We start from the raw sequence: 54,390 nt of genomic DNA on the forward strand, positions 1-54,390 counted from the left end.
TGGTCGATGGCGCAGGCGCCGTGCCGCGCAGCGCGTCCAGGGGCACGGCGGAGCCGGCCTCGACCGAAAGGCCGGCGATCAAAGGCAGTTGCAGGCCGCTCATCGGTACCTCGGTCCCGACCGCGCCGGACGTGCCCTGGGCGAGGATGAGTTCGTCCACCTTCAGCACGCCAGGCTCGCGGGCCACCTCGGCCATCAGCTCCAGCCGGTTGACGGCCTTGCGCAACGGCCAGCCCTTTTCCATGCCGGGGTATTCCAGGGCGCTGTCTTCGCTGGCATCAAGGGCGCCGTGCAGGCCGCGCGCTGGCGCCAGGTATTCGATGATGCGGGCCTTGACGCGATCGCGCACGTCCGGTGTAGCAAAGCCGCCGGCCACCGTGATGCCCAGCGAGAGCCAGACGGGCTGGTAGTCCGGCCCACGCAGCACCAGTTCGGTCGTCACGAGCCGGCGCGGGTCGAGGTAGCGGCACAGCGCGTCGAGGAAGGCGCGGTCGGGCGAGGGGGTGTCGGGCGCACGCGGATCTTTGCGCGGCACCAGCATCAGCGTGACGACGCCCGGCGCGTCGCCGGGCTCGCTCAGCCCCAGGTCGGGGTGCCAGGCCGCCAGCACCTCGACGCGGGCAATGTCAACGCCGGGCGCGCTGCGGGCGATTTGCTCGAAGTCGTCGCTGGTGACGAGGCGGTCGCGGTGGCGGATAAAACTGCTGATGCGGTCAATGCCGCCGTCCACGTGTTCGGCATCGGCGCCGCCCCAGGTGGCTTGCGGGTTGTCAGGCTTCATGCCGGGCGGCAGTGCAGGGCCAGCATTGATCGCGTTTGGCGCGACATTGCCGCGCGCGCCGTCACAGACCTCGTAGCGGGCCACCAAGCGCGCGCCCAGCGGCGGCCGGGCGCCGTGCAGGCCGTCGCCGAAGCGCACCGTGCCGGCCTCGGGGTCGACGGTGAAGACGCGGCTTTCGCGACTGTCCTCCCAGACCTGGCCCGGCGCACGCTGCGGGTCCAGCGCACGCACCTCGGCGCCGGCGGCCATCAGGTCGTCGATGGCCTGCCAGTCTTCTAGCTTGCCATCGGCGATGACGCTGATCGTGACGGAGCCGGCGACGACACCGCCGCGAGCCAGGCGCAAGCTCTGGTCCGTGCGGCCCGTGCCTTCGCCGATCAATTCGTTTTGCACCACGATGCGCTGGGTGATGGGCACCGCATTGACGCCGGCCCACAGAAAACGCGCCCGCGCCGACGCGGAGGGCACGATGCGCAGCCAGCTGATGACGCGTGCGGCGTCGGCCGTGTCCTCCAGTGCCGGTGGGCGCGCGCCGACGCCGGCCTCCAGCGGGTCGAGCTGATCCCAGCTGCCGATCTGCTCGGCGCGCGTCGGCAGCGTGATCTCGACGACACCGGGCCCGGCCAACACGTCGTCGACACTGCGCGCGGGACGGGGCTTGTAGTTCGCCTCGGCACTGCCGACGACCGGCATTTCGTAGCTGATCAGCGTGGCCTTATCGCCATCGCCCGCGCCCACGCCGGTGCGGCCCTGGCCCTGCGTGGGCAGCACCGCCGGCGCGTCGTCCACATAGGGCATCAGGCCCAGGCTCAGCGTGCGGCCTGCCAGCGCCTCACGCACGGCGTCAGGGTTCGCGCCCTTGGGTGCCAGCAGTGCGAGCCACAGCACGCCGTCGACGGTGTCGTTGGCAATGTCAACCGGCTGACGGCCATCCAAGGCGCGGGTTTCATACATGCTCAGCTCGGCGCCCGCGTTTTCGGCCTCGGCAGTGGCGTAGAGCAGCCGGTAGTAGGCGCGGTCGGCCGTGTCGGGTATGACCTCGAACTTCACATAGCTGCGCGACTCGATGGGCAGCACATCAATGGCCGCAACGGTGCGGAAGGCAATGTCGCCGGCGCGTAGCTCGGTGCCGCTGGCCAATGTGGTGGCGGCCGGCTGCGCGCGTTTGGACGTGAACTGCACGAGGCCGCGCGCTGGCGTCGCCGGGGCCAGCGGCAGGCCCAGCAGCGAGAGGAATTTGAGCCGGCTGTTCTCGGGGACGCGGTTGCTGCGGTAGAGCAGGCTCTCGGCCATGAAGGCGAACAACTCGACCAGGGTGACGCCAGGGTCGCTGTGCGCCAACTGCGTCCATTCGGGCGTGTGCACCGGCACACGGGCCAGGGCCGCGCGCACCAGGTCCTGGAAGTCGCGGTCGTCGATGGTGGGTACCTTGATCGGCATGTTTTTCCTTCACCTCGTTCCTGCGACCGAGACAGCCAGCGAGACCCGCTCCAGCGCCTGTGTGGCGACGAGCCGATAGCTCAAGGTGGCAATGGCGGCTTGTGGGTCGGCGGGGTCGGCGGCGACGTCGACGGACACGACCCGCACGCGCGGCTCCCAGGCCTGCAGCGCGTCCTGAATGCGCTCAGCGATCAGCGTGTGGGTGCTGGCGGTATTGGGTTCGAACAGGAAGCGGGCCAGGCCTGCGCCGAAGCCTGGCAGGTGCAGGCGCTCGCCCGGCTCGGTCATCAGCACGATACGGATGGCCTCGCGCACATTGTCCTCACCGCTGGACCAAGCGATGGCGCCGTTTGGCTGCACGCGCGGCGGGAAGGCCATGCCCCGGCCATAGAGCTTGGCGGCGTCCATCAGGGGCAGCCTTCCGCTGGGCCGACCCAAGGACTGCCGGCGCCCCTGAATTGGGCAGTACAGGGGGTAGCGAACAGAGTGAGCGTGGGGGTCATTTTTTCCTCCCCTTGAAGCCGGGCAGCGGGAAGCAAACGATGAAATAGGGCAGCCAGCGGAAGATGAAGTCCAGCAGGCTGACGATGATCATCAAGAGCAACAGCGCGCAGATCGTGATGATGGGAATGGACAGGGAACACATGACGCCTAGCGAGAGTCCGTCGCCGGTTTTGCAATCGCCCTTTTCGGGCACCGACAGCGGCTTGTGGAAGGGCCAGGGCAGCACGCTGAGCACCAGATCGGCAAGGCCGATGCCCTTCATCCGGTCGACCTGGCCGCACAGCATGTCGCTCATCATGAAGACGGCGTTTTTGTCGAACTTGCGCAGGCCGGCCGGGCTGATGTCCATGGGCAGGCCGATGCGGATCGGCCGGGCAGGCGCGTCGGGGTCGAAGAAGCCGGCCATCTGGAATGGCGGTGTCGCCTCGCTGACGACCGCCTCATGGAAGGGCGCGCAGCCGGGCCGCTCGTAGACCAAGCGCATCACGTACCAGGCCTCGCGCATATCGGCCGGCTGCATCGAGGCCAGTGTTGGCTCGGGCGCGGGCCGGGCGGGGTCCGGTGCAGGCAGGGCGGCGGCGACCAGATCGGCCAGCGCGTCGATGCGAGCCTGAACTTTTTCGACGAGGTAGTCACCTTCGGGCGGATCGAATGCCGCTTGCTCAGGCGGACGCAGCACGCCCAGCCAGGGGTCGGCGAACAGGAACAGGAAGTCAGGCCAGCCGGGTTGGACGCCGACGTCCTCCAACGCCTTGCCCGCCGGCGGGATCGTGAAGCTGCCCTGCACCTCCTCCAGCGACGCGGCGAAGGGCACGATGCGGATCAGCGCATCGATCAAGTTGCTCTCGACATCGTCGTTTTGGAATGCGCCGTCGGGTTCGACCAGCGGGCCGAGGGCGCCATCGCCAAGATCGGGCATGGCCGCAGCGTCCAGCGCGTTGTACAGCGCCAGGGCGGTGCCGGTCGGCGCGGCGGACCGGACATCCAGGCCAAGCTGATCCTTCAGGAAGTTGTAGAGATCCAGCAGCAAATACCAGGACGAGGTCTGCAGCGCACTGCGCTGAGCGCGCAGCGTGTCGACGTCGGGCCGCGTCGAGTCGTAGCCACTGGGATCGCTGGACTTCTTGAAGACCGAGGGCAGGCGTGCGCTCTTTAGCTGGCCGATGTTGTCCGGGTCGGCACTGAGTGCGCCGAGCCCAACCTGGCCATTGCCCATCACGCGGTTGACCAGCGCCTTCCACGGGCCCAGCACCTGGGTGTGGAACAGCACCAGGCGTGGATCGAGCGCGGCGCTGGCCGCCGCAGCAGCACCGCTGCCACTGCTCGGTGCCTGCGTGCCGGCGCCCTGGTAGGCCTCGCGCCGCCCGACCGGCACGTTGCCGATGTAGAGCCGGCGCGGATGGCCGTCGTCCTGCACGAAGTTGGCCGGGAACAGGGCCAACCTCTCCTCAGCTGGCGCGATTGTCGCGACGAGGTTTTCCGCATCGGCCGGGCCGATGTAGCGCCAGGCCCCAGTCTTGCCATTGGGCACGAAGCCGAACTCGTCCCACGCACCGGTCTGGCGCGGGTCCGGCAGCGGCTCGTCGCGGTTCGTGCTGGGCACGCGCGGCAGCAGGCGGCGGATCAGGTAGCAAACTTTCTGGCGCGCCGGATCGATCTGTCGGTCCGGTAGACCCGGCGTACGGCAGACCAGGGAGCCGCCGACGAGGTAGTGGCGCATATGGGCGGGCTGGTACAGCTTCAGCAGGCCGGTCGATGCGGGTGCGGTACGGGCCGAGCGACCTTGCTGGGCACGGCGCCGCGCCGCCAAGATGCGCGCTGGTTTGCCCTGCAGCCAGCTTTCGGCTTCGGCTGGCGGCACGGCGCAGGGGCCGCGCCAGGTCTCGGCCATGGCTGCATGCGCGGGCAGCGCCGCCGGGCTTTGCTGCAGCAGAGCCAGCAGTTCGGGGATGAACTCATCATGTGTGAAGCGCAGAATCTGCGGTCGACGCAGGGCGCTGCCCGGCTGTACCGCGCCGGTCGGGTCGGTCCAGAAAGGCTGCGGCGCGGCCCAGGCGATGTCATGCTTGGCGAGCTTGTTGCTCATCACTGTGTCCTCACCAGAGGTTCCCGGCGCCGGGGGTGTAGGAGGCGCTGATGATGCTGTTGCAGATCACCGTGTCGGCCTTGACGACACCGGAGAAGCTGGACATCCCGGCATCCACGCTGACCATGCTGGCCGAGACGCTGACGGTGCTGGCGTTGAGGGTGACCTTGGCCGAGGTGGTAATCGTGATGCCGGCGCTTTCCAGCTTGACCGAGTTGCCGTTGCTGTCCTCGATCAGCACCTCGCCGGGACCGTCTTTCAGCGTGACGCGCTGGCCGCCGGGCGTTTCGATCAGCAGGCTCTCCTGTCCGTCGGTGTCGTCCATGAGGAAGCGCACGCCGTTGCGGGAGCGGATCAGCTTTTTGTCATTGTTGCCGGCACCGTCCATTGTTTCGGGCGGCGCGTCTTGGCCGTTCCACAGCATGCCGATCACGTAGGGGCGCAAGACCTGGCCCCCTTCGAAGGCGACCAGCACCTCGTCATCCATGTCCGGGATGAACCAGCTGCCGCGGCTGTGGCCGGCCATCAGCGTGGCCATACGGGCCCACAGTTCGCAGGAAGCGCCGGCGCTGTCGGGCGACCAGGGCAAGCGGATCTTGACGCGGCCCTGCTGGTCTGGATCCTTGATGTCGGTGACCAGCGCCGGGTAAACGCCGTGCCACAGGCCACCCCAGCCGCCGGCCTCGCGCGAGGACAGCAGCGCTTCCAGCATCGGTTGTTCGGCAAGGTTCATGGGTTTCCTATCCAGGCTCGTTCAACGACGAACTCGGTGCGCAGGCCGACTGCGACGTCGAAGCGGTGGCAAGTCTCCACCACCGCATATGCGCCCGAGAACAAGGGCCCCAGTCCGCTCAACTTGACGGTGCGGCCGACATGCAGACGCGTGTCGGCATCGGCGACACCGCGGCCACGAAGAAAGCGCCGTGCCAGCGCCCGCAGGTGCGAGTCGGCGTAGGCCTGGGCCGCGCCGCTTTCCAGCGGTAGGCAGTGGGCGACCTGGTCTTTGCGCGTGCCCAGTGTTTGCTGCAGCAGGGCCGGGCCGCTCGTGCCGCTGCCGACTTCGGTGCTGATAGCGCTGCCGTTAGCCTCTGACGAGATTGCCGTCTTGCTGCTGACGTCCCAGCCCGTGCAGACAACGGCGGTACGCTGGTGCGCCAGGTCAGCCAAGACATGGAATTCGCGCAGCCTCGCGCCTTGCACCAACTCCAGCCCGGAGTCGCGGCGCGAGGCGCGCTTGGCCGCGTGCAGCTGGGTGCCTTCGAGCCAGAGATCGGCGTCGGCCAGCGCGGCGCGTTGGCGCAAGAAGGCGAGGTCACTCTGGTTGATCTGTGTCAGCACCGCATGGCTGGGGCCTGAGAGGTCGGTCTCGACCGTCAGGCCGTGGTCCCTGGCCATGGTGCGAACGATGTCGGCATCGGCCTGGTTCTCGAACACGCGCGTGCGGCGCGTCATGCGCAGGTCCTGCAGCCGGTCCTCGGCATGGACGACCAGCGTCGGCGGCGCCAGCTCTGGGAAACGTGCCTCCAGCCCCATGATGCGGCCTTCAAAGATCGTCGCCCCGCCGATCTTGACGAGGAAGTCTTTGCCGAAATCGAGCACGCGTCGGTCAAACCAGAGGAAGCCGGTATTGCCGCCCGCATCGCCCCAGTTGCCGAACTCCGCCTCGCAGTGCGACAGGCCTGCCTCGTTCTCGCTGCAGACGTAGCGCAGCAGACCCGAGTCGAGCCTGGGCTGGGCCACGCCACCGACCGTGAAACCCGGCCGGGCGGAAGCGATGGCGCTGCGGGCGTGGTCCATGGTTCGATCCGGTTCAGTGCGGTCAGTGCGCGAGGCGGCGCAGCATCAGCTCGGTCGCGACGGCCTGCAGCCTGCGCAGGTCTTCGGGATCCGGCAGCGGCGCGGCGGTCGGCGGCGCGGCATTGCCGTCGCTGCGAGGTGGCTGCTGCGGCGATGTGTCCAAGACTTCAAACTCATTGATGACGACGGCCATGGCGGCATTCCTTTCTTTGGCTTTGCGTCAAGAGCGCCGTGGGGGGACGGGGCCGCGGGAGGCCGCAGTGGCCACCGTGGCCGACAGGTTCAGCAACTGGCCGGCGGCCAACTGCCGGGGGTTCTCGATGCCGTTGGCTGCGGCGAGTGCCTGCCAAGACACCCCGGCACCGGCCGATGCCGCCAGACCCTGCAGCGTGCTGCCGGCGGCGGCGGGCGTCATCGGCACGGTGCCGGGCGCCAGCGCCCCAGCCGGCAGGCCTGACATCGCGCCTGGGCTGCCGCTGAAGTCGGAGATCAGGATGCTCTGCTGCGACATGGCCATCGACAGGGTCGAGCGAAGGGCCTTGCCTTCGGGCGAGAAGTAATCGATGGTTTCCTCGATGCTGTCAATCAGGCCCTTGAAGTTGAAGGAGCCCCAGCTGAAGCGCAGGCCCGGCGGCAGAAATTTGGACGGGTCGCTCTGCGCCTTTTTGCCCTTGATGAAGTAGATGACTTCCTGACTCAGCTTGCGTACATCGTCGACACCGGCCTGGCCGGCATCGAACCACAGCTGCACCGAGAGCTTGGTTGTGCCCGCACCGATGAACTGCCGGCCCTGCGTGCCACCCGCTTGGTCACTGCGGCCACCGCCACTGCCGCCGCCTGCGGCGCTGCCGGCGGTATTGCTGCTGCTGTTGTTCTGGATCTGGTTGGCGAAGCTGAGCTTCAGCGACTCTGGGTTGAACTGGACCGTGACGGTCTTGCCGCCTGGCAGGTCGTCCACCAAGTTTTCGGCGAGCTCGACGAGCAAGGCTTTGCTGGCATGGGTGTCTGAGCTCATGTCACTTCCCCGGCTGCATGGTGAAAGACTCGTAGGCAATCTGCAGCTCTTCGACCGCGATCGCGCCGTCTTTGGCGATGAGACTCGGCGCTTTCAGTTTGACGGGCAAGCAGCGCTGCAGCACGACGCGGGCGCGCTCGCTGGCGCCGTCGGAGCCGTAGAACACGACGGTGGCCTGGGCTCGCTTGCCCGGGTGGGCCAGGCTGTCAGACATCCAGCGCCACAGCTCGAAGCTGTCTTCGCTCATGCCTCGCTTGAGCGTCAGTTGGCCGAAGGTGGCCGGCCCGGCCAGGCGGATCTGCCGGTCGTTGCTGCCGCCTTCGCGGATGGTCTTGACATCCATAGCCATCTCTATGCCATCGCAGTCCGAGAAGGCCGCGTTGACCAGCGGCGCGGACGCACCCTCAGGCACGATCTCGACGGCGAAGTTGAAGGCGGTGAAAGGGCGCATATCAGTGGACTTCCTGGGACTGGACACGCTCACCGCTGCGCATCAGCAGCACCGTGAGGAAGCTCATGGGCAAGGCCGGGGCGACCTTTAACTCGACCCAGAACTGGCCGGCGTCACGCCGCTGGCGGGTGTTGATGTCGTCGCCGACATTGACCTGGAAGGCTTGGGCGGCGCTGGCGCCGGCCAGGGCGCCACGGCGGTAGAGCTGATCCAGCATCGCCTCGAAGCCGCGCTCGACCGTGCGGCGCAGCGTCGCGCCATTGGGCTCGAACACATAGGTGACGCCGCGCTGCAGTGCCAGGCGGCGCAGCAGGCACATCAGACGCCGCACGCTGATCGGCCGCCAGTCGGCCGCTGGTGACAGCGTGTCCGAGCTGCTAACGATGAAACCCAGCGGCGCGCTGCGCAGCAAGTTGACCTGGGCATCCAGCAGCTGCTGGCGTTGGCCCAGCGTCGGCCGCAGGCCCGGCCGGCTCAGCGAGACGACATCGCGCAGCGGCCGATTGGCTGCGGCGATCCAGGCGCCGCGCTCCAGCGCCGTTGTGGCCAGCTGGCCGCAGACCGGGCCGTCGGGCGGGAACCAGATGTCCTCAGTGTCCCTGCGGATCATCAGCCAGGGATGCAGCAGCGCGCCGTGCGATAGCGCACGGCTCTCGTTCTCGCCGATAGCCGGTGGCTCGTGCGAGTCGGGTGAGTTGGGTGAGTTGGGCGTGCCCGCGGCCCGCGTGGCGCGCAAGCGGTCCGCATGGCGGCAGGCCTGCTCGGTGTCGTAGGCCATGGGCAGCGACAGCAAAGCCAATATGTCGCCGCGGCCGGCGGCCGTGCGCAGCATCAGCCGGTGGATGGCGGTCAGATTCTTGTCCTGCCACGGCAACGCTTCCCAGCCCTGCAGGCCGATGACGATGCGCACCGGTGCCGACCAGGGGGAGCGCCGTGGCCCGAGTTCGGCTCTGACGCGGTAGAAGGCGGTACCGGGTTTGTGCGGGCCGGCATCGAAGCGGGTGGCCGGCCCTTGTTGGATGGTGATGGCGCCGTCGAAGCTGGCCTCGATCGCCTGCTGCAGTTCGTATCGGGCGCCGGCGATCGCATGAGACCAGAACAGCGTGAATGCGCCGTCGGTGCGTGGGTCTGGGCCGCGCACGAAGGCGGGGCGGGGCAGCGGCGCGCTGTCGCAGGCCCGGAAGGGCTCGCCGACACCAGGGGCGGGCGGTTCCGGCAGCGGCGAGAGCTCGGTCCAGGCGGTGGGGGCAGCCGTGATAGGGCGCCAGCCGGGGTGGATGGCATCGGGTAACACCAACAGCGTCGGCTCATCCGCGAAGTGCTCCGGTCGCGCGCCGAAGACAGCGTGCATGCCACGCAGCGATGCAGGCCGGCGCGGGTCCGCGCCGGTCAAGCGCAGTGCCTCGGCCTTGTCGGCCAGCAGATCGGCGCCATATCCGGCCAGCAGCGGCTCGGCGAACAGCTGCCAGCCGTACTCATGCAGCCCGTCGCGTTGAAGTGCTGAAAAAGGGCTGGGCAGCGCGTGCAACTGGGCGTCGAAGTCATCAAGGTCCTCGAGCGGGACCAGCATGCCTGTACCGCTCATGGGATTGGAAGCGAGCTCAAAGCGGCCGCTGAGCCGGCCCAGGGCGTCGCGTTCCGCGAAAGCGCTCGTGGCGGCGCCGCCGTCGCCGCTACCGAACAGCTGCTCGTCATTGGGGAGGCCAAAGACGCCGCGCGCGGCCGGGTCGGCCGAGTCGGGCGGGTTGGCTAGGCTGAGGTCGGCCAACACAGTCTGTTGTCCGGGCGAGGAGCGGGTGCGCAAATCCAGCCGCAGCAATTGCAGCAGGCGCGGCTGTGGGTCGGCGCACCAGGCCTCGAAAGCCCGGCGGGCACTGTTCAGCGATAGCCGCCAGGGCCGGCCGGTGACGACGATCTCGACCCGGCCGTCCAGGTCCGGCGCTGCGCTGATCTCGGGCTCCGCGATGCTCATCCAGGCGCGACGCTGCGGGAAGCCCAGTGCCAGCACCTGGCCGCGCTGCGGCAAGTCTTGCGGCAGCGCGCGCAGCCACAGACTCAGGCGCCCGTCAGCCTGCCACTGATGGCGAACGGCCGGCGTAGCGTCCGCGCCTTCGGTGCCTTCTGGCACAGGCAGGTTGCTGAAGGGGTCACCAAGCAGCGGCTTGATTGCGACGCGACCATCGATACGCAGGCGCAGGCCATTCATCGAGTCCACCCGCAGGTGCATGCGGATGGGCCCCAGCGCGATGCGCAGCAGATCTCCCGGACGCAGCGCGGCGCCTGGCGCGGCGAGCTCCAGCGTGGACTTATCCAGCGCACGGGCGCGCAGTGGTGTTGGGAGCACACGCGCCGCCACCTGAACACGGTCGGCGCCGCTGCCGGGGCTACGGGCGGGCAGGCTGGCCGGGCGCAGCTGCCAAGGATGGCCCGCAGCCCGGCGGCGCACGCGCAGCAGCGAGGGCAGCGGTAGGCGGCTTGTCGTGAGGCCGGCGCCCGCGACCCGCTGCACCCAGCAACGCCGCCCGCCCTGACTGAAGAACGCACGCACGGCGGCATGCAGATGGCCGGTCAGGCAGGCGCCGGTGGCCATGTCTAGCGCCAGCGGCAAGGGGCCGCCGAAGACGGTCTCAAACTCCGCCAGGCTCTCGACTGCGACCGCCGCCGTCAGCGGGCCGCTGCCGGCAAAGCCGACGAACAGCGCGATGTCCATCCGCGGCAGCGTCAGGTCGAGTGTCGGCGCGGGCACGTCGAACCTGACGCCGGGCAGTCGGCGCAGCGATGGCGGGTTGTGGGTCATGTCATTTGCCTGGCCTGCGGCATTGCGGGAAGAGCGCCGAGTTCGTGTTCATTCCATCTCGAGCCGCTCGTAGGCCAGCACCAGTTCTTCCATGGCGACGTCGGTACCCTTGGCGTTGAATGGGCCGCTGGTGTGCTTGATGATGCGGGCGCGCAAGAGTTTCCAGGTCTGGACGATCTGGGTGTGGTCCTCGTTTTGCAGTTGGATGGTCACCGTGCGCAGCGCGTTCTGGTCGCCGTTGCGGATCTGGTCCAGCCATTGGTAGAGCGACAGCGAACCGATGACGCCGCGCTTCATCGTCACGTCGGTGGCCTTGTTCAGGCCGGTGATTTTCATCACGCTGTTCTCGCGGCTGTTACCGGTGCGGTACTCGGCAACGGTTACTTCCATACCAACACCGCTGACTTCCTGGAAGCCGGCGTCGGCACCATCGGTGACACCGTTGCCGAGGTCGACGAGGAAGTTGAACTGCACGTAGGGGCGTTCTCTGAGGACGGCCATGGGGATCTCCTTGAGGGCTCAGGTCATGCTGATCAGTCAGGTCTTCGCGTCGGCCGTCCATTGGCCGATTCTGAAAATCACGAACTCGGCCGGGTAAAGCGGTGCGACACCGATCAGGCAGACCAGACGGCCGTTGTCGAGGTCGTTCTGCGTCATCGTCGAGCGGTCGCAGCGCACGAAGAAGGCCTTCTCCGGCTTGTCGCCGAGCAGGGCGCCGCTCTGCCATTCGTTGAGCAGGAAGTCCGAGACCGAGCGGCGCAGATTGGCCCAGAGCTTCTCGCCATTGGGCTCGAAGACGGCCCACTGTGTGCTCTTGTCGATGGAGCGTTCCAGATAGGCGAAGTAGCGACGCAAGTTGACGTACTTCCATTCCGGGTCGGAGCTGATCAAGCGCGCGCCCCACAGGCGCATGCCGCGGCCCTCGAAGAAGCGGAAGCAGTTGATGCCCTCGGGATTGAGTACCTCCTGCTGGGCCTTGTTGAGCAGGGTTTCGAAGCCAAGCGCCAGCGAGACGACCTCGTTGGCCGGGGCCTTGTAGACGGCGCGCTGGATGTCGTTGCGTGCGTAGATGCCGGCGACGAAGCCGCTTGGCGGCAGGTCGATCTCCTTGCTGCCAATCGGGTCGAGCACGGTCACCCAGGGGTAGTAGAGCGCGGCGTACTTGGAGTCGAGCTTGGCGCGCATATTGCGCACCTCGGCGATGCTCTGCCCTTCGGCGCTGTCGAGCACCGCGATCCGGTAGCGCATGTACTCGGCATGCTGAATCAGCAGCAGCTGGATGGCGTCGGCGTCGCTGGCGTAGTTAGCGTAGCCGGCGGTCGAGCCGGGGGCGGCGATGATGGAGATGTCCTCCAGGTCCTCGAATTGTTTCAGCCCCAGCGAGTAGTTGCGATCGAGGAAGGCCTCGCCCTCGTAGTCGGCTGCGCTCGGTCGGGCGCCGTCATTGCCACCGTCGAGCAGGAAGTCTTTCGAAATACCCATGCCAAGCTTGTCGAGCACGCCGATGCGGCGTTTGGCTTCCTCGCTGGACGGCGCAAGCCGCCCGACCGGGTCGTCGCCGAACAGGCCCAGCAACACGTCGCCGGCTGAGGCGATGTCGTCCGCATCACGAGCGATCACCAGCGGAAGCCGAATCGCATCAGAGGCCGAATTGGGCGTCGTGGCGAAGTAATCGAAGACCGAGTCGCGGCTGGCGCCGCTGCGGTGCGCCGGGTCCAGCGGCAGTGCGGCCCAGCTGCCCATGTCCTTGCTGCCGTCACGGCTCAGCAAGCTCACGCTCAGCGTGACGACGCGAATTGCGTCTCCCTGTTCGAGGGCAGGGGAGGGAAAGAGCTGGTCCAGCGTCAGCGAGCCGGACGGGCTTTGCGGTGGCACGGCGTCGAAATTCCATTCCGCCTTGTCCTCGTCCCAGCTGGCCTGATAGAAGCCGCCCAGCGAGGCGTCGTCGGGGCTGTGGCGGTCAGCTGACCAAACCAGGTCGCCGTGTTTCAGCGAGCGCACCGTTGTTGTCTCGGCCTTGGTGATCGGGTCAACGCCGACACTGAGGATGTTGCCGCCGGCCTTCAGCGTGAAGCGCACACGCGCATTGCCGCCGACGCCGGGGTGCCGTGCGCGCACGACGAGGCCCTTGCTGAGCAGTTCACGCACGCGAGCATGGCCGTCTTGGTAGTAGCTGACAGGCCCTTTTTCGACGACGGCCCCTGCGGCGGCCTGCTCGGTATCGGGCTCAATCGGCGCGTAGCGCACGGGTGTCGTCGCGCCGTCTTCGTCCATCGGCTTGAAAACGCGCGAGATGTAGAGCCGCTTGCCACCATTGCTGAAGAAGGCGCGCGCCGCATGCCACAGGTGGTTGACCAGCGGGCTGTCGGTGTCGAACACCAGTTCCTTACCGTCGCCGTAGATCTCCTCGAACTCGCCGAGGCTGGTGATGATGTCCGGCGGAAGATGCACGGGGCCGGTTCGGGCCGCGCCGATGAAGCCGGTGGTCGTGGTGGACACCCCTTCGATCGACTTGGATCGGAACGAGGTCTCTTCCACGAACACACCGGGTGCGAGGTATTCGGGCATGGCAGCTCTCCTTGGGCAGCTAGGCCGCTATCAAGACGAAGGAAGACGATCCGCTACCGCGGATCACCAACGGCGAGCCGGCGGCCAGCAGGGCCGGGGCGAGGGGTGTCGGGGGCGACACCGAAATGTCCTGCAGCAGCGACACGGGCGGCAGCGACTGCAGTGCACACAGATCGGGCACCGTGGCCGCGGCAATCTCGGGCGACCAAAAAGCACTCAGGCGCACCAGCCATTCAGCCAGCGGCGGCATGAGATGGGCCGGTGAGCCCCCCAGAGGCAGGTCTACAGGCGCCGGCAGCGCGCAAAGCAGCAAGGCGCAGCCGCGCTGGTCTGCCAGGCCCTGGGCGAGCATGCGGCCATCGGCCTCGAGCCGCAGTTCGAGCCAGGCCCAGGCGGCGGGCTTGTCAGGGTCGGAGGCTAGGCGGAGTTCGACGCGTACTTCGCCGACACCAGCGGGCACGCTTCGGGCGGGTGCGCTGAACAGTGGCATATGGGGTTGCGGCGTCAGCGTATCGACGACAGGCGACTGAGCCAGGCAGGCCGGTTCGAACAAGCCGTGCTGCGGCAGGTCTGCCGACACTGTCATTGGCAGGTAGCGGCCAAGCTCGTCGTCAACTTTCAACTCGTAGCGGCGTGTGGGCGATGGCGAAGCCACGCCGCCCGCCGCACTGATACCGCGCAGTCGGTGGCAGGCAAAGGCGCCGTAGCTGTTGGCGCAAAGCCGGCGTGGCGCCCCGTTGCGCTGCTTCGGATCAATGAGGCGAACCTTCAAGCCCTCGCTGACGATGCGGCCGTCAAGCTGATCACGGAAGATGACGCCGAAGATCGGTGTCAATAGATTCCTGTCGAAGCCTGGTCGTAGGTCCCGCGAGTTCATGGCGTGGGCTCCGCTTCGGTGCCGTAGCGCATTTCGCGCGTCGTCACCAGGCCGGCATCGCGCATAGCGAGGCCGGAGTCCAGCGTCACCATGCGGGCGACATACATCACCGAGGTCTGCCAACGAGAGCGGTATTTGTCCCAAAGGCCCAGGTAGTCGGCCAAGCCGGGCGGGTCGAGCGACAGCTCTACCGTCTCCAGCGGGCCGAAGACAGCGAGTTCGCGTCGCGTCAGTGAGTGGTTCAGCTGGCTGGCATTGAGCACGGTGTTGTCTTCGATGAAGCGCATCGCCCAGCCAAGCAGGCGCAGTTGCCGCTCGGCCTCGCCAGCCCAAGGTGTCAGCATGAAGTGCAAGTCCAGGGGCAGTGATGGCCGGCGCAAGATGCCGTCCGTCCCCCGCCGCGGCTGTTGGTTGCGCGCTGCCGCGACGGTGACTCGCCACAGCATCAGCGAAAAACCCTCGTTGACCAACTGGCTGCCGAAGTCATGCGTTTGGTAGAGCTGGAACGAAGGGCTGGATGTGAACTCGTCGCGAGGGCAGCGCTCCTCGATCAGGCGCAGCAGCGTCTTGGCGACGGCGGCGATGGCGAGGTGGCTGGCCATGGGTGGAGAACGCCTGGCTCAGCCACGCCGGCCGTAGGTTGGGTTCGTCGCCATTGAATCGGAGTTCTTCACCACGCCCTCGCTTTCAAGCTTGGCCAAAGCCAGTTCAACCGTTAGCAAAGCCACTTCCCCTTGGCGCGGCGCGAGCCACCAGCGCTGGATCCCTACCGCTGTGTCAGCGGCTTTCGGGTATTCATCCAGGTAGCTGCGGATCCAGGCCGCGGTTTCATCCACGGTCGGGCCAAGGGGAGATGTGTTGCCCATCGCTTTGCGCCCATGGCGCCTTGCCATCTGTGAAGTAACGCACTAAGCGTGCCAGCAGGTTTGGCAAATGGCATGCCTTTGAAATCAATCACTTGGCCTGCTCGCGTGCGCAGGGTGGGGCGCTTTTGCCAGAGCTGAGGTGGGGCGCAATGGCAGCAGGCGAGGCGGTTTGGCCTCACCTAGTTCGTGGGGGGCGCATTCGGCTGAGTCCGGCGGCGGCGAGATCCCAGGTTGCGTTCATCTTGCAAGCAGCCGGCTTGCATGCTTGCCTGCACGTAGAAAGCGGGCTGCGCCCTTGGCCGCTTACTGCTCGCGCTTCTCGTACTTGCGCACCAACCGACCGAAGCGGCTGCGCTCCTTGCCAGCGAGGCGCGCCGCCTCGCTGACATTGCCCTGTGTATGCAGAAGAAGTGCGTGCACATAGCGGCGCTCGAAGTCCGCGATGACGCGGGCCTTGGCTTCGGCAAAGGGCGTCGTGGGAAATCCGGCAGTTGTGACCTCGTCAAGGTCGGAGGCGGAATTGTGGACAGGGCTAGTCGATGACAGACCCAATTCCACGGTCAGGCGCTTGTCCAGCAGGAAACAGCGGTGGACCCGGTGTTCCAACTCGCGCACATTGCCCGGCCAGGTCTGATGCGGAGAGCGCAATGCGTCGCGACTGGCGGCGCTGAGCACGCGCCCAGGCATCCGGTACTGGGCACAGAAACGGCGCACAAAGGTCTCGGCCAGCAGCAAAGCGTCGCCAGGGCGGTCGCGCAGTGGCGGTAGGTGGAGAGTGAGCAGATCCAGGCGGAACAAGAGGTCAGTGCGGAATTGACCGATGCTGGCCAGCGCCGGCAGATTCGCGTTGGTGGCGGCGATCAGGCGCACGTTGGCCTGGTGGAAGCGGGTGGCGCCAATTGGGCGATAGCTGTGGTCCTGCACGAAGCGCAGGATGGCCGCCTGTGCGCGGGAAGACAGGGAGTCGATCTCGTCCAGGAACAAAGTGCCACCCTCAGCCAAACCGGCCAGACCGCGGCTGTCGCTCTTGGCATCGGTGTAGGCGCCACGCGCATGGCCGAATAGCTCGGCCTCGAACAGCGAGTCGGGCACCGCACCGCAGTTCAAGGGCACAAAGGGCCCGGCCTGGCGCGCGCTGCAGTAGTGGATCGCCCGGGCGGCCAGCTCCTTGCCGGTTCCAGTTTCACCACATAGCAGTACGGTGGCATCGACCGCCGCCCATTGCTGCAGTTGATCGAGCACTTTGCGAAACTGCGGTGATTCACCGATCAGATTCAGCGCGGTCCAGTCTGGCGTGATGCTGTCGTCCACCGGGAACCCCGAAGAAGGAGAGCGCCGCATGGTAGGGGTCGTCGTGTGGCTATGAATCCCCAATGCGGACGATGAAGCCTGCTTGCGACTCGTCATTGTGTAACGAAACACTTCGACATGGCATCTATCGACATTCATTATTTGACATAATACACATTGTCGAACTTTTGGCAGTGAAAGCGGTGCGATTCGCGGCACAGCTTTTCGGCCTATTCAGGAGTTCAAAACATAGCACTTGGACGCATTCTGAGGGGCTTTGACATGCTCAACAGACTGCCCAAATGGCCCGGCGAATGGGCCGACCTCTTAGCCGACATTGGCAACCCAAAACCGGCCCAGATAGCGAAAGCTTTGGGGGTTTCTAAGCGCACCGTAGAGCGCTGGAACAGTACAAAACCGCCCAGAATGGCGATGTTAAGTTTGTGGTGGTTGTCGCGCCACGGCCACAGCGAATGGGATGCAGAGATGCACAACCGGACGCGCATGGCCGTATCGACGAATAAAAGCCTGTGGCGCGAAGTAAGGGATTTACGCGATCAGGTCTTGATGGCGCGAACCCAGAAGCTCACCAATCAATGGCGCGGCCCCGCGAAAAACGACGAGCCACAGCCAACACCCGATGCAACGGCCTACCGGCCTCACTGGGGCAAGCCCCAGCCCCCAGGACGGCTTAAGAAGTAGCAATGATGCGGCAGGCCCCTCCCGCAAGCGGGAGCCCTCCCGCCGCCTCCTTGCTATCCGTGCCCACGGGTATAGCGGGCGACCATGACAACAATAACAAGTACAGCGACCAAAAAGGTAAGAACTTGGACAGCCCATTGCCCCCAAGGAACGTGGGCACCTGGGCGGTTTGGCTTGGACTTGCCTAAGCTGCGCCTATAAGCAGAGCGCTCGACATATCCTTGTCTCTTGCGCATTTCATCTCGATACCAGTCGCGATCCTGAACTCCCATGTAACACCCTCCTTTTTTATGAGGGCGAATGATGCCAGAGCGCTTAGCCAGATCGGGCAGTCATCATGGCAACCTGGGGCAAATCGCACACAACGGCCCTACTCGCTGACTTCCACGACACAAGGCCAGCACAGGGGCCGGAGGCGTGCCACTCATACCCAGCACGGGCTAAATCATCGCTTGTGAGGGTGCTAACTGCTTGGCCGTTCTGGGACAAGACGAGGGTCCAAACCTCCCGCGAGCCAAACTTAGCCCAGCCAGTGAGATGCAAGCCTTTTCCGCCGAAGGGTTCGACGGACTCAGGGCCAGAGGCCGCAGCAGCTGGTGAAGCCGCAGCAACTGGCACGGTAGCCGATACGGGGACCAGAAGAGGCGAAGAAGCCGGGAGACTTGAAGCGATAGGGGGCGCGGCCGTCTTTTGCTTGACCTGATGCTTTGAATCTGACACGGACCAGGGCGAAGAAACATCGCCAAAGGCGAATATGCAAATGATGGTGACGATGCACACACCAACGCCGTAAAAGCTCCAATGCCGCCAGATTGGGACAATATCTGAGGCCCCCATTTCATCGGTGCTGCGGCCACGGGTATGGCTTCGATAGAGGGCGTAATACTTGCGCTCGTATTTTCGCTGGGAGCTATTGACCACTTCACCGCGCAAGCCGTCCTGCACCTTGCGGGTATATGAACCCATGGAACCGAGCGCAACATTCTTGCGAACCCGGTAGACGACTTGGACCAAATCACGAATGGCGGCGGAAATCTTGCCGTAGCTTTGCGTGATCAAAAGCACATCGGAATTTTCATGCCTGTGAAGCGAAAACCACTCTTCGACTTGTTTACGGGTAGAGCCCTTAGGCAGCACCAAATGACATTCGTCAATGATGTAAAGCGCCCCTATTCCATCGGCACGCCGCCATGAGTCGCCATAGTCGAATTCGTGTTCAAAAGGTCGCCACGCCCTATCCTCACCCTTAATGCCTGTTGTGCCCTCCTTCTTAGATTCCGTCCGCAGCTCGATAAGGTCGCCAAAGCGAGAATCAATATTTGCAAAGGCCTCAAGAAGAAGCGGCAGATTGGTGATGACCTTGCGGCCTTTTTCAAGGGCTGGCAAAACATGCTGCACGACGGCCTCATAACTTTTTCCACCGCCAGGAGCGCCGAGAAGTAAGTTAATCATGAGCCAAGCCTAGTGAATGGGATCAGCTGAAGGGTTATGCGGATCATGCAGGCCGAGATGATGATTCCCATAGCCTGTGAGATGCCCACAGCGCTAAGGGTTGCCGTAACCTCAGGTGGAAGCGCGGCCCAGGCGCCGGCCTGACTGACAAGGCCGGAGAAATCGACGCCACCGACAATAGTGACGACCAAACGCAAGATGGACTCAAACCCCCAGCAGAATAAATCCGTGAGCATGTCCCAGCCAGCCTTAAATATGTCAACGAAGAGATCGCCTATCCATTGAACAGCCGCAACAATCTTTGCGAGTATGTAATTGATTCCAGTAACGATAGCCTGCATATTCAACCCCCGAAAACAAGACGACGAGCCAGCAACAAAGCACTAACTATCATGATGGCCTTAAGCGCAAACCAAACAGAACAAGGCACGGACAAATCGCCGCCGACGTCAATACCCAAAACACGACCAGTCGGAAAAGTCCAACGAGGACAAGCAGCGCCGCCGATATTGGGATTCAAAGAGTTCAAAAAAGAAAATATGGGTGTCGACTTAATGGCGCCCATTTCCTTGTCCCATACACCTTGAACACCATCCGGGTATTTCTGCTTGTAGAGCTTAGGACGTTCAGGCATAGACAAATCATTAGGAGGGGTTGCCTGTTCATCTGGTTTGGTTTCTGTAGACGTTGACCCATCAGAATTTACGGTTACCGTTGAAACATTCCAGTTATACGAATTACCGTTATATGTGATGTTGTAAACGTCTTTTGTTGTAGTTGTTTTAGTGCTGCCATCAGGGGCAGTTTCTGTTTTAACTTTCGGCTCTGATTCAATCTTTTTTTCGCCGTCGATCTTAATATCTGGCGCTGGACTGAATTCAATATCACGCTTCAAAAGCTCTTCAGCAATATTTCTGGCTTGGTCTTTCGGTGCATTCTGCTCAAACAAATCAGCAGCGGTTTCTGTGGAAATTGGTTCACTTTTTCCTGATGGGCATTTGCCATCAAAACCGATTGCTACGGGCTTACCGTCGGGAGTATCAGCGCAAGAAGTGATAACGATAGGTAAAGCAGTAACTGAACCAATCTTCGACACAGCAGTTGAACCACACCAATTACTACCAGCATCGCCCCTATAACCGACGGTGTTAGTTTGCATAATGGCGAATTGCCCCTGAGCAGGACCACCAGGGCCTAACTGAAAAGAGATAGTATTAGTGCAACCGTATGTAGAACTGCCACTTTCAGAATATGTTGAAAATTTCTTGTTGTATTGAGCCATGGCAGCAGAACAAGCCTGGTAAGAAGTAGTCCCCTGACCCGTGATTCCATTACCTGGCGAACAGACATAACCGGAAACATTGCCAGGATCAACACCCGGATCAAAAAGCCAGCCATCGCCAGAAGCATTAGGCTTAGTTCTCAAACCAGACCAAATATCAAAAACAGTAACAGCCAGGCCAGCATATCCAGTGGCCTTAGCTGCTGTCTTGGCAATGGTTCCCCAAGGGAGAGCGCGAACCGCAGACAGATCCAGCGAGCGACCAGCTGGGCCGCCAGCCTTGATCAAATCATTGAGGACAACCGCACCAGAAGAAGGGCCGTTAGTGACCCAAGTGGGCTTGATATAAGGCGTACCGTTAGAGCTAACGGTAGGAACAAGCACAACGCGCCCCCCAGCATTTCCAGACTGGACGGACAAGTTATTAGCGGCCTGAGCCGAGAAAGAAAAAAGCGCCCCGGAGAGCGCCATCAGAACGATTTTTTTAGTCATGCACTCGGCCCAATAGCCCGAACAAAGACAAGGGCGCACGTTGCGCCGATTGAAGCCACAGCGGCCCAAAACAACGCGACGAGCGCCCCGGTGATCATGCTTAGGCCTTGCTGATGGCGCGCTTGGCCAAGCTGATGCCCTTCATTGCCAGGGCGATGCCGACGATGGCAACACCGGCCACGCCGACGAAGGTGGCAACGCCAGCAAAGGACACAGCCGCGAAGATGTCATCCATGGGAGAGCCGGCAGCGTGAGCAGCCGAACCAGCAACCAGAACACCAGCAGCCACGAGACCGCGTTGAATAGCCTTGTTCATATCGAACCTTTCAGAAAAAGCCAGGGAAACCGCCCCGGCAACGGGTGAGGAAATAGCCCTCAAATCTTGCGAACCAATCGCACGGCCAAGCCGATGCAATAGCCAAAAAACCAGAACGTGAGAACAGCGCCAAAGCCCCATGACCACACGTAAAGAACGGATTCAGCGGTGATGCCAAGCGACGGAAAATCGAGCGCTTCAGTGAGCGGCACAAAGCGTTGAGCAGCAGGTGGACAAGTGCCGTCCGGGGCTGGCGCGACTTCACAAATGAGCAAGTGGGTTTGAGACACGTTTAGGCCTCAATGCACAGGGGAGCGCGAGAGCCAGGAGAAAGGCCCGCCAGCCTCAATGACTCGCTCATGCCGATGGATGCGGCGTAAGGCATCAAGACCGCCAACTTTGACGCGCTCGAATTCGGACGGATATAGGACGCCATCAGGGCATAGCCAGCCGCCGCCCGCTGCTCTTTTCCATTCGTCCCCAATGTCAGAATTCGCCTGCACAAAACTAGGCAGACCCAACCAGCGGCGAGCACGCCGCAAAGAGTGATCCAAGCCGCCGACGCCATAGGCCCGCGCTCCTTTCGGCATTGCCGATAAATCTTTGTCTTTTTTGAGGTAGTGCAGCAGGTAGCCGACTGCGTTCTTTGCCTCAAGGCTTTGAGACATGCCAAAGGGCCACCAGCCGCGTTTATCGAAGTGGGGGCACCTGACCCCTACCGGCAACCAAATAACAGCGTGGTAGTGGATTACGTCCCGTCCCTTGCCATCCGTGCGGCGCTTGCCGTCTTGAATCTCAGCGACCCAGACATAACGCCACGCAATGCCCTTCTTTGCGCACCACAGGCGCATGGCTCGCATTGCCTCGGTCAAGTGGTTGCTCTGCCAGGACTGGCCCGGCTTGTAGGTCAGCGTGACCATCCAGGCGCGATCCGTGCGACTGCCCTTCTCGCTCACCGCGTGTGCACGCGCAGCGAAGCCAACAGACCGGCGCAGGAGCGCTAAACGGCGCTTCGCTTTGTCGATCGTGAAAACGTCCAAGGCTTCACACGCTTCGTCGCGTGCTGCTGCGACACCGCCAAGGGCTTCCAACACAGTTTTTTGACGCTCAAAAACTTTTGTTGGAACTGAGACAAGCCCCGCGCCTGTCGGCGCGTCATGCAAGAAATCCGCAAGCTCTGCGGCCTTGCGCTGACGGCCACGCACAGGCGTTTCATAACGCGCAGATTGAGCGGCTACTTTACGACGAACGCGAGACAGGGCCGAAGCCTGCGCCCAATGGTCAAAAGGTGCGCCTTCATCCGGGCCAGCGGCACGAATAGCTTCGTCGTGAATCTCGCGCAGGATTAGCGCTTGATCGCGCTGGATGGCCGTAAGGGTCATGCTTTACCTTGAATGGCCGAACGCACGGCGCGCAACTCAGTGAGAGCCTGCTGAAGACCAACGAAGACCGCTTGACCATCACAGCCAGCATGAACACAGGCATCCTGCGCGGCCATAACGCTATCAATGGCCTCATTGACTGCATTCAGGGCCACACGCTCAAGGTGGGTAAGCACAGCCGTCATAGCGAAAAGCCCCCGACCGGGAAGCCAGCGGCACCGAGCAATTCAACGTCGCATTCGATGGCACCGTGAGCAACAAAGCGAGCGGCAACGCTGATGCCTTGAATCTCTTGATCCTCGGCGGCGTGACGCTGCAATGTGGCGATCAAGGCCATGCGCAGCACGGCCAGTTCAGCAGCCGATTGCACGGCCACGAAATCGGGGGCGCTCATGGTGCACCCGTCAGGCCGCAGCCGAAGGACGCTTCAGGGGAGCCAACCGCGCCGAAACGGCCAAGCGGCCATCACGGTCAATGTAGAGGCTCGACGGGTGCAGGGTGTACTCACCGGGCGCGTATGCTTGCGCGTCACCGTCGAGCATGATTTCGAACTTTTCGGGATAAGGGGGCTTGTTGCCTTCCTTGTCCACGGTGTGGGCGTAGGCCGCTTGCATGCGCAAGTGGTAGGGCTTTTGGGTGGTCTTGCTGGTGCCCTTAAACTCCTTGACGGTAGTCTGAGCAATGGTCACTTGAATCATGGTGTTGGCTCCAAAAACTCAATGAAAATTCATTGAGAAGCGAAGCCTAACGAAGAAAGTCCACTCATGAAGACGTTCAAAAACGCTATTGACAAAGCCGCAGATTTGTGCGGAAGCCAACGAGGACTAGCGGAAAGGCTAGGCGTAAAAGAGCAACAAATAAGCGCTGCAAAGCTTGGAAAGCAGCCACTAAACAAGGAGCGAATTGCCGTCCTTGGATGCCTTCTCGACACCGATCCGGCAGAGCTTTGGGAGCTTCAAGAGATCGCCAACCTTCCCAGGCGGAACCCCTTCTTGCACGCCGCAAGCGCAATGCTTTCGGCTTTTCTATGCGTCATTTTGTCGGTAGGCGGAAATGACGCTAAGGCCGATGCCTACGGCGCTAACTGCATTTCTGAGCGGAGCGGCATAGTACACATTGTCGAACTTTTGGCAGTGAAAGCGGTGCGATTCGCGGCACAGCTTTTCGGCCTATTCAGGAGTTCAAAACATAGCACTTGGACGCATTCTGAGGGGCTTTGACATGCTCAACAGACTGCCCAAATGGCCCGGCGAATGGGCCGACCTCTTAGCCGACATTGGCAACCCAAAACCGGCCCAGATAGCGAAAGCTTTGGGGGTTTCTAAGCGCACCGTAGAGCGCTGGAACAGTACAAAACCGCCCAGAATGGCGATGTTAAGTTTGTGGTGGTTGTCGCGCCACGGCCACAGCGAATGGGATGCAGAGATGCACAACCGGACGCGCATGGCCGTATCGACGAATAAAAGCCTGTGGCGCGAAGTAAGGGATTTACGCGATCAGGTCTTGATGGCGCGAACCCAGAAGCTCACCAATCAATGGCGCGGCCCCGCGAAAAACGACGAGCCACAGCCAACACCCGATGCAACGGCCTACCGGCCTCACTGGGGCAAGCCCCAGCCCCCAGGACGGCTTAAGAAGTAGCAATGATGCGGCAGGCCCCTCCCGCAAGCGGGAGCCCTCCCGCCGCCTCCTTGCTATCCGTGCCCACGGGTATAGCGGGCGACCATGACAACAATAACAAGTACAGCGACCAAAAAGGTAAGAACTTGGACAGCCCATTGCCCCCAAGGAACGTGGGCACCTGGGCGGTTTGGCTTGGACTTGCCTAAGCTGCGCCTATAAGCAGAGCGCTCGACATATCCTTGTCTCTTGCGCATTTCATCTCGATACCAGTCGCGATCCTGAACTCCCATGTAACACCCTCCTTTTTTATGAGGGCGAATGATGCCAGAGCGCTTAGCCAGATCGGGCAGTCATCATGGCAACCTGGGGCAAATCGCACACAACGGCCCTACTCGCTGACTTCCACGACACAAGGCCAGCACAGGGGCCGGAGGCGTGCCACTCATACCCAGCACGGGCTAAATCATCGCTTGTGAGGGTGCTAACTGCTTGGCCGTTCTGGGACAAGACGAGGGTCCAAACCTCCCGCGAGCCAAACTTAGCCCAGCCAGTGAGATGCAAGCCTTTTCCGCCGAAGGGTTCGACGGACTCAGGGCCAGAGGCCGCAGCAGCTGGTGAAGCCGCAGCAACTGGCACGGTAGCCGATACGGGGACCAGAAGAGGCGAAGAAGCCGGGAGACTTGAAGCGATAGGGGGCGCGGCCGTCTTTTGCTTGACCTGATGCTTTGAATCTGACACGGACCAGGGCGAAGAAACATCGCCAAAGGCGAATATGCAAATGATGGTGACGATGCACACACCAACGCCGTAAAAGCTCCAATGCCGCCAGATTGGGACAATATCTGAGGCCCCCATTTCATCGGTGCTGCGGCCACGGGTATGGCTTCGATAGAGGGCGTAATACTTGCGCTCGTATTTTCGCTGGGAGCTATTGACCACTTCACCGCGCAAGCCGTCCTGCACCTTGCGGGTATATGAACCCATGGAACCGAGCGCAACATTCTTGCGAACCCGGTAGACGACTTGGACCAAATCACGAATGGCGGCGGAAATCTTGCCGTAGCTTTGCGTGATCAAAAGCACATCGGAATTTTCATGCCTGTGAAGCGAAAACCACTCTTCGACTTGTTTACGGGTAGAGCCCTTAGGCAGCACCAAATGACATTCGTCAATGATGTAAAGCGCCCCTATTCCATCGGCACGCCGCCATGAGTCGCCATAGTCGAATTCGTGTTCAAAAGGTCGCCACGCCCTATCCTCACCCTTAATGCCTGTTGTGCCCTCCTTCTTAGATTCCGTCCGCAGCTCGATAAGGTCGCCAAAGCGAGAATCAATATTTGCAAAGGCCTCAAGAAGAAGCGGCAGATTGGTGATGACCTTGCGGCCTTTTTCAAGGGCTGGCAAAACATGCTGCACGACGGCCTCATAACTTTTTCCACCGCCAGGAGCGCCGAGAAGTAAGTTAATCATGAGCCAAGCCTAGTGAATGGGATCAGCTGAAGGGTTATGCGGATCATGCAGGCCGAGATGATGATTCCCATAGCCTGTGAGATGCCCACAGCGCTAAGGGTTGCCGTAACCTCAGGTGGAAGCGCGGCCCAGGCGCCGGCCTGACTGACAAGGCCGGAGAAATCGACGCCACCGACAATAGTGACGACCAAACGCAAGATGGACTCAAACCCCCAGCAGAATAAATCCGTGAGCATGTCCCAGCCAGCCTTAAATATGTCAACGAAGAGATCGCCTATCCATTGAACAGCCGCAACAATCTTTGCGAGTATGTAATTGATTCCAGTAACGATAGCCTGCATATTCAACCCCCGAAAACAAGACGACGAGCCAGCAACAAAGCACTAACTATCATGATGGCCTTAAGCGCAAACCAAACAGAACAAGGCACGGACAAATCGCCGCCGACGTCAATACCCAAAACACGACCAGTCGGAAAAGTCCAACGAGGACAAGCAGCGCCGCCGATATTGGGATTCAAAGAGTTCAAAAAAGAAAATATGGGTGTCGACTTAATGGCGCCCATTTCCTTGTCCCATACACCTTGAACACCATCCGGGTATTTCTGCTTGTAGAGCTTAGGACGTTCAGGCATAGACAAATCATTAGGAGGGGTTGCCTGTTCATCTGGTTTGGTTTCTGTAGACGTTGACCCATCAGAATTTACGGTTACCGTTGAAACATTCCAGTTATACGAATTACCGTTATATGTGATGTTGTAAACGTCTTTTGTTGTAGTTGTTTTAGTGCTGCCATCAGGGGCAGTTTCTGTTTTAACTTTCGGCTCTGATTCAATCTTTTTTTCGCCGTCGATCTTAATATCTGGCGCTGGACTGAATTCAATATCACGCTTCAAAAGCTCTTCAGCAATATTTCTGGCTTGGTCTTTCGGTGCATTCTGCTCAAACAAATCAGCAGCGGTTTCTGTGGAAATTGGTTCACTTTTTCCTGATGGGCATTTGCCATCAAAACCGATTGCTACGGGCTTACCGTCGGGAGTATCAGCGCAAGAAGTGATAACGATAGGTAAAGCAGTAACTGAACCAATCTTCGACACAGCAGTTGAACCACACCAATTACTACCAGCATCGCCCCTATAACCGACGGTGTTAGTTTGCATAATGGCGAATTGCCCCTGAGCAGGACCACCAGGGCCTAACTGAAAAGAGATAGTATTAGTGCAACCGTATGTAGAACTGCCACTTTCAGAATATGTTGAAAATTTCTTGTTGTATTGAGCCATGGCAGCAGAACAAGCCTGGTAAGAAGTAGTCCCCTGACCCGTGATTCCATTACCTGGCGAACAGACATAACCGGAAACATTGCCAGGATCAACACCCGGATCAAAAAGCCAGCCATCGCCAGAAGCATTAGGCTTAGTTCTCAAACCAGACCAAATATCAAAAACAGTAACAGCCAGGCCAGCATATCCAGTGGCCTTAGCTGCTGTCTTGGCAATGGTTCCCCAAGGGAGAGCGCGAACCGCAGACAGATCCAGCGAGCGACCAGCTGGGCCGCCAGCCTTGATCAAATCATTGAGGACAACCGCACCAGAAGAAGGGCCGTTAGTGACCCAAGTGGGCTTGATATAAGGCGTACCGTTAGAGCTAACGGTAGGAACAAGCACAACGCGCCCCCCAGCATTTCCAGACTGGACGGACAAGTTATTAGCGGCCTGAGCCGAGAAAGAAAAAAGCGCCCCGGAGAGCGCCATCAGAACGATTTTTTTAGTCATGCACTCGGCCCAATAGCCCGAACAAAGACAAGGGCGCACGTTGCGCCGATTGAAGCCACAGCGGCCCAAAACAACGCGACGAGCGCCCCGGTGATCATGCTTAGGCCTTGCTGATGGCGCGCTTGGCCAAGCTGATGCCCTTCATTGCCAGGGCGATGCCGACGATGGCAACACCGGCCACGCCGACGAAGGTGGCAACGCCAGCAAAGGACACAGCCGCGAAGATGTCATCCATGGGAGAGCCGGCAGCGTGAGCAGCCGAACCAGCAACCAGAACACCAGCAGCCACGAGACCGCGTTGAATAGCCTTGTTCATATCGAACCTTTCAGAAAAAGCCAGGGAAACCGCCCCGGCAACGGGTGAGGAAATAGCCCTCAAATCTTGCGAACCAATCGCACGGCCAAGCCGATGCAATAGCCAAAAAACCAGAACGTGAGAACAGCGCCAAAGCCCCATGACCACACGTAAAGAACGGATTCAGCGGTGATGCCAAGCGACGGAAAATCGAGCGCTTCAGTGAGCGGCACAAAGCGTTGAGCAGCAGGTGGACAAGTGCCGTCCGGGGCTGGCGCGACTTCACAAATGAGCAAGTGGGTTTGAGACACGTTTAGGCCTCAATGCACAGGGGAGCGCGAGAGCCAGGAGAAAGGCCCGCCAGCCTCAATGACTCGCTCATGCCGATGGATGCGGCGTAAGGCATCAAGACCGCCAACTTTGACGCGCTCGAATTCGGACGGATATAGGACGCCATCAGGGCATAGCCAGCCGCCGCCCGCTGCTCTTTTCCATTCGTCCCCAATGTCAGAATTCGCCTGCACAAAACTAGGCAGACCCAACCAGCGGCGAGCACGCCGCAAAGAGTGATCCAAGCCGCCGACGCCATAGGCCCGCGCTCCTTTCGGCATTGCCGATAAATCTTTGTCTTTTTTGAGGTAGTGCAGCAGGTAGCCGACTGCGTTCTTTGCCTCAAGGCTTTGAGACATGCCAAAGGGCCACCAGCCGCGTTTATCGAAGTGGGGGCACCTGACCCCTACCGGCAACCAAATAACAGCGTGGTAGTGGATTACGTCCCGTCCCTTGCCATCCGTGCGGCGCTTGCCGTCTTGAATCTCAGCGACCCAGACATAACGCCACGCAATGCCCTTCTTTGCGCACCACAGGCGCATGGCTCGCATTGCCTCGGTCAAGTGGTTGCTCTGCCAGGACTGGCCCGGCTTGTAGGTCAGCGTGACCATCCAGGCGCGATCCGTGCGACTGCCCTTCTCGCTCACCGCGTGTGCACGCGCAGCGAAGCCAACAGACCGGCGCAGGAGCGCTAAACGGCGCTTCGCTTTGTCGATCGTGAAAACGTCCAAGGCTTCACACGCTTCGTCGCGTGCTGCTGCGACACCGCCAAGGGCTTCCAACACAGTTTTTTGACGCTCAAAAACTTTTGTTGGAACTGAGACAAGCCCCGCGCCTGTCGGCGCGTCATGCAAGAAATCCGCAAGCTCTGCGGCCTTGCGCTGACGGCCACGCACAGGCGTTTCATAACGCGCAGATTGAGCGGCTACTTTACGACGAACGCGAGACAGGGCCGAAGCCTGCGCCCAATGGTCAAAAGGTGCGCCTTCATCCGGGCCAGCGGCACGAATAGCTTCGTCGTGAATCTCGCGCAGGATTAGCGCTTGATCGCGCTGGATGGCCGTAAGGGTCATGCTTTACCTTGAATGGCCGAACGCACGGCGCGCAACTCAGTGAGAGCCTGCTGAAGACCAACGAAGACCGCTTGACCATCACAGCCAGCATGAACACAGGCATCCTGCGCGGCCATAACGCTATCAATGGCCTCATTGACTGCATTCAGGGCCACACGCTCAAGGTGGGTAAGCACAGCCGTCATAGCGAAAAGCCCCCGACCGGGAAGCCAGCGGCACCGAGCAATTCAACGTCGCATTCGATGGCACCGTGAGCAACAAAGCGAGCGGCAACGCTGATGCCTTGAATCTCTTGATCCTCGGCGGCGTGACGCTGCAATGTGGCGATCAAGGCCATGCGCAGCACGGCCAGTTCAGCAGCCGATTGCACGGCCACGAAATCGGGGGCGCTCATGGTGCACCCGTCAGGCCGCAGCCGAAGGACGCTTCAGGGGAGCCAACCGCGCCGAAACGGCCAAGCGGCCATCACGGTCAATGTAGAGGCTCGACGGGTGCAGGGTGTACTCACCGGGCGCGTATGCTTGCGCGTCACCGTCGAGCATGATTTCGAACTTTTCGGGATAAGGGGGCTTGTTGCCTTCCTTGTCCACGGTGTGGGCGTAGGCCGCTTGCATGCGCAAGTGGTAGGGCTTTTGGGTGGTCTTGCTGGTGCCCTTAAACTCCTTGACGGTAGTCTGAGCAATGGTCACTTGAATCATGGTGTTGGCTCCAAAAACTCAATGAAAATTCATTGAGAAGCGAAGCCTAACGAAGAAAGTCCACTCATGAAGACGTTCAAAAACGCTATTGACAAAGCCGCAGATTTGTGCGGAAGCCAACGAGGACTAGCGGAAAGGCTAGGCGTAAAAGAGCAACAAATAAGCGCTGCAAAGCTTGGAAAGCAGCCACTAAACAAGGAGCGAATTGCCGTCCTTGGATGCCTTCTCGACACCGATCCGGCAGAGCTTTGGGAGCTTCAAGAGATCGCCAACCTTCCCAGGCGGAACCCCTTCTTGCACGCCGCAAGCGCAATGCTTTCGGCTTTTCTATGCGTCATTTTGTCGGTAGGCGGAAATGACGCTAAGGCCGATGCCTACGGCGCTAACTGCATTTCTGAGCGGAGCGGCATAGTACACATTGTCGGTAAATAACCTAGAGAGGCTGAAGGCAGCTCATCGGCTTGAAACCCGCATTGAACAAGGCCGCAAGCTGCGCTACCTCTATCGCTATCTGGGCTATACACGCGCCCAGGTTGCGACATTTCTTCATGTGTCGGAGCGCTCAGTGTTTCGCTGGGAAGCTGGAACCTCTCCCATACCATTTGCCGTCCTCAAGCTTCTAAGGCTCTTGGCACATCAGGAACTGCCTGGCGCCAGTTGGGCCGGCTGGTGCTTCAACCGTGGCACGCTATGGAGTCCTGAGGGCCGTGGCTTCGCTGGCAAAGACTTCTCCTGGCTGAGCATGCTCGCTCGACGTGCCAGCGCGTTTGGCAAGCTGTACAAGGAGAACATCGACCTGCGTGCCCAGCTGCGTACCGCGCTCACGGAACTTGGTCATGCCGAGGCTCGCGCCCTCAGCGCCGAGAAGCAAACGGCGATCGCGGAACTGGCGGTTTTCGGCGCCCTCGCCAAGACGGCCGAGTCCGAGGGGACCCCGCCTGCGGGGAGTTGCGGAATCGGCCGTCTTTCGGGTGACGTGCCTGTAACACGTCACCAACTGCTCGATTTTGAACAAGTTGGTAGCATCTCGGCCCCTCAAAGGGCTGCGGAGGTCTCGCCATGAGCGCCCAACAAGCAGCCCGTCGCCCGCGCGTTCGCCTGGTCACCGCACACGCTGACCTGGTTCGTTCGGTCTTGGCTACCCATCCCAGTTTGTCCCTGCGCAAGCTCGCACCGCTCATCGCTGAGCGCGCTGGCCTGCCTCATCTGAGCGACCACGCGCTGCACAACTTTTTGACCCATCACCAGATTGAACGGGTCGTGCCCGATTGGGCTGTTCGTCGTAGTGCACGCCTTCGCGCCTCGGGCACCTTGCTATTCGCGCCGCCTCTTGTGTCCAACAAGGCCAGCGCCACTGACGAAACAACCGCCCTTCTCGCCATTTGCCCGTCATCCACCACGCGGGGGCTGGGGCAGCGCCCCAGAGAGCCAGCTGAAAGCTGCGGGAGCAACTAACTTCGTAGTAACTCAGCGATATACGCGTGGACGAACTTATGCAGTATCGGTGTGAATATTTCGCGTCTTCAAAACAAGGTTTCCGGGTTACTGGATATTTTTTGCTTTGCTGATGACAATATTTCAGGGGAGAATAAATTTTAGTATGTACACATTGTCGATCAATTGTCTGGTTTTGCTATCATTGGCACGAAGGCGTTTGGGCGCCGCTCACCCTTGAATTGAACGCCTGTAAAGCAGCCGCTCCCGCAGCGCAGGGATTCGTCGAATCCTGTCGCCATCTAGATGACAGAGACCATTTGGAACCCGCCAAAGATCATCCGTTTGCCGTCAAAAGGCGGAGCCGGAATTGACTGACTGCGAGGATCGGCCATGACCTTCTTCCAAGCCTGGTCGCGTACTTCACGCGATGGCCAGGTAATCCAGGAAAAGACGACCGTCTCGTCATGCTTGCACTGAACGGCTAGCGGAAATGAAGTCAACTTGCCGTCGGGAACATCGTCTCCCCAGCAATCGACCACAGTGAGAGCGCCATACTCCTTAAAAAGCTCACCCATGGCCCGCGCGTGTTCCAGGAAGTCAGCGCGTTTAGAAGTCGGCACGGAAGCAACGAATCCGTCAACATATGTCATGGCAGTATCCCGATGAAGTTTGACTATCGGGCCCTCGCAATGGCTTAGCTTCACTCAAGACAGCCGGGGCCGCGAGTGACAAGCCTAACTGAATGCGGGTATCAGCGGCCTACTATTCCCTGCCATCAAGGTAAGGCCAAGTCCAAGTTGAGCCACCCGCCAAGCGCGAATGTGGCGGACACAATGCCCAAGGCCGCCAGCACGAAGACTGCGGCCATTTTGACGCCCGTGAGCAGCACCGAGCGCATCTCCTTACTCCTGTATTTCTTCTCCTGGTCGTAATGCCATTTGATGGCGACGAACATGCCCGTGCCCAACACGAGAGCTTTGAACGCAAAGAAGACTAAAGGGATTAAATCCATCATTTTGGTATTTTTAGGGCGTCATTTGACGCTATCTATCTCAAGGAGTAGCAACTCAGTCGCAAGCTAAGCCATTTCAGGTGATGCGCCCGACTTAGTCGTGGTCGTGCCCTTCACTTCCCTTGCACCGTCCGGAATCCCTCCTCCCATGTTGCGAAGGACTATAGAAATGCTATGCCCCTGTCACAGCACTGCTGGCTCGGCGGGCAAATCAAGTGAGAGGCTGCGAGGGATGACGAAATGTGGGTCGGAGGAAAGACCTGCCATCAACTATGCCTGATTGCCATCTGCTCTGTAAAATTCAGATAGAACAAAAAAAACCATATCAGTTTACCCATGAAGCTCTACGAAACCTATGCAGACGAGATAGCCGAACTGATCCGTCAAGGTGTACTTCAACCGGGCGCGCGCCTACCTTCCGTGCGACAGGCCAAGCAGCAGCGCAAGCTCAGTGCGTCCACCGTGTTTGAGGCCTACGCCCTATTGGAATCGCGCGGGATGATTCACTGTAGGCCACGTTCTGGCTACTACGTTCAGCTGCGTCACGGGTCGCAAACGCCAGAGCCACACACCGCAGCACCGGCAGCGGAGTCCAGCCCTGTTGCCATCAGTGACCTGGTATTTGAGGTGCTGGGGAGCACCCGTGATGAGAGGATGGTGCCGCTTGGTTCAGCGTTTCCTTCGCCCAAGTTCTTTCCTCTGGACAAACTGGCCAAGGCGCTCACGCCCCAAATGAGACGCTTGGCGCCAGCTCAACTCACGGGGCACCTTACCGCAGGTGATGAACAGCTACGCAGGCTGATCGCCTTGCGTTACGGCACTTCGGGCTTCCGCTTGGAACCGAGCGAGTTGGTGATTACGAATGGCGCCATGGAGGCATTGAACCTGTCATTGCAAGCGATAACTCAGCCCGGGGATGTGGTCGTGCTGGAGTCACCCACTTTTTACGCCGCACTGCAGGTGCTGGAGCGCCTCAAGTTGCGAGCAGTGGAAGTAGCGACACACCCGCGCACCGGCGTCGATCTGGACTCTTTGGCCGAGGTGTTGCGCCAGCATCCAGTGAAGGCCTGCTGGTTCATGCCACAGTTTCAAAATCCCTTAGGCAGTCAGATGCCGGTGGAGGCCAAACAAGCTCTGGTGCGCTTGCTGACACAGCATCAGGTACCGTTGATTGAAGACGATGTGTATGGCGAGCTCTACTACGGTCACCACCGCGCGCCACCAGCCAAGGCTTTTGACACGGAGGGCCTCGTCTTGCACTGCAGCTCATTCTCCAAGAGTCTGGCGCCTGGCTACCGTGTGGGCTGGGTGGCGGCGGGACGGTTCGCACAGCAGATTCAGCGCATCAAGCTGATGGCGAGCCTAGCTACTGCGATACCCTCGCAACTGGCCATTGCGAACTACCTAGAGACAGGCGGTTTTGACCGGCACTTGCGACAGATGCGCCTGCGCCTGGAGGACAACGCCAGTACGGCTTTGCAGTGCATTTCCCGCTACTTTCCAACGGGCAGCAAAGTCACACGACCCCAAGGCGGCTACTTCTTATGGGTGGAGCTACCACCTGACTTGGATGCACTAGTTGTACATCGACGTGCCTCGGCCGCAGGTATTAGCGTGGCGCCTGGTCAGTTGTTTTCTGCCGACCAACGCTTTCATCATCACCTGCGACTTAACTTCGGCTTTCACGACGGCAGTGAATTGGCGACTGCACTGAGGCAACTTGGCGCTTTGCTTGTTTCGCCATGACAAGCGCGCCGGTCAGTTGCGGGACTCAAGCCTTCGACTGAGATGACCCAATCCAGGCGGTCTTGCGTCAATTGCACAGACCTAGGATGCGCTCTTCCGCTGAGCAGCGCTTCTTCGTCGCGGCGCAAGTCCGCAATTCGCGTGCGGTTGGGCTGAAATAAGCCCAGCCATTGCCAAGCTCAGGAAGCTTCAAGCTGACCTCGCGCCACTTCGGGTGGCCATCCGCTTGCAGGCGCGAGAAGTTCTGGCACAAAGAGCGGCCAAACCTGGCCAAGTGCGAAATGGTGTCTTTCAGGTTGTAGTCATAGGTGACCAAGAAGGCGCCCACCGAGATAGTGGTGAAGTCTTCGCTCAGCAGATTGGGATAGCTGGCGGCCAGCATCTTGGCCGGCGTATAGGTACCCATGGCGGTCTTGCTGGCGGGATGATCAGGGTCAAACTTCAGCAGCTTGATGAACTTCTGCGCTTCCGGCCGCATATTGGCGATCAGCGGCGCGGGCTGGCCGGCAGCGACCACCACGACATCGACCGATTTGTCGGAGATCAGCTTGACCAACGCCTCTTCATTCGACATGAAGCTGGCCTGCGGCTCCGGCATTGGCCCGTTGAACATCATGCGGTAGAGCGTGTGGGTGATCAGCGCCGCGCCGCTACCCACCAAGCCGCCGTTGATCTTGGCATCCTTGATGTCGTGAATGTAGTTGAGCGGCGAATCGGCCCGCACGATGTAGTGGATCTCGGTGTTGTAAAGCGGCAGGATCACCCGCAAAGGCCGAACCATGGCGGCCGCTTCGTTGTTGCCGCTGCCGGCGCGGTCAACAAAGGCCTGAAACACATCGGCCTGCACGACGGCCAGCTTGACCCCGGGTTCATAGCGCAGCAACTTGACGTTGGCGGCTGAACCCGAGGTGGCCACCACTTCCAATTGAACATCCGCATCGGGGGCCACGAACTTGGCCAGGTCTTTGCCGATGGCGTAGTAAGTGCCTTTGTCGGACGCCGTGACGATCTTGTACTCGGCCGCTGCCCATGCGCGCCCAGCCAAGCCTAGCGTTACCGCCAGCACCATGGCGCCGGTAGTGCAAGCCTTGGTGATGGCCCTAATCCGCAGAGAAGTTACGTCCAATGTGTGCATGTCAGGCTTACCTTTGAGTTGGAACTTCGGGGGCGACGCACAAGCCGAGCGCTGCGACCGCCTCGGTGCAAGCGCCGATCTGGGCTGGTTTGGGCGGGGCTGTTGGATAGCTCGGCCGGCTGTTGATGCTCAAGCCAATGGCCTCAATTGGGCCAGCGCTGGTGGGCGCTGAGGGCAAGGCCGCTCTGCTGGGGAGGCTGGCGGAAGGCGGCGCACTATTGCTTGAGACAAGACCAGGCCGGCGTCGCTGCGCTGGAGCGGATACTGCCGTCGCCGTGACTGCTTCGGCAGAGTCAGCGTTGCGCGGCCAGGCCGGGGCCACCCCTGGCTGGGTGCTTGCCTCAACACTTGGTGACGGGCTGATGTTGGCTGCCACTGAGTCGCCGGCTTGAGTACTGGACTGGCCGCTTGGGAAGACTGGCGCCCTCACCTCTTTGTCCGCTGCCTCGATGGCTGGCTTGCTTGCGACTGACTGAGCCACCGCTGCAGTGGCTTGCGCTGACGCTGAGCCCTCGGGCTGCCGGCTGATCAGAAAAACAGCGCCGCTGCCGATGATCAGAACCAGCAATACCAAAGCTGCCCGCCAGCTAGCTTGGGGCGACTTGGTGAACGCCCTTGGTAGAAGGCTTGGCTCATCTTCCCGAGGACCAGGCGCATCGAAATGCTGGGGCGGTGGCGGTGCAGGCGGCTCTGCTTCGAGTGAACCCAACTCAGCAGCGGCAGGAGCAGTGGGCTCCTGCTCAGGCGGCGCACTTGGGGCCGACAAGGACTCGCCGCAACGGCCACAGGCATCGACCAAGCTGACGTCATTCAGAGCCCCACAGTGCGCACAGGGCCGCAAATGCAGCGCCGCGCCGCATTCGTTGCAGAACTTTGAGCCTTCGGGGCTAACGTGCTCGCAGTACGGGCACTGTGTGCTGAGCTTGCCGGTCGAATGGGCGAATGACATAGGTCGGACAGCCTTGTTCACAAACGTCCAGGACGCGACCCACTATATGGCACCTGATTGGGCTTGAATAGTCCGCCCGAATTGGGATTCCTGCCCTGTTGCGCCAGCGATTCATCCCTGTAGTGGATGTTGGCCTGGGCGAAAATTCGGCGAGGAATGCCTTGTTCGCTCGCTTGCCTGCGCCCCTCCCCTTGGCCCAGTGCCGTTTACGGCAAGGCCTGACCCCGTGCCGCAAGATACATGCGGTACCAGTCTTCGCGGCTAAGTTCTATCTTCAATGCGTCGGCGCATGCTCGGATCCGCGCCGGATCGCTGCTGCCGATGACAGGCTGAATCCCGGCCGGATGTTTCATCAACCAAGCCAGCACGATGCCCTCGCACGAAACCTGATGCGCATGGGCCAGTTGTTGCACCAACTCCGCACAGCGGCGCACAGCAGATGCGGCAGCGTCATCACCCGTGGGCAAGGCCGCGCCGCTGAACAGGCCCTTGGCCAAGGAACCCCAGGCTTGCAGCTGAACATGATGAGTCTGGCAATAGGCCAGCGTGTCGGGCCAGTTGAGCGCATGAGCTTGCGGGCGAAGTTGCGGGTCATTGAAGCAACTGCCGGCTTCCAGCCAATCCAGCTTGCCCAGACTCATTTCCACCTGGTTGGCCAGCAAGGGCTGATCCAGACTGGCGCTCAGCTGGCGCATTTGCGCGGCTTGCATATTGGAGACGGCCAGATGCTGCACCTTGCCGGCTGCGCGCAGTCGGCTGAAGGCGGCGGCGACCTCATCGGCCTGCATCAACGGGTCGGGGCGATGCAGCATCAAGATTTCCAGCGTCTCAATCTGCAAGCGCTGCAGAATGCCGTCGACACTGCGCGCGATGTGTTCGGCACTCAGGTCATAGCGACCGGGGCCACTGGCATCGGCGAAGCGAATGCCGCATTTGGATTGCAGGAGCAGGCGCTGGCGCAGCGAGGGTTGACGTTTGAACAGCTCACCCATGCATTGCTCGGCCTTGCCGCGGGTGTAGATGTCGGCGTGATCGAACAGGGTGATGCCGACGTCGAGTGCGGCTTCCACCACCGCATGCGCTTTGGCAATATCGGCTTCGCCAATCGGCGTTTGGTCCCAGCCCCCGCCCAAGCCCATACAGCCAAGCACCAAGCGGCTGGCCTGAGGGAAATGGGTCTGCAGCGGAATCGATGTGTTCATATGCCTGGCTCCTTGAAGGAACCGGCATTGGAACGCATCCAGGCCTCTGGGCTGTGGCCCCAGAGGAAAAAACTTCAGCTGGGCAGGCCGAAATCGGTCAGGCTGTCCACATCGCTGTCGGCGATGGCGGGCTCGGTGGCTTCATCGACCAGGCGATCAAACTCAGCCAAATCGGCCAAGGCGGCCAAGGCCTGCAACTTGCCGCGTGGAATCAGCGGCTTGTCCAGCGGGCGGTAGACGCGGCTGTGCAGATGATTCAGACGGTGCGAATCTTCCATGGCTTGCAACACGATTTCCGGGTTCAGCAACATGGCGAAGGGGCTGACAAGTGCGGGGCTCAGCATGATGTTTCTCCTCAGGACTTACGGTTTCAAGATGTAAGTGACTGTAGAGAGCCCGCTCGGCCTGGCGTAGTCGGCCCGCTGCCAAAGGCTTTGTCAGGCAAAGTCCTAGGCCGCTGTCAGCAGCGGCTAGGGCGTTTCAGCGCTTGGTGGCAGCCTCAAGCTGCTTCAAAACGCGTTCGCGATCGGCTTTGCGCGCGAAGTCGGCGGCGTTCATGCCCTGTTGATTGCGCAGCGACACATCGGCGCCGGCCTTGAGCAGCACGGGGGTCAGGTCAAGCGCGCCGTAGCCGGCCGCCAGCATCAACGGCGTGCTGCCGTTGGGCGAGCGCGCGTTGATCTCCGCACCCTGGCTGATCAGCCAGGCGGCCACGCCGTTATCTGGGCCGCTGCAGGCATAGTGCAGCGGCGTCCAGCCCTCTTGGTTGATGGCCGCACCGCGCTTGACCATGGCTTGCACCCAATCCAGCCGGCCCTTGATGGCGGCCAGCATCAAAGGCGTTTCACCATTCTTGCTGCGCGCATTCAGGGCTAGCGTGGGGGCGGCCAGCAAGCTTTTGACGGCCTTGTCGGAGTCTTCTTTGATGGCGATGGCGAGTGCATTGCGCCCACGTGCGTCCAGCGCGTTGGGGTCGACGCCAGCGGCCACCATTTGGCTGATTGCCCTGCCATCGTCCAATTCGGCGGCCAGCACCAAATCATCGATAGACGCAGCCTGGCTGACGCCCATCACGCCCAGCAGCAGGCAGGAAACAAGAGCGGGCTTGAGGTGACGCAGCAGCATGGTGGGGCTCAAAGTGAAGGGCTATTGGTTCAGGGCAGAGAAAAGAGACGCCGGCAATTGGCCGTGGTTTGCGCGGCCAACTCCGCCACCGACACGCCCTTCACCGCGGCCAGCGCCTCAGCCACATGGGGTACATAAGCGGGGCTGTTGGTGCGCCCACGATAGGGCACGGGGGCCAGATAGGGGCTATCGGTCTCGATCAACAAGCGCTCAAGCGGCAGGGCGGCCGCCACATCGCGCAGGGCCTGGGCATTCTTGAAGCTCAGGATGCCGGAAAACGAGATGTAGAAGCCGCGCTCGATGGCCGCCAAAGCGATGTCCACCGTTTCGGTGAAGCAGTGGAACACGCCACCGGCTTGCTCACCGCCCTCCTCGTCCAGCACCTTCAAGGTGTCAGCGGCACTGCTGCGGGTGTGGATCACCAGCGGTTTGCCCACGAGTTTGGCGGCGCGGATATGGGTGCGGAAACGCTCGCGCTGCCAGCCCATATCGGCCTCGATGCTGCGGCCGTTCAGGCGGTAGTAGTCCAGGCCGGTTTCGCCGATGGCCACAATCTTGGCGCTGCTGCTCGCCGCCTTGACCAGTTCCTCCACGCTGGGCTCATGCACATCTTCATTGTCAGGGTGCACACCCACCGAGGCCCACAGCTGCTCGTGCGCGGTGGCCAGGCCCAGCACTTGCGGGAACTCCTCCATCGTGGTGCAGATGCAAATTGCTTGCGCGACCTGCGCGGCCTGCATGGCCTGCAAGATCTCGGGCAGTTGCGCGTGCAACTCGGGGTAGCTCAGATGGCAATGGGAATCGATGAACATGGCAGGGCCAAGACCGTGGGCTTGGCGGGTTAGGCGATCAGAGTGTCAGGGAGAGCCAAGCGACAAAGCAAGGCGGCAACAAGCGCTCAAAGCGTCTGAGTCGGCTTGGTGGAGGAAATCAGGGTGCCCAGAATTTCTTCGATCTTCAGCTTGATCAAGCGGCTCTTCTCATCCGCCGGAAAACGCACGCCAATGCCTTGGGTGCGGCCGCCTGACGCGTTGGGCGGCGTCAGCCAGGCCACTTTGCCGGCGACCGGGTAGCGCTGCGGGTCCTCGGGCAAGGCCAGCAGCAAGTAGACGTCTTCACCCAGGCGGTACTCACGCGGCGTGGGCACAAACAAGCCACCGTCGGTGAACATGGGCATATAGGCGGCGTACAGGGCGCCTTTTTCCCGGAACACCAGCTGAATCACGCTGGGCCGCGGGCCGCTGGCTGACAAGGCCCCGGCAGCGGCCGGCGCTGCGGGTGACGGAATGGTTTCGCTCATGGCGGCAAGTGTAGCGAAGGCTGGGCTTTCAGCCCCGGCGCGGCATGGCCTCGCGCAAGGCCTGCTGGCCCTGGGCGAACAAAGACTCCATCAACAAGCCCGCATTCACCGGATGCTCGGCATGCCGGGCGGCACGGCGCAGCTGCGCTTCCCAAGCATGCAACGGCGCCGCCAGTTTGGGCTTGGGCAAAGAGTCGGCCGGGAAATAGCTCGGCGCCGCGCCATGCGCCAAGCGCAGCAAGTCGTGGCACAGGCGTTGCAAGGCGTCGATGGCGCGGGGCTGCGGCCAGTCGCCCAGGGCCACTTCACCCCGGGCCAGGCGCTGCGGCAGCTGCTGCCAGGCGCTGGCGCGCAAGCCAGCCTCGAACCAGTCGCGGGCTTCCTGCGGGCGGCCACCGGCCGCGGCCAACAAAATCTCCGGGCCTTCCACCCCTTGGGCCTTGAGCCACTGCAGGCTGGGCGCGGTGTCGGGCAAGGCTAAGGGCACAGGCTGGCAGCGGCTGCGGATGGTGGGCAACAGCGCCTCGGGCGCGGTACTTGCCAAAACAAAGCGCAGCACGCCGGCGGGTTCTTCCAGCGTCTTCAGCAAGGCATTGGCGGCCACGGTGTTGAGCGCCTCGGCCGGGTAGACCACCACCACCTTGGCGCGCCCGCGTGCCGAGGTGGCTTGCGCGAAGCTGAGCATGGCGCGCACGGCGTCCACCTTGATCTCGCGGCTGGGCTTGGTTTTAGATTCCTTGACCGGCGCCTCGCTGTCGGCCACCCAACCGAGCTGCTCGCGCAAGGCCTCGGGCAGCAGCAGCATGAAGTCGGGGTGGGTATGCGATTGAAACAAATGGCAGCTGGCGCAATTGCCGCAGGCCCAGCCTTGGCGGCCCGCGTCTTGCAGCGGGGTTTCGCACAGCCAGGCCTGGCCCAATAGCATGGCCAGGTCGAACTGCCCCACCCCTGCCGGGCCTTGCACCAGCAAGGCGTGAGAGCGCGCCGTCGCCAGCGCCTGGCTCAGGGGACGCGCCAGCCAGGGCAAGGGCAGTTGCTGATCGGGGCCTACCATCCTCGTGCCTCCAGCACCGCTTCGATCTGCGCGGCCACTTCGGCCACCGTCAGGCTGGCGTCGATGCGCGCGAAGCGCTCGGGCGATTGCGCCGCCCGAGCCGCATAGCCGGCGCGCACCTTGTTGAAAAAGTCGAGGTCTTGTTGCTCGAAGCGGTCAGCCTCGCGAGCCGCAGCGCGGCGTTGCGCGGCTTGTTCAGCGGGCAGATCGAACCAGAAGGTCAGATCGGGCTGGCGGCCTTCTTGCACCCATTGCTCCAGCGTGGCCAGCACAGTCAGATCCATGCCTCGGCCGCCGCCTTGGTAAGCAAAAGTGGCGTCGGTGAAACGGTCGCACAAAACGGTTTGTCCGGCTTGCAGGGCCGGCTCAATCACCTGGCGCAGATGGTCGCGGCGGCCGGCGAAGACCAACAGCGCTTCGGTCAAGCCGTCCATGCCGCTGTGCAGGAACAGGCCTCGCAGGGTCTCGGCCAAGGGCGTGCCGCCCGGCTCGCGGGTATTGAGCACGCTGGCGCCACGCGCGCTCAGGCGCTCGCCCAGGCGGGCGATGTGGGTGGATTTACCCGCACCGTCTATGCCTTCAAAGGTGATGAATCTGCTGGTCTTGTTCACTTGCCGCGCTGGTATTTGTTGACGGCGCGATTATGCGCGGCCAGGTCTTCACTGAATTGGCTGCTGCCGTCGCCCCGCGCTACAAAGTACAAAGCCTTGCTTTGCGCCGGATGCAAAGCGGCCTGCAGCGAGGCCTTGCCGGGCATGGCAATCGGCGTGGGCGGCAAGCCGCCGCGGGTGTAAGTATTGAAAGGCGTATCGGTTTGCAAATGGTGCTTGCGCAAATTGCCGTCGAAATTCGTGCCCAGTCCGTAAATCACCGTTGGGTCGGTCTGCAAAGGCATGCCGATGCGCAGGCGGTTGACGAAGACGGAGGCCACCAGGCTGCGGTCTGCGGCTGCGCCGGTTTCCTTTTCCACGATGGAGGCCAGGATCAATGCCTCATCGGCACTCTTCAACGGCAAGCCCTCGCTGCGGCCCTGCCAGGCCAGGTCCAGCTGCTTTTGCATGGCCTTGAAGGCGCGCTTGAGCACCGTGAGGTCACTGACGCCGCGGCTGTAGGCATAGGTGTCGGGGAAGAAGCGGCCCTCGGGGGCCAGACCCGGCTGGCCCAAGGCGGCCATCAGCTCCGCATCGCTGAGCGCGGCAGTGCTGGGCTTGAGCGACGGGGACTTGGCCAGGGCGGCGCGCACTTGGCGGAAGGTCCAGCCCTCGATCAAACGCAATTGTTCCAGCACCTCGTCGCCGCGCACCATCTTGGCCAGCAACTCACGCGGTGTGGCGCCTTGGTGAACCTCGTAGCTGCCGGCGCGGATCTGGCGCGATTGGCCGGACCAGCGGAACCATTGGTACAGCAGGCGCCCATCGGCTTGCACGCCGGCGTTGACCCAGGCTTGCGCCACCTCACGCGGCGGGGTGCCGGGCTCGACGGACAACTCCACCGTTGGCGTGGCCAATTCCAGGGGCTGATCCAGCCACCACCAGGCCCAGGCCGAGGCCAGCGCCGCGATCGCCACCACCATCAGCAGCAATCGTCCAAGCCACTTCATCATCCCTAGCCTTTGTCTGTTCAATGTTCGGGGCTTCACCGAGGAAGCCGGGCGCTGATGATAATCAAGGCCATGACTACGATCGCCACCCCCCAAGCATTTATTCCAAGCGCGGGCGCTCTGCGCCTTTCAGACTGGGGCCTGATCCGCGCCGAAGGGCCGGAAGCGGCCAAGTTTCTGCACGGCCAGCTGACCCAGGACTTCGAGCTTTTGAAAGAAGACCAGGCACGCCTGGCCGGTTTTTGCAGCGCAAAAGGCCGCTTGATGGCCAATCTGATCGGCTGGAGAGCCGGGACGGAGACCATTTATCTGGCCTTGCCCCTGGAGCTTTTGCCGCCCATTCTCAAGCGCCTGAGCATGTTTGTGCTGCGCGCCAAGTGCAAGCTCAGCGACGCCACGGCTGAGCAAGCCCTGTGGGGTGTGCTGGGTGAATTGCCCGAGCAGGTCGGCCCATCAGCGCGCTGGGGCAAGCAAGTCACGGCCACAGGAGCGACCTTGATTCGTCTGCCGGAGAGCGGCGCCGGTGCCGGTGCCAGCAGCCCCCGCTATCTGCTGGCCCAAGCCTCGGACGCCGCCGCGCCTGCCCTGCCCGCCCTGGACATGGCGGATTGGCAATGGCTGCAAGTGCAAAGCGGCCTGGCCTGGGTGGGCAGCGCCACGGCGGAAGCCTTTGTGCCGCAGATGATCAATCTGGAATTGCTGGACGGCGTCAACTTCAAAAAGGGCTGCTACCCCGGCCAGGAAGTGGTGGCGCGCAGCCAGTACCGCGGCACGCTCAAGCGCCGCACCCATTTGTTTGAGTTGGCGGACGCCGCGGCTGAGGCCAAGCCGGGCCAGGAGATCTTCCACAGCCTGGACCCCGAGCAACCGGCCGGCTTGGTGGCCAATGTGGCCAGCCGCGCGGGCCACAGCTTGCTGCTGGCGGAAGTCAAGATCGCCGCATTGGAAGACGGCACGCTGCACTTGGGCGCGGCCAGTGGCCCGCTGCTGATGCATCGCGCCCTGCCCTACGAGATTCCGCTCAATTCCGAGGTTTGATGGACGAGCTGTATCTCTACTACAAGGTCCGCACCGACGATGTCGGCGCGGCCTTGGCGGCCTTTGATGCCTTGCGCTTGGGCGCAGCCGCGCCGCGTTTGCTGTGCCGCCAGGACGAGGCGCAGGGCTCGCCGGGCATGCAAACCTGGATGGAGATCTACAGCAGCAGCGATCAGACCGCCGCTGAGGCCCAGGTCGCTGCCGCCCTGCGGCCCTTTATCCAGGGTGCGCGCCATCTGGAGCGTTTCAAACCGCTGCTGAAGTAAGGCTCGCGCGCCATGGTAGGTTCACAACAGCCTGACCATCTCCACATGGCCAATGCCCGCCTCCTCAAACTGCGGGCCGCGTTGCACAAAACCGGCGCGGGTGTAGAAGCCCGCAGCTGAGAGCTGGGCATGCAGGATCACCTCGCGATAGCCCAGGGCCTTGCCGCGCAACATCAAGGCTTCGAGCACCGCGCGGCCCACGCCGCTGCCGCGCACCTGCGGCAGCACGGCCATGCGGCCGATCTTGGCGACGCCCGGTACATGCTCCAGCAAGCGGCCGGTGGCCAACGCACGGCCCATGCGGTTGTAAGCCACGGCATGCAAGCAGGTGGCATCGGCCGCATCCCATTCCATTTCCGCGGGAATCTTTTGTTCCTGCACGAACACGGTTTGGCGGATGGCTGCCGCTGCCTCACCCAATTCCTCCCAGGCGCCTTCTTGCACGGTGACGACGGCCTCACCCGCCTCAAAGCCATTGATCACGGCGCGCAAATCCGTCGGAATGCTGCGCGGCTGCTGGGTCTTGGGGTCGGCAAAAACATAGACCAACTCCCCATGCACCAGCAGTTCTTCGCCGCGGAACACCGCGGCAATCACCTGCATCGAGCTATTGCCGATGCGCTCACAACGCACGCCAATGCTTAGCTGGTCGTCGTAACGGGCCGAGCCCAGATACTCCACCGTCGCCTTGCGCACGAATAAATCGCCTTGCAGCGCGGCCATGGTGTCGACATAGGGCAAGGCCATGGCGCGCCAGTAGCCGCCCACGGCCAAGTCGAAATAGCTGAGGTAATGGGCGTTGAAGACGATTTGCTGGGCATCGATCTCGGCCCAGCGCACGCGCAGGGGTTCAGCGAAGCGGAAGTCTTGGCGTTTCATACGGTTCTCTGGGGCTGGGGTTGATCGTGGGGCGAAGGCGGATTCAGGGCATCCCGCATGGCTGCAGCGCAAAAGTCCTGCGCACTCATGGCTTCCGGAATGGCACGACCCATCTTGATGAAGTCGTGGGTCACGCCGCGCACCAATTCCAGCTGCACCGCATTGCCATTGGCGCGCAGCAGGTCGCCGTAGGCCAACCCCTCGTCCACCAGTGGGTCGCACTCGGCCAGCAAAATGGCGGCTGGGGCCAGGTCGCTGTGGTTAGGCGCTTCCAGCGGTGCGAAGCGCCAGTCGCGCCGGTGGTGATAGCCGATGTAGTGGTCAAAGAACCAGGCAATGGCGGTGGTGTCGAGCAAAAAGCCCTGGCCGAAAAATTTGTGCGAAGGCGTGTCGGCATGGGCGGCCGTGCCCGGCGTGATCAGCAATTGCAGGGCCAGGGCCAAGCCCGCGTCACGCGCCAGCAAGGCGCAGACCGCCGCCAGCGTGCCGCCGGCGCTATCGCCGCCCACAGCCAGCCGGCTGCCGTCCAGGCCCAGGCTGCCAGCGTTGGCGGCCAGCCATTGCAGGGCCGCCCAGGCGTCGTCCACCGCAGCGGGAAAGGGGTGCTCGGGCGCCAGGCGGTAGTCCAGTGACACCACCGCAGCGCCGCTGCGCAAGGCCAGTTGGCGGCACAAGCTGTCATGCGTTTCCAGGCTGCCGATGGTGAAGCCGCCGCCGTGCAGATACAGCATGACGGGTAATCCCGACGCACTGCTGCTGGTATAGAGCCGCGCGGCTAAATCACCTGCCGGGCCAGGAATATTGAATTCTTCCACGCGGGGAAGCGCGGCTCGCGGCAGGTCAAGAATCTCTGCGCCCATCAAATAAGCAATGCGGGCCTGCTGCGGGCTCAGGCTGTGAAACGCCGGGCGTTTGGCCCGCTGTATCCGGTCCAACACGCCGGCCATGCGGGGGGTCAACAAACTGCTGCTCAAAAAAAGCTCTCCATCATTCCGGTCACTGAGTTCGCTCAGATCCATTAGGCTTGGGGCAGTGTGCCAGACCTCACGACAAGGACGACGCAAGATGGCTTTGATCCAATACCTGACCCAGATCCACATCGACTTCGGCGCCTGCGCCCTGCTGCCCCAGGAATGCCTGCGCGTGGGCATGTTGCGGCCGCTGATCATCAGCGATGCGGGCGTGCGCGATGCGGGGGTTCTTGCGCAAGCCATGGCCGCATGGGGGCCTACGCCGCCGCCTGTGTTTGACCTGACCCCCAGCAACCCCACCGAAGCGGCCGCGCGCCTGGCCGTAGAGATGCTGCGGCGTGAGCGCTGCGATGGCTTGGTGGCGATTGGTGGTGGCTCCAGCATGGATCTGGCCAAGGCGGTGGCGATTGCTGCCACCCACGAGGGCCCCATGAAAACCTATGCCACCATCGAGGGCGGCAGCGCCTTGATCACCGACAGCGTCCTGCCCGTCATCGCCGTGCCAACCACGGCCGGCACCGGCAGCGAGGTGGCGCGCGGCGCCATTCTGATCGTGGACGACGGCCGCAAGCTTGGTTTTCACAACTGGGTCCTGCTGCCCAAGGCCGCGATTTGCGACCCCGCCCTGACTTTGGGTCTGCCGCCGGGGCTGACGGCTGCAACCGGCATGGACGCGATCGCGCATTGCATGGAGACCTTTATGTCGGCCGCGGTCAATCCGCCGGCAGATGGCATTGCCCTGGACGGCCTGCGCCGCGGCTGGGCCCATATCGAGCGCGCCACCCACGCGGGCCAGCAAGACCGCGACGCGCGCTGGCAAATGATGAGTTGCAGCATGCAAGGCGCCATGGCCTTTCAAAAAGGCCTGGGCTGCGTGCATTCGCTCAGCCATTCGCTGGGTGGCCTCGAGCCGCGCTTGCACCACGGCACGCTCAACGCGGTGTTCCTGCCGGCCGTGATTCGCTTCAATGCCGCCGCGCCCAGCATGCAGGCCGAAGACCGATTCAATCGCATGGCCCAGGCCATGGGCTTGCCGCACTGCGGGCCGGATGGCGAAGCGCTGGCGCAAGCCATCGTGGCGATGAATCGACGCCTTGGTCTGCCTACCGGGCTCGCCGCATTGGGCGTGGGGCCTGACTTGTTCGAGCGTGTGATTGATGGCGCCATGCAGGACCATTGCCACAAGACCAATCCCCGTCTGGCCAGCCGCGCCGACTACCTGGCCATGCTGGCGCAATCGCTCTAGGCCAGCCACTAAAGCCCAGTCTGAATCAGGCATGAAAAAAGCCCGGCAGAGCCGGGCTTTCGAGGCTAACTCAGCGCAGCGCGCTGTTCGATTTAGCCGTGCTTCTTGTCGAAGAACTGTTCGTCTTCGGTCGAGCCCTTCAGGGCGCCCGTCGAGGCATCGCGCTCGATGGTGGTGGTGACGGCGTCGAAGTAACCAGTACCCACTTCACGCTGATGCTTCACCGCAGTGAAGCCACGCTCGGCGGCGGCGAACTCGGCTTCTTGCAGTTCCACGAAGGCGCTCATATTGTTGCGAGCGTAGCCGTAGGCCAGGTTGAACATCGAATAGTTCAGGCTGTGGAAGCCGGCCAGGGTGATGAACTGGAACTTGTAACCCATGGCGCCCAGCTCGCGCTGGAACTTGGCGATGGTCGCGTCGTCCAGGTTCTTCTTCCAGTTGAAGGAAGGCGAGCAGTTGTAGGCCAGCAGCTTGCCGGGGAACTTGGCGTGGATGGCGTCAGCGAAGGCCTTGGCGAAAGCCAGGTCAGGCTTGCCGGTTTCGCACCAGATCATGTCGGCCACTTCGGCGTAGGCCAGGCCGCGGCTGATGGCTTGCTCCAGACCGTTGCGGGTGCGGAAGAAACCTTCCACCGTGCGCTCGCCGGTGCAGAAAGGCTTGTCGTTGTCGTCGATGTCGCTGGTGACCAAATCACCGGCTTCGGCATCGGTACGAGCCAACAGCACGGTGGGCGTGCCCATCACGTCAGCGGCCAAACGTGCAGCGTTGAGCTTGGCAACGGCTTCACGGGTAGGCACCAGGACCTTGCCGCCCATGTGGCCGCACTTCTTGGCCGCGGCCAATTGGTCTTCGAAGTGAACGCCTGCGGCGCCGGCTTCGATCATGGACTTCATCAGCTCGAAGGCGTTCAGCACGCCGCCGAAACCGGCTTCGGCATCGGCCACGATGGGCGCGAAGTAGTCGGTGTCGTTCTTGCCTTCGCTCCACTGAATTTCGTCAGCGCGCTTGAAGGTGGCATTGATCTTCTTGACGACCTTGGGCACCGAGTCCACCGAGTACAGGGACTGGTCAGGGTACATCTCGCCATTGCTGTTGGCGTCGCCGGCCACTTGCCAGCCAGAAAGGTAGATGGCCTTCAGGCCGGCCTTGACTTGCTGCATGGCCTGGTTGCCGGTCAGCGCGCCCAGCGAATTGACGAAGGGCTCGGTGTTGACCAGGTTCCACAGCTTCTCGGCGCCGCGCTGAGCCAGGGTGTGTTCGATCTTGATCGAGCCACGCAGACGCACCACGTCAGCGGCGGTGTAGCTGCGCTTGATGCCCTTCCAACGGGGATTTTCGGCCCAGTCTTTTTCGAGGGCGGCGATTTGTTGCTCACGGGTCAAGTTGGTCGACATGAAGTGCTCCTGCAAAGTCAAAGGGAAAGGACGTAGATCAAAACTCATGGCGCCGTGCGCTTTCGGTGGTCCGGAAGGGCTGAATCGCTGGGCCTGCTGTCCTGCCTGTTGAGGCTGTTTCGCTGGCGTTTGCGATCCCGTCGCTGTGACTCAAGATTAGTCCTCTTGGCTCCGCATGTGAAGACTTATGTCTTATATAAGACTGAATTTATTTCCCAATAAAATCAATAACTTAGTTTAAAAATTTCTGATGGTGAAATGCAATTCACCATCATGAGAAAAAATGTCGCACTGCAGCATCACTGAAATTCACGATATGAAATGGTGGTTTCGTATCGTGAGATTCAGCTGGCGTTTGACTTGGCGGCGGCTTACAGGCCGCCGATGAAGTAGCGTTTCAGGCCCGCCAAGATCATTTCCACCGCAATGGCGGTCAGCACCAGACCCATCAACTTCTCAATTGCCGAGACCACCGAGTCGCCCAGGATCTTGCGGATGCGATCAGCCACCAGCAAGGTCAAGCCCGAGACCAACATGGCCGCGGTCAAGGCGCCAATCCAGTCAAAGATGCGCTCAGGTTGACGCGAGGCCAGCAGCAGCACAGTCGCCATCGCCGATGGGCCGGCCAGCAAAGGCACGGCCAAGGGGAAGATGAAAGGCTCTTTGCCCGGCTCCAGGCCATAGGCCGATTCACTGGCACTGCCGAAAATCATCTTGATTGCAATGATCAAGAGGATCACGCCACCGGCCACTTCCAGTGAGCGCTCGGACAAATGCATGACCTCAAGAAAACTGCCGCCCAAAAACATGAAGGCGAACAGCGCCGCGAAGGCGATACCCACCTCGCGGGCAGCCACCAGCGTGCGGCGCTCTTTGGGCACCTCGCGCATGATGGAAATAAAGATGGGAAGGCTGCCCAGCGGGTCCAAAACCAGCAAAAGCAGAATGAAAGCGGAGAGAAAACTGTGATCCATAGGGCGGCATTGTCGCCGCCTTGCTCGGCCAACGCATCTATCTGAAGACCCCGCGTGCGCAAAGCACGGTTCCAGCCGCGGCGAAATCAGGCACGCGGGTGATGCTGGGCGTGGATCAGCTTGAGCCGTTCCCGGGCCACATGGGTGTAGATCTGCGTGGTGGACAAGTCTGCATGGCCCAGCAGCAGTTGCACCACGCGCAGGTCGGCGCCGTGGTTGAGCAAATGGGTGGCAAAGGCGTGGCGCAAGGTGTGCGGCGACAAGGGGCTGGTGATGCCGGCGGCCAGGGCATGCTTTTTCACCACCACCCAGAACATCTGCCGCGTCATGCCTGCGCCCCGCGCGGTGACAAAGAGTTCATCACTGCTTTGGCCCTTCAGCAGTTCGCTGCGCGCATGTTGCAGATAGCGCAGCAGCCAGGCGTGTGCCTCTTCGCCGAAAGGCACCAGGCGCTCCTTGCTGCCCTTGCCGGTGATGCGCAGCACCGCCTCTTTGAAGCCCACATGCACGCTTTTGAGGGTGACCAACTCGGTCACGCGCAGGCCGCTGGCATACATCAGCTCCAGCATGGCGCGGTCGCGTTGGCCCAGAGCCGTGTCGATATCGGGGGCGTTCAGCAGCGCCTCAACCTGGGCCTGGCTCAGCAGCTTGATATTGCGATGCCCGGCCTTGGCGTTGGCCAGGCGCAGGGTTGGATCCTGGCTGATGCGCTGCTCGCGCAAGGCCCAGCGGAAGTAGCGCTTGAACACACTCAGGCGCCGATTGGCGCTGGTGGTCTTGCCGCCCTCGTGGCGGGCCAGGGCGTAATCCTGCAGGTCAGTCTCTAGCGCTTGGTCCAGACATTTGTCGCCATGCGCTTGCAGCCAGTCCGCGAGCAGATTCAGGTCACGCCGGTAGGCCGCCAAGGTGTTGGCGGAGAGGCCATCTTCCAGCCACAGAGCCTCCACAAAGCCATCAATCCAGGCCTCGCTGGCCTGGCGTGGTGGGCTGAGTTCAATCGAGCTTGAGTTTTTGCTGTTCGACAACTTTTTTGTAAACCTCAAATTCGGCCTTGATCTGGGCCGAGAACTGCTCGGGCGTGCCCGCCACGATCAGCGAGCCGGTGTCCTCGATGCGCTTCTTCACCTCGGGCATTTCCAAGGTCTTGCGGGCGGCCTGATTGACCTTAGCCACCACGTCCGCGCTCAAGCCCTTGGGGCCGTAAAGCCCGTAGTAGGCCATGCGGTTGACGGGCTCCAGACCCACTTCTTTGAAGGTAGGCACATTGGGCAGTTGGGCCAAGCGCTGCGGCGCAGCCACCACGATGGCGATCAAGCGGCCATCTTTGATGAAGGGCAGCGCCGAGGGCAGATTGTCAAAAATCATCGGCACCTGGCCCGACACCGTGTCATTCAAGGCCGGCCCTGCGCCACGGTAAGGAATGTGCAGCACGAACAAGCCGGACAGGCTTTTGTACAACTCCATCTGCAGATGACCAATGCCGCCGGTGCCTGAGCTGGCATAGCTGTACTTGGCGGGGTTCTTCTTCAACTCGGCCACAAAGCCGGCGTAGTCACGCGCCGGGAAGCTGGGGTGAACCGCGATCACATTGGGCGTGGCCGCCAAATTGATGATGGGGGTGAAGTCGGTCAGCGGGTTGTAGGGGATCTTGGGGTTAATGGCCGGATTGGCCGCCGTGGTGGAGACGGTGGCCATGCCCAGGGCGTAGCCATCCGGCGCCGCCCTGGCCGTGTCGTTCGCCCCCACCAGCCCGCCGCCACCGGCCTTGTTTTCCACAATCATCTGCTGGCCCAGGGGGCCGTTGATGCGTTCGGCCAGCACGCGGGCCACGATGTCGGTGGTGCCGCCCGGTGCAAAAGGCACCACAAGGCGCACCGGCTTGCTCGGGTAAGCCTGCTGCGCCCATAGCAGCGTGGGCTGCAACAAAGCCATCACCGCCAAGCCGCCGAGCCGGGCATTCCAAATGCGTCGTGTCATGGTCAAACCTCCAGTGGCGCCATGCTAGCGCAGCCCAGCGACATATCGGTACGGGCAAACCCAAGCCAGGGCCACTCAGGCCTGGGCCAGCGCCCAATCAATATGCTCGGCCAGCAGCGCCGAGGCCTGCGGGCGGGCGGCCTGCAAGGCGGCGCGAAGGCCGGTGTTCTCGCCCTGACGCAAGGCATTGCCCATGGCCACCGCCAGATTGCGCTGCCACCTCGCGTGGCCGATGCGGCGGATGGCCGAGCCTTCGGTACGGCGCAGGAATTGCGCCTCGTCCCAGGCCCAGAGCTGCAACAAGCTGGCGCCGTCCAACTCGGGGCGAGCATCAAAATCTGCCAGCACCGCTTTGGCCGCAAACTTGTTCCAGGGACAGGCCAGCTGGCAATCATCACAACCGTAGATGCGGTTGCCCATCAGCGGGCGCAGCTCCATTGGTATGGCGCCCTCATGCTCAATCGTCAAATAGGAGATGCAGCGCCGCGCATCCACCCTATAGGGCGCAACGATGGCCTGAGTCGGGCAAACATCCAAGCAAGCGCGGCATTGCCCGCAATGCGCGGTAACGGGCTCGCTCAGCGGTAGCGGCAAGTCCAGATAGATCTCGCCCAGGAAGAACATCGAGCCCGCATCGCGGTGCAGGGTCAAGGTGTGCTTGCCGCGCCAGCCAATGCCGGAGCGCGAGGCCAGCTCTACTTCCAGCACCGGGGCCGAATCGGTGAAGACGCGGTAGCCGAAGGGGCCAATGCTTTGGCCCAGCCGTTCGGCCAGCTTTTGCAAGCGGCTGCGCAGCACCTTGTGATAGTCCCGGCCACGGGCGTAGATCGACAACTGTGCGCGCTGTGGATCGCGCAAGCCCTGCCACTCCAGCGCCTGCCAATCGCTGCGGCTATCCTGAGGCAAATAGTCCATGCGGGCGGTCAGCACACGCACGGTGCCCGGCACCAGCTCGGCGGGCCGGGCGCGCTTGAGGCCATGGGCTTGCATATAGTGCATGCTGCCGTGAAAACCGGCGCTCAGCCAGGCTTGCAAACCGGGCTCTGCGCTGGACAAATCAATATCGGCCACGCCAATCTGTGAGAATCCCAACTCAAGCGCCCAGGCGCGCAGCTGGCCCATCAAGGCCTGCATTTCTTTGTCGTTCAATGTCCGTGGAGCTTGCGTCATTTGCGCATTCTAGAAACCCGCCTTCTGCAGTGGCCCGATGAGGCCGCCACCCAAGCCTTTTGCGAGCAAATGGCTGGCGCCTTGCGCCGGCAGCCCGCGCTGATGAATGCCAGCATCGAGCTGCACGGCAGCCTGGGCGCCGGCAAGACCAGCTTGGTGCGCCACCTGCTGCGGGCCTTGGGCGTTGAGGGGCGCATCAAAAGCCCAAGTTACGCGGTGATGGAGAGTTACGAGTTGGCCGCCGAATTGGGCTGCGCCAGCCATTTCGACTTCTACCGTTTCAACGATCCGCGCGAATGGGAAGACGCGGGCTTCCGCGATGTCTTCGCCGCACCTGGCCTCAAGCTCAGCGAATGGCCCGAGAAGGCTACCGGCATGCTGCCCACGCCCGACCTGCAGATCTGGCTGGATGTGAACGAGGACGATAGCCGCGCGGTGCGCTTGCAGGCCGGCAGTGAATCGGGCCAGGTCTTGCTGAAGGCTCTCGATCAAATAGAAGGGGTCAGGTCTTGACGCGCTCACCTGAGATGAAGCGCCAACGCCGCGCCGCCCTGCGCGCCATGGGCTCCCTGGTCTTGCTGCTGCGTGCACCGCAGGTACTGGCCAAGCCCAAGCCGACGGTTGGCAATGCGGACGGCAGTTTGGCGCCGCTGGCAACCAAGCCAGCGCCTGCACCGGCTCCAGCCCCCACGCCAGCCCCCGCCGCCGCCGCCGCAAGCCATCCAGCGGGTGGCAATAGCAATATCGTGGCCGTGCGCGTCTGGCCTGCCGACGCTTACACGCGGGTCACGCTGGAGTCCGACAAGCCTCTGGCGGCCCAGCACTTTGTGGTGGAAGCCCCTGACCGCTTGGTGATCGATGTGGAAGGCCTGGAACTCAGCCCCGGCCTGCGGGAGCTGCTGGGCAAGGTCAAGGCGGATGACCCCTTCATCGCCGGTGTGCGCGTGGGCCAGAACCGGCCGCGCGTGGTGCGCATCGTGCTGGACTTAAAGCAGCCGGTGGCGCCGCAGATCTTTACCCTGGCGCCGGTGGCGGCCTACCAAAACCGCCTGGTGTTTGATCTTTACCCCAAGGTGGAAACCGACCCGCTGCTGGCTCTGGTGCGCGAGAAGGAAAAGGCCGAATCAGCCGCCGCCCAATCGGTGCAAGACGCCCTGGGCGAGTTGATCGCGCGCATCGACAAGCCCAAGTCGGTTGCGGTGACGGTGGCGACGGCGCCCGTACCCCTGCCGGCTCCAGTACCGGTCCCCGGTGGCATCAACGCCACCGGACCAGCCAAGCCCAGTGCGCCTGCCGCGTCCTCGGCTACGGCCAATACCGGCCCGGTGCAAACGCCGGTGCCCGCTCCGCCCCTGCCGCCTGCCGCCAGTTCACCCGCGATCACTGCCGCTGAAACCAGCCTGGCTCAGGCCAAGCTGGACCGCCTGATCGTCATCGCGCTGGACCCCGGCCATGGCGGCGAAGACCCAGGTGCCATCGGCCCCACGGGCTTGCGAGAAAAAGATGTGGTTTTGGCCGTCGCCTTGCAGTTGCGCGACCGGCTCAACAGCAACCCCAATATCCGCGTGATGATGACCCGCGATGCCGACTTCTTCGTGCCGCTGCAAGAGCGGGTGCGCAAGGCGCGCCGGGTGCAGGCCGATCTCTTCGTGTCCATCCACGCCGATGCCTTCGTCACGCCCAAGGCACGCGGCGCCTCGGTGTTTGCGCTCAGCGACGGTGCTGCCAGCAGCCAAACGGCGCGGTGGATGGCGAATAAAGAGAACGCGGCCGATCTGGTCGGCGGGGTCAATGTCAACACTGCCGTCAAGGACGCCCACGTGTTGAAAGCCTTGCTGGATATGAGCACGGCCGCCCAGATCAAGGACAGCCTCAAGCTCGGCTCCGAGGTGCTGGGGCAAATCGGCCGGGTCGGCAATCTGCACAAGCGCGCGGTGGAGCAAGCCGGCTTTGCGGTGTTGAAGGCACCCGATGTGCCCTCCATCCTGGTGGAGACGGCTTTTATCTCCAACCCCGAGGAAGAAGCCAAGCTGCGCGACCCGGACTATCAGGCCCGGCTGGTGGCGGCCCTCGCCACCGGCATTGCGCGCTACTTCGCGAAAAACCCGCCGCTGGCGCGGCATCGGCCCTTGTCCTGACCTTGCATGGCGTGGGGCGGGCTTTGCCCTGCCCCACCCTGTCTCGCAGCGCTTAGGCAGCCTGCTTCTTCTGCCGGCTGGCACGCCAGCCGCCGACGATGGCAATCAAGCCTGGCACGATGATCATGGCCCAGATGATCTTTTCCAAATTGCCCTTCACCCAAGGCACATTGCCAAAGGCATAGCCGATTGAGGTGATGCCCACTACCCACAGCAGGGCGCCACCGACGTTATAGGCGGTGAACTTGCCCCGGCTCATCGCAGCCACACCGGCCACAAAAGGCGCGAAGGTCCGCACAAAAGGCATGAAGCGGGCGATCACGATGGTGATGCCACCGTTGCGCTCATAGAACTCATGCGCGGTGTCGAAGGCACGCTTATTGAAAAAGCGCGACTGCTCCCACTGAAACACCTTG

The 54,390-nt window shown here is 62.1% G+C and carries 63 protein-coding genes (2 of these 63 only partly in view); 12 read left to right on the forward strand and 51 right to left on the reverse strand.

All coding sequences use genetic code 11. From position 1 onward, the window contains the following. From AABB87_RS05790 to AABB87_RS05860, 15 genes are all read right to left on the reverse strand, one after another. On the reverse strand, positions 1-2,221 hold the 5' portion of the coding sequence (locus tag AABB87_RS05790; RefSeq protein ID WP_341970391.1) for a baseplate J/gp47 family protein. Its footprint begins 53 nt before the window's first position; only the first 2,221 of its 2,274 coding nucleotides appear in the window; the start codon lies at positions 2,219-2,221; the stop codon falls past the left edge of the window. Between the two features lie 9 nt (positions 2,222-2,230). After that, the gene (locus AABB87_RS05795) at positions 2,231-2,629 is read right to left on the reverse strand and encodes a GPW/gp25 family protein (RefSeq protein WP_341970392.1); all 399 of its coding nucleotides are present in this window, start codon (positions 2,627-2,629) and stop codon (positions 2,231-2,233) included. A gap of 91 nt (positions 2,630-2,720) precedes the next feature. Continuing rightward, on the reverse strand, positions 2,721-4,811 hold the full coding sequence (locus AABB87_RS05800) for a hypothetical protein (protein ID WP_341970393.1): 2,091 nt from the start codon (positions 4,809-4,811) through the stop codon (positions 2,721-2,723). A 10-nt stretch (positions 4,812-4,821) separates the two neighbouring features. Next, positions 4,822-5,544, reverse strand: a complete 723-nt coding sequence (locus AABB87_RS05805; RefSeq protein WP_341970394.1) for a phage baseplate assembly protein V — start codon at positions 5,542-5,544, stop codon at positions 4,822-4,824. After that, positions 5,541-6,608, reverse strand: coding sequence for a phage late control D family protein (locus tag AABB87_RS05810; protein WP_341970395.1), 1,068 nt, complete (start codon positions 6,606-6,608; stop codon positions 5,541-5,543). The genes AABB87_RS05805 and AABB87_RS05810 overlap by 4 nt, the downstream gene beginning before the upstream one ends. 22 nt (positions 6,609-6,630) lie before the next feature. Then, positions 6,631-6,801: a hypothetical protein gene (locus AABB87_RS05815; protein ID WP_341970396.1), complete on the reverse strand. Its 171-nt coding sequence runs from the start codon at positions 6,799-6,801 to the stop codon at positions 6,631-6,633. 27 nt (positions 6,802-6,828) lie between these two features. After that, positions 6,829-7,623 (reverse strand): CIS tube protein, encoded by a 795-nt coding sequence (locus AABB87_RS05820; protein WP_341970397.1) that lies wholly within the window; start codon positions 7,621-7,623, stop codon positions 6,829-6,831. A 1-nt stretch (position 7,624) separates the two neighbouring features. Beyond that, entirely contained in the window at positions 7,625-8,074 is a 450-nt protein-coding gene (locus AABB87_RS05825) for a phage tail protein (protein ID WP_341970398.1), read from the reverse strand. Between the two features lies 1 nt (position 8,075). After that, on the reverse strand, positions 8,076-10,871 hold the full coding sequence (locus AABB87_RS05830; protein WP_341970399.1) for a phage tail sheath C-terminal domain-containing protein: 2,796 nt from the start codon (positions 10,869-10,871) through the stop codon (positions 8,076-8,078). A gap of 48 nt (positions 10,872-10,919) precedes the next feature. Continuing rightward, on the reverse strand, positions 10,920-11,372 hold the full coding sequence (locus tag AABB87_RS05835) for a phage tail protein (protein WP_341970400.1): 453 nt from the start codon (positions 11,370-11,372) through the stop codon (positions 10,920-10,922). Positions 11,373-11,408: 36 nt separating this feature from the next. Then, on the reverse strand, positions 11,409-13,439 hold the full coding sequence (locus AABB87_RS05840) for a phage tail sheath family protein (protein WP_341970401.1): 2,031 nt from the start codon (positions 13,437-13,439) through the stop codon (positions 11,409-11,411). A gap of 19 nt (positions 13,440-13,458) precedes the next feature. Continuing rightward, positions 13,459-14,316, reverse strand: coding sequence for a hypothetical protein (locus tag AABB87_RS05845; RefSeq protein WP_341970402.1), 858 nt, complete (start codon positions 14,314-14,316; stop codon positions 13,459-13,461). Continuing rightward, positions 14,313-14,918, reverse strand: coding sequence for a DUF4255 domain-containing protein (locus AABB87_RS05850; protein ID WP_341970403.1), 606 nt, complete (start codon positions 14,916-14,918; stop codon positions 14,313-14,315). The genes AABB87_RS05845 and AABB87_RS05850 overlap by 4 nt, the downstream gene beginning before the upstream one ends. 18 nt (positions 14,919-14,936) lie before the next feature. Next, positions 14,937-15,152, reverse strand: coding sequence for a hypothetical protein (locus AABB87_RS05855; RefSeq protein WP_341970404.1), 216 nt, complete (start codon positions 15,150-15,152; stop codon positions 14,937-14,939). Between the two features lie 333 nt (positions 15,153-15,485). Beyond that, entirely contained in the window at positions 15,486-16,493 is a 1,008-nt protein-coding gene (locus AABB87_RS05860) for a sigma 54-interacting transcriptional regulator (protein WP_341970405.1), read from the reverse strand. A 261-nt stretch (positions 16,494-16,754) separates the two neighbouring features. On the opposite strand from AABB87_RS05860, the gene AABB87_RS05865 reads away from it, so the two are divergent. Further along, a complete protein-coding gene (locus AABB87_RS05865; protein ID WP_341970406.1) occupies positions 16,755-17,174 on the forward strand; it encodes a hypothetical protein in 420 nt (139 codons plus the stop codon). Between the two features lie 315 nt (positions 17,175-17,489). On the opposite strand, the gene AABB87_RS05870 is transcribed toward AABB87_RS05865, so the two are convergent. The 8 genes from AABB87_RS05870 to AABB87_RS05905 all read right to left on the reverse strand — a co-directional run bounded on the left by AABB87_RS05870 (position 17,490) and on the right by AABB87_RS05905 (position 22,796). After that, positions 17,490-18,626, reverse strand: a complete 1,137-nt coding sequence (locus AABB87_RS05870; protein WP_341970407.1) for a zonular occludens toxin domain-containing protein — start codon at positions 18,624-18,626, stop codon at positions 17,490-17,492. Next, a complete protein-coding gene (locus tag AABB87_RS05875; RefSeq protein WP_341970408.1) occupies positions 18,623-18,967 on the reverse strand; it encodes a DUF2523 family protein in 345 nt (114 codons plus the stop codon). Before AABB87_RS05875 ends, AABB87_RS05870 begins: the two co-directional genes overlap by 4 nt. 2 nt (positions 18,968-18,969) lie before the next feature. Continuing rightward, positions 18,970-20,400: a hypothetical protein gene (locus tag AABB87_RS05880; protein WP_341970409.1), complete on the reverse strand. Its 1,431-nt coding sequence runs from the start codon at positions 20,398-20,400 to the stop codon at positions 18,970-18,972. 100 nt (positions 20,401-20,500) lie between these two features. After that, positions 20,501-20,635 carry a hypothetical protein gene (locus tag AABB87_RS05885; RefSeq protein ID WP_341970410.1) on the reverse strand — a complete coding sequence of 45 codons (135 nt, stop codon included), beginning with the start codon at positions 20,633-20,635 and terminating at the stop codon, positions 20,501-20,503. A gap of 140 nt (positions 20,636-20,775) precedes the next feature. Next, entirely contained in the window at positions 20,776-21,006 is a 231-nt protein-coding gene (locus AABB87_RS05890) for a hypothetical protein (protein WP_341970411.1), read from the reverse strand. A gap of 9 nt (positions 21,007-21,015) precedes the next feature. After that, positions 21,016-22,098 (reverse strand): rolling circle replication-associated protein, encoded by a 1,083-nt coding sequence (locus AABB87_RS05895; protein ID WP_341970412.1) that lies wholly within the window; start codon positions 22,096-22,098, stop codon positions 21,016-21,018. A gap of 181 nt (positions 22,099-22,279) precedes the next feature. Then, positions 22,280-22,492, reverse strand: a complete 213-nt coding sequence (locus AABB87_RS05900) for a hypothetical protein (protein ID WP_341970413.1) — start codon at positions 22,490-22,492, stop codon at positions 22,280-22,282. Between the two features lie 10 nt (positions 22,493-22,502). After that, a complete protein-coding gene (locus tag AABB87_RS05905) occupies positions 22,503-22,796 on the reverse strand; it encodes a single-stranded DNA-binding protein (protein ID WP_341970414.1) in 294 nt (97 codons plus the stop codon). 66 nt (positions 22,797-22,862) lie between these two features. Here AABB87_RS05905 and AABB87_RS05910 point away from each other — a divergent pair, with 66 nt between their 5' ends. Both AABB87_RS05910 and AABB87_RS05915 read left to right on the forward strand, forming a co-directional pair. Beyond that, entirely contained in the window at positions 22,863-23,318 is a 456-nt protein-coding gene (locus AABB87_RS05910; RefSeq protein ID WP_341970415.1) for a hypothetical protein, read from the forward strand. A 1-nt stretch (position 23,319) separates the two neighbouring features. Further along, the gene (locus AABB87_RS05915) at positions 23,320-23,739 is read left to right on the forward strand and encodes a hypothetical protein (RefSeq protein ID WP_341970406.1); all 420 of its coding nucleotides are present in this window, start codon (positions 23,320-23,322) and stop codon (positions 23,737-23,739) included. A gap of 315 nt (positions 23,740-24,054) precedes the next feature. Here AABB87_RS05915 and AABB87_RS05920 read toward each other — a convergent pair whose 3' ends face one another. The 8 genes from AABB87_RS05920 to AABB87_RS05955 form a co-directional block, all read right to left on the reverse strand. Beyond that, positions 24,055-25,191: a zonular occludens toxin domain-containing protein gene (locus AABB87_RS05920; RefSeq protein WP_341970407.1), complete on the reverse strand. Its 1,137-nt coding sequence runs from the start codon at positions 25,189-25,191 to the stop codon at positions 24,055-24,057. Further along, complete coding sequence (locus AABB87_RS05925) at positions 25,188-25,532, reverse strand: DUF2523 family protein (RefSeq protein WP_341970408.1); 345 nt, start codon at positions 25,530-25,532, stop codon at positions 25,188-25,190. Before AABB87_RS05925 ends, AABB87_RS05920 begins: the two co-directional genes overlap by 4 nt. A gap of 2 nt (positions 25,533-25,534) precedes the next feature. Next, positions 25,535-26,965 (reverse strand): hypothetical protein, encoded by a 1,431-nt coding sequence (locus AABB87_RS05930; protein WP_341970409.1) that lies wholly within the window; start codon positions 26,963-26,965, stop codon positions 25,535-25,537. Positions 26,966-27,065: 100 nt separating this feature from the next. Further along, positions 27,066-27,200, reverse strand: coding sequence for a hypothetical protein (locus AABB87_RS05935; RefSeq protein WP_341970410.1), 135 nt, complete (start codon positions 27,198-27,200; stop codon positions 27,066-27,068). A gap of 140 nt (positions 27,201-27,340) precedes the next feature. Beyond that, positions 27,341-27,571 (reverse strand): hypothetical protein, encoded by a 231-nt coding sequence (locus AABB87_RS05940; protein WP_341970411.1) that lies wholly within the window; start codon positions 27,569-27,571, stop codon positions 27,341-27,343. 9 nt (positions 27,572-27,580) lie between these two features. Further along, positions 27,581-28,663 (reverse strand): rolling circle replication-associated protein, encoded by a 1,083-nt coding sequence (locus AABB87_RS05945; RefSeq protein WP_341970412.1) that lies wholly within the window; start codon positions 28,661-28,663, stop codon positions 27,581-27,583. Positions 28,664-28,844: 181 nt separating this feature from the next. Further along, a complete protein-coding gene (locus AABB87_RS05950; RefSeq protein WP_341970413.1) occupies positions 28,845-29,057 on the reverse strand; it encodes a hypothetical protein in 213 nt (70 codons plus the stop codon). A 10-nt stretch (positions 29,058-29,067) separates the two neighbouring features. Continuing rightward, complete coding sequence (locus AABB87_RS05955) at positions 29,068-29,361, reverse strand: single-stranded DNA-binding protein (protein ID WP_341970414.1); 294 nt, start codon at positions 29,359-29,361, stop codon at positions 29,068-29,070. Between the two features lie 66 nt (positions 29,362-29,427). On the opposite strand from AABB87_RS05955, the gene AABB87_RS05960 reads away from it, so the two are divergent. Genes AABB87_RS05960 through AABB87_RS05970 form a run of 3 tightly spaced genes read left to right on the forward strand, consistent with a single transcriptional unit; the run spans position 29,428 to position 30,816 of the window. Beyond that, a complete protein-coding gene (locus AABB87_RS05960; protein ID WP_341970416.1) occupies positions 29,428-29,793 on the forward strand; it encodes a hypothetical protein in 366 nt (121 codons plus the stop codon). Further along, a complete protein-coding gene (locus AABB87_RS05965; RefSeq protein WP_341970417.1) occupies positions 29,780-30,424 on the forward strand; it encodes a VC1465 family Xer recombination activation factor in 645 nt (214 codons plus the stop codon). Before AABB87_RS05960 ends, AABB87_RS05965 begins: the two co-directional genes overlap by 14 nt. After that, entirely contained in the window at positions 30,421-30,816 is a 396-nt protein-coding gene (locus tag AABB87_RS05970; protein ID WP_341970418.1) for a hypothetical protein, read from the forward strand. Before AABB87_RS05965 ends, AABB87_RS05970 begins: the two co-directional genes overlap by 4 nt. Positions 30,817-31,097: 281 nt before the next feature. Here the strand turns inward: AABB87_RS05970 and AABB87_RS05975 are convergent, their stop codons facing one another. Both AABB87_RS05975 and AABB87_RS05980 read right to left on the reverse strand, forming a co-directional pair. Continuing rightward, entirely contained in the window at positions 31,098-31,448 is a 351-nt protein-coding gene (locus AABB87_RS05975) for a DUF1428 domain-containing protein (protein WP_341970419.1), read from the reverse strand. A 125-nt stretch (positions 31,449-31,573) separates the two neighbouring features. Beyond that, on the reverse strand, positions 31,574-31,813 hold the full coding sequence (locus tag AABB87_RS05980; RefSeq protein WP_341970420.1) for a hypothetical protein: 240 nt from the start codon (positions 31,811-31,813) through the stop codon (positions 31,574-31,576). A 333-nt stretch (positions 31,814-32,146) separates the two neighbouring features. Here AABB87_RS05980 and AABB87_RS05985 point away from each other — a divergent pair, with 333 nt between their 5' ends. After that, positions 32,147-33,556 carry an aminotransferase-like domain-containing protein gene (locus AABB87_RS05985; RefSeq protein WP_341970421.1) on the forward strand — a complete coding sequence of 470 codons (1,410 nt, stop codon included), beginning with the start codon at positions 32,147-32,149 and terminating at the stop codon, positions 33,554-33,556. Positions 33,557-33,623: 67 nt separating this feature from the next. On the opposite strand, the gene AABB87_RS05990 is transcribed toward AABB87_RS05985, so the two are convergent. From AABB87_RS05990 to mltG, 10 genes are all read right to left on the reverse strand, one after another. Further along, a complete protein-coding gene (locus AABB87_RS05990; RefSeq protein WP_341970422.1) occupies positions 33,624-34,691 on the reverse strand; it encodes a TAXI family TRAP transporter solute-binding subunit in 1,068 nt (355 codons plus the stop codon). 7 nt (positions 34,692-34,698) lie between these two features. Beyond that, on the reverse strand, positions 34,699-35,640 hold the full coding sequence (locus tag AABB87_RS23045) for a double zinc ribbon domain-containing protein (protein WP_445944835.1): 942 nt from the start codon (positions 35,638-35,640) through the stop codon (positions 34,699-34,701). Positions 35,641-35,846: 206 nt separating this feature from the next. Further along, positions 35,847-36,842: an aldo/keto reductase gene (locus AABB87_RS05995; protein WP_341970423.1), complete on the reverse strand. Its 996-nt coding sequence runs from the start codon at positions 36,840-36,842 to the stop codon at positions 35,847-35,849. A 74-nt stretch (positions 36,843-36,916) separates the two neighbouring features. After that, on the reverse strand, positions 36,917-37,186 hold the full coding sequence (locus tag AABB87_RS06000) for a hypothetical protein (RefSeq protein ID WP_341970424.1): 270 nt from the start codon (positions 37,184-37,186) through the stop codon (positions 36,917-36,919). 136 nt (positions 37,187-37,322) lie between these two features. Next, the gene (locus AABB87_RS06005) at positions 37,323-37,967 is read right to left on the reverse strand and encodes an ankyrin repeat domain-containing protein (protein ID WP_341970425.1); all 645 of its coding nucleotides are present in this window, start codon (positions 37,965-37,967) and stop codon (positions 37,323-37,325) included. Positions 37,968-37,996: 29 nt separating this feature from the next. Next, positions 37,997-38,779, reverse strand: a complete 783-nt coding sequence (locus AABB87_RS06010; protein ID WP_341970426.1) for a TatD family hydrolase — start codon at positions 38,777-38,779, stop codon at positions 37,997-37,999. Positions 38,780-38,865: 86 nt separating this feature from the next. Continuing rightward, entirely contained in the window at positions 38,866-39,267 is a 402-nt protein-coding gene (locus tag AABB87_RS06015; RefSeq protein ID WP_058719706.1) for a PilZ domain-containing protein, read from the reverse strand. A gap of 28 nt (positions 39,268-39,295) precedes the next feature. Further along, positions 39,296-40,321, reverse strand: a complete 1,026-nt coding sequence (locus AABB87_RS06020; RefSeq protein ID WP_341970427.1) for a DNA polymerase III subunit delta' — start codon at positions 40,319-40,321, stop codon at positions 39,296-39,298. Then, complete coding sequence (gene tmk / locus AABB87_RS06025; protein WP_341970428.1) at positions 40,315-40,932, reverse strand: dTMP kinase; 618 nt, start codon at positions 40,930-40,932, stop codon at positions 40,315-40,317. Before tmk ends, AABB87_RS06020 begins: the two co-directional genes overlap by 7 nt. Next, a complete protein-coding gene (mltG, locus tag AABB87_RS06030) occupies positions 40,929-41,921 on the reverse strand; it encodes an endolytic transglycosylase MltG (protein WP_341970614.1) in 993 nt (330 codons plus the stop codon). Before mltG ends, tmk begins: the two co-directional genes overlap by 4 nt. A gap of 72 nt (positions 41,922-41,993) precedes the next feature. Here mltG and ygfZ point away from each other — a divergent pair, with 72 nt between their 5' ends. Both ygfZ and AABB87_RS06040 read left to right on the forward strand, forming a co-directional pair. After that, a complete protein-coding gene (gene ygfZ, locus AABB87_RS06035) occupies positions 41,994-42,959 on the forward strand; it encodes a CAF17-like 4Fe-4S cluster assembly/insertion protein YgfZ (protein ID WP_341970429.1) in 966 nt (321 codons plus the stop codon). Continuing rightward, positions 42,959-43,225 carry a DUF4936 family protein gene (locus AABB87_RS06040; protein WP_341970430.1) on the forward strand — a complete coding sequence of 89 codons (267 nt, stop codon included), beginning with the start codon at positions 42,959-42,961 and terminating at the stop codon, positions 43,223-43,225. Before ygfZ ends, AABB87_RS06040 begins: the two co-directional genes overlap by 1 nt. 21 nt (positions 43,226-43,246) lie before the next feature. Here AABB87_RS06040 and AABB87_RS06045 read toward each other — a convergent pair whose 3' ends face one another. Together AABB87_RS06045 and AABB87_RS06050 are read right to left on the reverse strand one after the other, a co-directional pair. Next, a complete protein-coding gene (locus AABB87_RS06045) occupies positions 43,247-44,104 on the reverse strand; it encodes a YbgC/FadM family acyl-CoA thioesterase (RefSeq protein ID WP_341970431.1) in 858 nt (285 codons plus the stop codon). Then, positions 44,101-45,051: an alpha/beta hydrolase gene (locus AABB87_RS06050; protein ID WP_341970615.1), complete on the reverse strand. Its 951-nt coding sequence runs from the start codon at positions 45,049-45,051 to the stop codon at positions 44,101-44,103. Before AABB87_RS06050 ends, AABB87_RS06045 begins: the two co-directional genes overlap by 4 nt. A gap of 118 nt (positions 45,052-45,169) precedes the next feature. Here AABB87_RS06050 and AABB87_RS06055 point away from each other — a divergent pair, with 118 nt between their 5' ends. After that, positions 45,170-46,321, forward strand: a complete 1,152-nt coding sequence (locus tag AABB87_RS06055; RefSeq protein ID WP_341970432.1) for an iron-containing alcohol dehydrogenase — start codon at positions 45,170-45,172, stop codon at positions 46,319-46,321. 92 nt (positions 46,322-46,413) lie between these two features. Here AABB87_RS06055 and aceA read toward each other — a convergent pair whose 3' ends face one another. The 5 genes from aceA to queG form a co-directional block, all read right to left on the reverse strand. Continuing rightward, positions 46,414-47,715: an isocitrate lyase gene (gene aceA / locus AABB87_RS06060; RefSeq protein ID WP_442952170.1), complete on the reverse strand. Its 1,302-nt coding sequence runs from the start codon at positions 47,713-47,715 to the stop codon at positions 46,414-46,416. Positions 47,716-48,086: 371 nt separating this feature from the next. Continuing rightward, the gene (locus AABB87_RS06065) at positions 48,087-48,689 is read right to left on the reverse strand and encodes a MarC family protein (protein WP_058719713.1); all 603 of its coding nucleotides are present in this window, start codon (positions 48,687-48,689) and stop codon (positions 48,087-48,089) included. 86 nt (positions 48,690-48,775) lie between these two features. Further along, positions 48,776-49,687 carry a site-specific tyrosine recombinase XerD gene (gene xerD, locus AABB87_RS06070; protein WP_341970616.1) on the reverse strand — a complete coding sequence of 304 codons (912 nt, stop codon included), beginning with the start codon at positions 49,685-49,687 and terminating at the stop codon, positions 48,776-48,778. Next, positions 49,683-50,666 carry a tripartite tricarboxylate transporter substrate binding protein BugE gene (locus tag AABB87_RS06075; protein ID WP_445944836.1) on the reverse strand — a complete coding sequence of 328 codons (984 nt, stop codon included), beginning with the start codon at positions 50,664-50,666 and terminating at the stop codon, positions 49,683-49,685. Before AABB87_RS06075 ends, xerD begins: the two co-directional genes overlap by 5 nt. A 75-nt stretch (positions 50,667-50,741) precedes the next feature. Further along, the gene (gene queG / locus AABB87_RS06080; protein ID WP_341970618.1) at positions 50,742-51,788 is read right to left on the reverse strand and encodes a tRNA epoxyqueuosine(34) reductase QueG; all 1,047 of its coding nucleotides are present in this window, start codon (positions 51,786-51,788) and stop codon (positions 50,742-50,744) included. Positions 51,789-51,836: 48 nt separating this feature from the next. On the opposite strand from queG, the gene tsaE reads away from it, so the two are divergent. Next, positions 51,837-52,349, forward strand: a complete 513-nt coding sequence (tsaE, locus tag AABB87_RS06085) for a tRNA (adenosine(37)-N6)-threonylcarbamoyltransferase complex ATPase subunit type 1 TsaE (RefSeq protein ID WP_341970433.1) — start codon at positions 51,837-51,839, stop codon at positions 52,347-52,349. Next, positions 52,346-53,974, forward strand: a complete 1,629-nt coding sequence (locus tag AABB87_RS06090; RefSeq protein WP_341970434.1) for an N-acetylmuramoyl-L-alanine amidase — start codon at positions 52,346-52,348, stop codon at positions 53,972-53,974. Before tsaE ends, AABB87_RS06090 begins: the two co-directional genes overlap by 4 nt. 52 nt (positions 53,975-54,026) lie before the next feature. Here the strand turns inward: AABB87_RS06090 and AABB87_RS06095 are convergent, their stop codons facing one another. Continuing rightward, positions 54,027-54,390 carry the 3' portion of a DedA family protein gene (locus tag AABB87_RS06095; RefSeq protein WP_058719718.1) on the reverse strand. Its footprint extends 287 nt past the window's final position, so 364 of the gene's 651 nt are visible here — the last part of the coding sequence; its start codon lies beyond the right edge, outside the window — the gene reads right to left on this strand; the stop codon is at positions 54,027-54,029.

This window comes from Roseateles sp. PN1, assembly GCF_038419725.1.
Classification (GTDB): Bacteria; Pseudomonadota; Gammaproteobacteria; order Burkholderiales; family Burkholderiaceae_C; genus Paucibacter_A.

Coding starts and splice junctions, on each gene's coding strand:
- aceA (WP_442952170.1), bottom strand. CDS start 47,715: ATGTCGACCAACTTGACCCGTGAGCAACAAATCGCCGCCCTCGAAAAA.
- AABB87_RS06010 (WP_341970426.1), bottom strand. CDS start 38,779: ATGTTCATCGATTCCCATTGCCATCTGAGCTACCCCGAGTTGCACGCG.
- AABB87_RS05885 (WP_341970410.1), bottom strand. CDS start 20,635: ATGGATGACATCTTCGCGGCTGTGTCCTTTGCTGGCGTTGCCACCTTC.
- AABB87_RS05850 (WP_341970403.1), bottom strand. CDS start 14,918: ATGGCCAGCCACCTCGCCATCGCCGCCGTCGCCAAGACGCTGCTGCGC.
- AABB87_RS06020 (WP_341970427.1), bottom strand. CDS start 40,321: ATGGTAGGCCCCGATCAGCAACTGCCCTTGCCCTGGCTGGCGCGTCCC.
- AABB87_RS23045 (WP_445944835.1), bottom strand. CDS start 35,640: ATGTCATTCGCCCATTCGACCGGCAAGCTCAGCACACAGTGCCCGTAC.
- AABB87_RS05830 (WP_341970399.1), bottom strand. CDS start 10,871: ATGACCCACAACCCGCCATCGCTGCGCCGACTGCCCGGCGTCAGGTTC.
- AABB87_RS05835 (WP_341970400.1), bottom strand. CDS start 11,372: ATGGCCGTCCTCAGAGAACGCCCCTACGTGCAGTTCAACTTCCTCGTC.
- AABB87_RS05900 (WP_341970413.1), bottom strand. CDS start 22,492: ATGAGCGCCCCCGATTTCGTGGCCGTGCAATCGGCTGCTGAACTGGCC.
- AABB87_RS05910 (WP_341970415.1), top strand. CDS start 22,863: ATGAAGACGTTCAAAAACGCTATTGACAAAGCCGCAGATTTGTGCGGA.
- AABB87_RS06040 (WP_341970430.1), top strand. CDS start 42,959: ATGGACGAGCTGTATCTCTACTACAAGGTCCGCACCGACGATGTCGGC.
- AABB87_RS05980 (WP_341970420.1), bottom strand. CDS start 31,813: ATGATGGATTTAATCCCTTTAGTCTTCTTTGCGTTCAAAGCTCTCGTG.
- mltG (WP_341970614.1), bottom strand. CDS start 41,921: ATGAAGTGGCTTGGACGATTGCTGCTGATGGTGGTGGCGATCGCGGCG.
- AABB87_RS05810 (WP_341970395.1), bottom strand. CDS start 6,608: ATGGACCACGCCCGCAGCGCCATCGCTTCCGCCCGGCCGGGTTTCACG.
- queG (WP_341970618.1), bottom strand. CDS start 51,788: ATGGGCCAGCTGCGCGCCTGGGCGCTTGAGTTGGGATTCTCACAGATT.
- AABB87_RS05845 (WP_341970402.1), bottom strand. CDS start 14,316: ATGAACTCGCGGGACCTACGACCAGGCTTCGACAGGAATCTATTGACA.
- AABB87_RS05805 (WP_341970394.1), bottom strand. CDS start 5,544: ATGAACCTTGCCGAACAACCGATGCTGGAAGCGCTGCTGTCCTCGCGC.
- AABB87_RS05840 (WP_341970401.1), bottom strand. CDS start 13,439: ATGCCCGAATACCTCGCACCCGGTGTGTTCGTGGAAGAGACCTCGTTC.
- AABB87_RS05935 (WP_341970410.1), bottom strand. CDS start 27,200: ATGGATGACATCTTCGCGGCTGTGTCCTTTGCTGGCGTTGCCACCTTC.
- AABB87_RS05930 (WP_341970409.1), bottom strand. CDS start 26,965: ATGACTAAAAAAATCGTTCTGATGGCGCTCTCCGGGGCGCTTTTTTCT.
- AABB87_RS05975 (WP_341970419.1), bottom strand. CDS start 31,448: ATGACATATGTTGACGGATTCGTTGCTTCCGTGCCGACTTCTAAACGC.
- AABB87_RS05905 (WP_341970414.1), bottom strand. CDS start 22,796: ATGATTCAAGTGACCATTGCTCAGACTACCGTCAAGGAGTTTAAGGGC.
- AABB87_RS05795 (WP_341970392.1), bottom strand. CDS start 2,629: ATGGACGCCGCCAAGCTCTATGGCCGGGGCATGGCCTTCCCGCCGCGC.
- AABB87_RS05995 (WP_341970423.1), bottom strand. CDS start 36,842: ATGAACACATCGATTCCGCTGCAGACCCATTTCCCTCAGGCCAGCCGC.
- AABB87_RS05880 (WP_341970409.1), bottom strand. CDS start 20,400: ATGACTAAAAAAATCGTTCTGATGGCGCTCTCCGGGGCGCTTTTTTCT.
- AABB87_RS06005 (WP_341970425.1), bottom strand. CDS start 37,967: ATGCTGCTGCGTCACCTCAAGCCCGCTCTTGTTTCCTGCCTGCTGCTG.
- AABB87_RS05800 (WP_341970393.1), bottom strand. CDS start 4,811: ATGAGCAACAAGCTCGCCAAGCATGACATCGCCTGGGCCGCGCCGCAG.
- AABB87_RS05825 (WP_341970398.1), bottom strand. CDS start 8,074: ATGCGCCCTTTCACCGCCTTCAACTTCGCCGTCGAGATCGTGCCTGAG.
- AABB87_RS05985 (WP_341970421.1), top strand. CDS start 32,147: ATGAAGCTCTACGAAACCTATGCAGACGAGATAGCCGAACTGATCCGT.
- AABB87_RS05870 (WP_341970407.1), bottom strand. CDS start 18,626: ATGATTAACTTACTTCTCGGCGCTCCTGGCGGTGGAAAAAGTTATGAG.
- AABB87_RS06075 (WP_445944836.1), bottom strand. CDS start 50,666: ATGACACGACGCATTTGGAATGCCCGGCTCGGCGGCTTGGCGGTGATG.
- AABB87_RS05925 (WP_341970408.1), bottom strand. CDS start 25,532: ATGCAGGCTATCGTTACTGGAATCAATTACATACTCGCAAAGATTGTT.
- AABB87_RS05950 (WP_341970413.1), bottom strand. CDS start 29,057: ATGAGCGCCCCCGATTTCGTGGCCGTGCAATCGGCTGCTGAACTGGCC.
- AABB87_RS05815 (WP_341970396.1), bottom strand. CDS start 6,801: ATGGCCGTCGTCATCAATGAGTTTGAAGTCTTGGACACATCGCCGCAG.
- AABB87_RS05960 (WP_341970416.1), top strand. CDS start 29,428: ATGAAGACGTTCAAAAACGCTATTGACAAAGCCGCAGATTTGTGCGGA.
- AABB87_RS05820 (WP_341970397.1), bottom strand. CDS start 7,623: ATGAGCTCAGACACCCATGCCAGCAAAGCCTTGCTCGTCGAGCTCGCC.
- AABB87_RS05865 (WP_341970406.1), top strand. CDS start 16,755: ATGCTCAACAGACTGCCCAAATGGCCCGGCGAATGGGCCGACCTCTTA.
- AABB87_RS05875 (WP_341970408.1), bottom strand. CDS start 18,967: ATGCAGGCTATCGTTACTGGAATCAATTACATACTCGCAAAGATTGTT.
- AABB87_RS05945 (WP_341970412.1), bottom strand. CDS start 28,663: ATGACCCTTACGGCCATCCAGCGCGATCAAGCGCTAATCCTGCGCGAG.
- AABB87_RS05990 (WP_341970422.1), bottom strand. CDS start 34,691: ATGCACACATTGGACGTAACTTCTCTGCGGATTAGGGCCATCACCAAG.
- AABB87_RS06000 (WP_341970424.1), bottom strand. CDS start 37,186: ATGCTGAGCCCCGCACTTGTCAGCCCCTTCGCCATGTTGCTGAACCCG.
- AABB87_RS05895 (WP_341970412.1), bottom strand. CDS start 22,098: ATGACCCTTACGGCCATCCAGCGCGATCAAGCGCTAATCCTGCGCGAG.
- ygfZ (WP_341970429.1), top strand. CDS start 41,994: ATGACTACGATCGCCACCCCCCAAGCATTTATTCCAAGCGCGGGCGCT.
- AABB87_RS06065 (WP_058719713.1), bottom strand. CDS start 48,689: ATGGATCACAGTTTTCTCTCCGCTTTCATTCTGCTTTTGCTGGTTTTG.
- AABB87_RS05920 (WP_341970407.1), bottom strand. CDS start 25,191: ATGATTAACTTACTTCTCGGCGCTCCTGGCGGTGGAAAAAGTTATGAG.
- AABB87_RS06045 (WP_341970431.1), bottom strand. CDS start 44,104: ATGAAACGCCAAGACTTCCGCTTCGCTGAACCCCTGCGCGTGCGCTGG.
- AABB87_RS06015 (WP_058719706.1), bottom strand. CDS start 39,267: ATGAGCGAAACCATTCCGTCACCCGCAGCGCCGGCCGCTGCCGGGGCC.
- AABB87_RS05955 (WP_341970414.1), bottom strand. CDS start 29,361: ATGATTCAAGTGACCATTGCTCAGACTACCGTCAAGGAGTTTAAGGGC.
- AABB87_RS05915 (WP_341970406.1), top strand. CDS start 23,320: ATGCTCAACAGACTGCCCAAATGGCCCGGCGAATGGGCCGACCTCTTA.
- AABB87_RS05970 (WP_341970418.1), top strand. CDS start 30,421: ATGAGCGCCCAACAAGCAGCCCGTCGCCCGCGCGTTCGCCTGGTCACC.
- AABB87_RS06055 (WP_341970432.1), top strand. CDS start 45,170: ATGGCTTTGATCCAATACCTGACCCAGATCCACATCGACTTCGGCGCC.
- AABB87_RS06050 (WP_341970615.1), bottom strand. CDS start 45,051: ATGGCCGGCGTGTTGGACCGGATACAGCGGGCCAAACGCCCGGCGTTT.